This is a genomic window from Pseudomonas sp. B14(2017) (genome assembly GCF_002113255.1).
In the GTDB taxonomy this organism is placed as follows: Bacteria; Pseudomonadota; Gammaproteobacteria; order Pseudomonadales; family Pseudomonadaceae; genus Aquipseudomonas; species Aquipseudomonas putida_Z.
Window position 1 is genome coordinate 1 of the sequence record NZ_NEJY01000006.1, and the last position, 56,182, is coordinate 56,182.

At 64.1% G+C, this 56,182-nt stretch carries 58 protein-coding genes and 1 pseudogene (1 of these 59 cut by a window edge); 8 read left to right on the forward strand and 51 right to left on the reverse strand.

From position 1 onward, the window contains the following. Positions 1-128: 128 nt before the first annotated feature. Positions 129-1,028 carry a DMT family transporter gene (locus tag CAG34_RS07305; RefSeq protein ID WP_085588969.1) on the reverse strand — a complete coding sequence of 300 codons (900 nt, stop codon included), beginning with the start codon at positions 1,026-1,028 and terminating at the stop codon, positions 129-131. Between the two features lie 134 nt (positions 1,029-1,162). On the opposite strand from CAG34_RS07305, the gene CAG34_RS07310 reads away from it, so the two are divergent. The 3 genes from CAG34_RS07310 (at position 1,163) to CAG34_RS07320 (ending at position 4,375) form a co-directional block, all read left to right on the forward strand. Beyond that, positions 1,163-1,600 (forward strand): Lrp/AsnC family transcriptional regulator, encoded by a 438-nt coding sequence (locus CAG34_RS07310; protein WP_075047026.1) that lies wholly within the window; start codon positions 1,163-1,165, stop codon positions 1,598-1,600. A 497-nt stretch (positions 1,601-2,097) separates the two neighbouring features. Then, positions 2,098-3,630 carry an NCS1 family nucleobase:cation symporter-1 gene (locus tag CAG34_RS07315; protein ID WP_085588971.1) on the forward strand — a complete coding sequence of 511 codons (1,533 nt, stop codon included), beginning with the start codon at positions 2,098-2,100 and terminating at the stop codon, positions 3,628-3,630. A 16-nt stretch (positions 3,631-3,646) separates the two neighbouring features. After that, on the forward strand, positions 3,647-4,375 hold the full coding sequence (locus tag CAG34_RS07320) for an aspartate/glutamate racemase family protein (protein WP_085588973.1): 729 nt from the start codon (positions 3,647-3,649) through the stop codon (positions 4,373-4,375). Positions 4,376-4,513: 138 nt separating this feature from the next. Here CAG34_RS07320 and CAG34_RS07330 read toward each other — a convergent pair whose 3' ends face one another. The 15 genes from CAG34_RS07330 to ccmA form a co-directional block, all read right to left on the reverse strand. Continuing rightward, positions 4,514-5,176, reverse strand: a complete 663-nt coding sequence (locus CAG34_RS07330) for a histidine phosphatase family protein (protein WP_085588975.1) — start codon at positions 5,174-5,176, stop codon at positions 4,514-4,516. A gap of 239 nt (positions 5,177-5,415) precedes the next feature. After that, on the reverse strand, positions 5,416-5,754 hold the full coding sequence (locus CAG34_RS07335) for an FKBP-type peptidyl-prolyl cis-trans isomerase (protein WP_003254365.1): 339 nt from the start codon (positions 5,752-5,754) through the stop codon (positions 5,416-5,418). 112 nt (positions 5,755-5,866) lie between these two features. Further along, entirely contained in the window at positions 5,867-6,274 is a 408-nt protein-coding gene (locus tag CAG34_RS07340; protein WP_085588977.1) for a GFA family protein, read from the reverse strand. 174 nt (positions 6,275-6,448) lie between these two features. Then, complete coding sequence (locus CAG34_RS07345; RefSeq protein ID WP_085588979.1) at positions 6,449-7,237, reverse strand: PhzF family phenazine biosynthesis protein; 789 nt, start codon at positions 7,235-7,237, stop codon at positions 6,449-6,451. 50 nt (positions 7,238-7,287) lie between these two features. After that, a complete protein-coding gene (locus CAG34_RS07350) occupies positions 7,288-8,226 on the reverse strand; it encodes a 2-hydroxyacid dehydrogenase (protein ID WP_085588980.1) in 939 nt (312 codons plus the stop codon). A gap of 212 nt (positions 8,227-8,438) precedes the next feature. Beyond that, positions 8,439-8,855, reverse strand: a complete 417-nt coding sequence (locus CAG34_RS07355; RefSeq protein ID WP_025340051.1) for a hypothetical protein — start codon at positions 8,853-8,855, stop codon at positions 8,439-8,441. Positions 8,856-8,867: 12 nt separating this feature from the next. Further along, positions 8,868-10,058, reverse strand: coding sequence for a c-type cytochrome biogenesis protein CcmI (gene ccmI, locus CAG34_RS07360; protein WP_085588983.1), 1,191 nt, complete (start codon positions 10,056-10,058; stop codon positions 8,868-8,870). Then, complete coding sequence (locus CAG34_RS07365; protein ID WP_025340052.1) at positions 10,051-10,539, reverse strand: cytochrome c-type biogenesis protein; 489 nt, start codon at positions 10,537-10,539, stop codon at positions 10,051-10,053. The genes ccmI and CAG34_RS07365 overlap by 8 nt, the downstream gene beginning before the upstream one ends. Further along, the gene (locus CAG34_RS07370; protein WP_085588985.1) at positions 10,536-11,072 is read right to left on the reverse strand and encodes a DsbE family thiol:disulfide interchange protein; all 537 of its coding nucleotides are present in this window, start codon (positions 11,070-11,072) and stop codon (positions 10,536-10,538) included. The genes CAG34_RS07365 and CAG34_RS07370 overlap by 4 nt, the downstream gene beginning before the upstream one ends. Then, on the reverse strand, positions 11,069-13,042 hold the full coding sequence (locus tag CAG34_RS07375; protein ID WP_178076914.1) for a heme lyase CcmF/NrfE family subunit: 1,974 nt from the start codon (positions 13,040-13,042) through the stop codon (positions 11,069-11,071). The genes CAG34_RS07370 and CAG34_RS07375 overlap by 4 nt, the downstream gene beginning before the upstream one ends. 11 nt (positions 13,043-13,053) lie before the next feature. Beyond that, the gene (gene ccmE, locus CAG34_RS07380; RefSeq protein ID WP_019096399.1) at positions 13,054-13,509 is read right to left on the reverse strand and encodes a cytochrome c maturation protein CcmE; all 456 of its coding nucleotides are present in this window, start codon (positions 13,507-13,509) and stop codon (positions 13,054-13,056) included. Continuing rightward, complete coding sequence (gene ccmD, locus CAG34_RS07385) at positions 13,506-13,682, reverse strand: heme exporter protein CcmD (RefSeq protein WP_013973562.1); 177 nt, start codon at positions 13,680-13,682, stop codon at positions 13,506-13,508. Before ccmD ends, ccmE begins: the two co-directional genes overlap by 4 nt. Next, positions 13,679-14,446 (reverse strand): heme ABC transporter permease, encoded by a 768-nt coding sequence (locus CAG34_RS07390; protein WP_012273476.1) that lies wholly within the window; start codon positions 14,444-14,446, stop codon positions 13,679-13,681. Before CAG34_RS07390 ends, ccmD begins: the two co-directional genes overlap by 4 nt. Before the next feature lie 46 nt (positions 14,447-14,492). After that, positions 14,493-15,170 carry a heme exporter protein CcmB gene (gene ccmB / locus CAG34_RS07395; protein ID WP_013973563.1) on the reverse strand — a complete coding sequence of 226 codons (678 nt, stop codon included), beginning with the start codon at positions 15,168-15,170 and terminating at the stop codon, positions 14,493-14,495. Continuing rightward, entirely contained in the window at positions 15,158-15,790 is a 633-nt protein-coding gene (gene ccmA / locus CAG34_RS07400) for a cytochrome c biogenesis heme-transporting ATPase CcmA (protein WP_013973564.1), read from the reverse strand. Before ccmA ends, ccmB begins: the two co-directional genes overlap by 13 nt. Positions 15,791-16,056: 266 nt before the next feature. On the opposite strand from ccmA, the gene CAG34_RS07405 reads away from it, so the two are divergent. The 3 genes from CAG34_RS07405 to CAG34_RS07415 all read left to right on the forward strand — a co-directional run bounded on the left by CAG34_RS07405 (position 16,057) and on the right by CAG34_RS07415 (position 19,014). Next, the gene (locus CAG34_RS07405) at positions 16,057-17,613 is read left to right on the forward strand and encodes a flagellar hook-length control protein FliK (RefSeq protein WP_085588989.1); all 1,557 of its coding nucleotides are present in this window, start codon (positions 16,057-16,059) and stop codon (positions 17,611-17,613) included. After that, entirely contained in the window at positions 17,610-17,951 is a 342-nt protein-coding gene (locus CAG34_RS07410) for an EscU/YscU/HrcU family type III secretion system export apparatus switch protein (RefSeq protein WP_075045906.1), read from the forward strand. Before CAG34_RS07405 ends, CAG34_RS07410 begins: the two co-directional genes overlap by 4 nt. Before the next feature lie 91 nt (positions 17,952-18,042). Continuing rightward, positions 18,043-19,014: a GlxA family transcriptional regulator gene (locus CAG34_RS07415; RefSeq protein WP_023663289.1), complete on the forward strand. Its 972-nt coding sequence runs from the start codon at positions 18,043-18,045 to the stop codon at positions 19,012-19,014. A gap of 11 nt (positions 19,015-19,025) precedes the next feature. On the opposite strand, the gene CAG34_RS07420 is transcribed toward CAG34_RS07415, so the two are convergent. The 6 genes and pseudogenes from CAG34_RS07420 to CAG34_RS07445 all read right to left on the reverse strand — a co-directional run bounded on the left by CAG34_RS07420 (position 19,026) and on the right by CAG34_RS07445 (position 24,185). Beyond that, the gene (locus tag CAG34_RS07420) at positions 19,026-19,703 is read right to left on the reverse strand and encodes a dienelactone hydrolase family protein (protein WP_178080869.1); all 678 of its coding nucleotides are present in this window, start codon (positions 19,701-19,703) and stop codon (positions 19,026-19,028) included. A gap of 320 nt (positions 19,704-20,023) precedes the next feature. After that, positions 20,024-20,251 carry a hypothetical protein gene (locus tag CAG34_RS07425; RefSeq protein WP_085588993.1) on the reverse strand — a complete coding sequence of 76 codons (228 nt, stop codon included), beginning with the start codon at positions 20,249-20,251 and terminating at the stop codon, positions 20,024-20,026. Then, positions 20,244-21,532, reverse strand: a pseudogene (locus tag CAG34_RS29400) (aminotransferase class I/II-fold pyridoxal phosphate-dependent enzyme). The gene CAG34_RS07425 and the pseudogene CAG34_RS29400 overlap by 8 nt, the downstream one beginning before the upstream one ends. A gap of 26 nt (positions 21,533-21,558) precedes the next feature. Continuing rightward, positions 21,559-22,788 (reverse strand): MFS transporter, encoded by a 1,230-nt coding sequence (locus CAG34_RS07435; RefSeq protein WP_085588995.1) that lies wholly within the window; start codon positions 22,786-22,788, stop codon positions 21,559-21,561. Between the two features lie 23 nt (positions 22,789-22,811). Continuing rightward, positions 22,812-23,534: a TenA family transcriptional regulator gene (locus CAG34_RS07440; RefSeq protein ID WP_075045910.1), complete on the reverse strand. Its 723-nt coding sequence runs from the start codon at positions 23,532-23,534 to the stop codon at positions 22,812-22,814. 75 nt (positions 23,535-23,609) lie between these two features. Further along, positions 23,610-24,185 (reverse strand): N-acetyltransferase, encoded by a 576-nt coding sequence (locus CAG34_RS07445; protein WP_013973573.1) that lies wholly within the window; start codon positions 24,183-24,185, stop codon positions 23,610-23,612. A 233-nt stretch (positions 24,186-24,418) separates the two neighbouring features. Between CAG34_RS07445 and CAG34_RS07450 the strand changes: the two genes are divergently transcribed. After that, on the forward strand, positions 24,419-27,172 hold the full coding sequence (locus tag CAG34_RS07450; protein WP_085588997.1) for a dermonecrotic toxin domain-containing protein: 2,754 nt from the start codon (positions 24,419-24,421) through the stop codon (positions 27,170-27,172). Then, positions 27,169-30,033: a dermonecrotic toxin domain-containing protein gene (locus CAG34_RS07455; protein ID WP_085588999.1), complete on the forward strand. Its 2,865-nt coding sequence runs from the start codon at positions 27,169-27,171 to the stop codon at positions 30,031-30,033. Before CAG34_RS07450 ends, CAG34_RS07455 begins: the two co-directional genes overlap by 4 nt. Positions 30,034-30,089: 56 nt before the next feature. On the opposite strand, the gene CAG34_RS07460 is transcribed toward CAG34_RS07455, so the two are convergent. From CAG34_RS07460 to fliH, 29 genes are all read right to left on the reverse strand, one after another. Then, positions 30,090-30,485 carry a DUF2802 domain-containing protein gene (locus tag CAG34_RS07460; RefSeq protein WP_025340064.1) on the reverse strand — a complete coding sequence of 132 codons (396 nt, stop codon included), beginning with the start codon at positions 30,483-30,485 and terminating at the stop codon, positions 30,090-30,092. Position 30,486: 1 nt separating this feature from the next. Then, on the reverse strand, positions 30,487-30,966 hold the full coding sequence (locus tag CAG34_RS07465) for a chemotaxis protein CheW (RefSeq protein WP_003254393.1): 480 nt from the start codon (positions 30,964-30,966) through the stop codon (positions 30,487-30,489). Between the two features lie 41 nt (positions 30,967-31,007). After that, complete coding sequence (locus tag CAG34_RS07470) at positions 31,008-31,901, reverse strand: CheW domain-containing protein (protein WP_025340065.1); 894 nt, start codon at positions 31,899-31,901, stop codon at positions 31,008-31,010. Further along, positions 31,901-32,689, reverse strand: coding sequence for a ParA family protein (locus CAG34_RS07475; RefSeq protein ID WP_085589001.1), 789 nt, complete (start codon positions 32,687-32,689; stop codon positions 31,901-31,903). The genes CAG34_RS07470 and CAG34_RS07475 overlap by 1 nt, the downstream gene beginning before the upstream one ends. A 221-nt stretch (positions 32,690-32,910) precedes the next feature. After that, on the reverse strand, positions 32,911-33,768 hold the full coding sequence (gene motD, locus CAG34_RS07480; RefSeq protein ID WP_075045915.1) for a flagellar motor protein MotD: 858 nt from the start codon (positions 33,766-33,768) through the stop codon (positions 32,911-32,913). 3 nt (positions 33,769-33,771) lie between these two features. Next, on the reverse strand, positions 33,772-34,512 hold the full coding sequence (locus tag CAG34_RS07485) for a flagellar motor protein (protein ID WP_025340068.1): 741 nt from the start codon (positions 34,510-34,512) through the stop codon (positions 33,772-33,774). Beyond that, positions 34,512-35,645, reverse strand: a complete 1,134-nt coding sequence (locus CAG34_RS07490; protein ID WP_075045916.1) for a chemotaxis response regulator protein-glutamate methylesterase — start codon at positions 35,643-35,645, stop codon at positions 34,512-34,514. The genes CAG34_RS07485 and CAG34_RS07490 overlap by 1 nt, the downstream gene beginning before the upstream one ends. A gap of 46 nt (positions 35,646-35,691) precedes the next feature. Then, a complete protein-coding gene (locus CAG34_RS07495; protein WP_085589003.1) occupies positions 35,692-37,920 on the reverse strand; it encodes a chemotaxis protein CheA in 2,229 nt (742 codons plus the stop codon). Between the two features lie 12 nt (positions 37,921-37,932). Next, a complete protein-coding gene (locus CAG34_RS07500) occupies positions 37,933-38,721 on the reverse strand; it encodes a protein phosphatase CheZ (protein WP_015271204.1) in 789 nt (262 codons plus the stop codon). Between the two features lie 20 nt (positions 38,722-38,741). Then, the gene (locus CAG34_RS07505; protein WP_075045918.1) at positions 38,742-39,116 is read right to left on the reverse strand and encodes a chemotaxis response regulator CheY; all 375 of its coding nucleotides are present in this window, start codon (positions 39,114-39,116) and stop codon (positions 38,742-38,744) included. 103 nt (positions 39,117-39,219) lie between these two features. Next, complete coding sequence (gene fliA / locus CAG34_RS07510; protein WP_046614576.1) at positions 39,220-39,960, reverse strand: RNA polymerase sigma factor FliA; 741 nt, start codon at positions 39,958-39,960, stop codon at positions 39,220-39,222. Then, positions 39,957-40,790, reverse strand: a complete 834-nt coding sequence (gene fleN / locus CAG34_RS07515) for a flagellar synthesis regulator FleN (protein ID WP_003254408.1) — start codon at positions 40,788-40,790, stop codon at positions 39,957-39,959. Before fleN ends, fliA begins: the two co-directional genes overlap by 4 nt. A gap of 93 nt (positions 40,791-40,883) precedes the next feature. Next, positions 40,884-42,191 carry a flagellar biosynthesis protein FlhF gene (flhF, locus tag CAG34_RS07520; RefSeq protein ID WP_085589005.1) on the reverse strand — a complete coding sequence of 436 codons (1,308 nt, stop codon included), beginning with the start codon at positions 42,189-42,191 and terminating at the stop codon, positions 40,884-40,886. Positions 42,192-42,202: 11 nt separating this feature from the next. After that, complete coding sequence (gene flhA, locus CAG34_RS07525; RefSeq protein WP_025340073.1) at positions 42,203-44,332, reverse strand: flagellar biosynthesis protein FlhA; 2,130 nt, start codon at positions 44,330-44,332, stop codon at positions 42,203-42,205. A gap of 416 nt (positions 44,333-44,748) precedes the next feature. Then, positions 44,749-45,891, reverse strand: coding sequence for a flagellar biosynthesis protein FlhB (gene flhB, locus CAG34_RS07530; RefSeq protein ID WP_085589007.1), 1,143 nt, complete (start codon positions 45,889-45,891; stop codon positions 44,749-44,751). A 2-nt stretch (positions 45,892-45,893) separates the two neighbouring features. Further along, positions 45,894-46,670 carry a flagellar biosynthetic protein FliR gene (gene fliR / locus CAG34_RS07535; RefSeq protein ID WP_085589009.1) on the reverse strand — a complete coding sequence of 259 codons (777 nt, stop codon included), beginning with the start codon at positions 46,668-46,670 and terminating at the stop codon, positions 45,894-45,896. A gap of 7 nt (positions 46,671-46,677) precedes the next feature. Next, positions 46,678-46,947 carry a flagellar biosynthesis protein FliQ gene (gene fliQ / locus CAG34_RS07540; RefSeq protein ID WP_075045922.1) on the reverse strand — a complete coding sequence of 90 codons (270 nt, stop codon included), beginning with the start codon at positions 46,945-46,947 and terminating at the stop codon, positions 46,678-46,680. Between the two features lie 21 nt (positions 46,948-46,968). Continuing rightward, positions 46,969-47,724, reverse strand: a complete 756-nt coding sequence (gene fliP, locus CAG34_RS07545) for a flagellar type III secretion system pore protein FliP (protein WP_003257293.1) — start codon at positions 47,722-47,724, stop codon at positions 46,969-46,971. After that, complete coding sequence (gene fliO, locus CAG34_RS07550; protein ID WP_085589202.1) at positions 47,724-48,158, reverse strand: flagellar biosynthetic protein FliO; 435 nt, start codon at positions 48,156-48,158, stop codon at positions 47,724-47,726. The genes fliP and fliO overlap by 1 nt, the downstream gene beginning before the upstream one ends. A 12-nt stretch (positions 48,159-48,170) precedes the next feature. Further along, positions 48,171-48,641 (reverse strand): flagellar motor switch protein FliN, encoded by a 471-nt coding sequence (gene fliN / locus CAG34_RS07555; protein WP_003257291.1) that lies wholly within the window; start codon positions 48,639-48,641, stop codon positions 48,171-48,173. 46 nt (positions 48,642-48,687) lie between these two features. Further along, on the reverse strand, positions 48,688-49,656 hold the full coding sequence (gene fliM / locus CAG34_RS07560; protein WP_013973595.1) for a flagellar motor switch protein FliM: 969 nt from the start codon (positions 49,654-49,656) through the stop codon (positions 48,688-48,690). 9 nt (positions 49,657-49,665) lie between these two features. Beyond that, positions 49,666-50,163 carry a flagellar basal body-associated protein FliL gene (gene fliL, locus CAG34_RS07565; RefSeq protein ID WP_025340078.1) on the reverse strand — a complete coding sequence of 166 codons (498 nt, stop codon included), beginning with the start codon at positions 50,161-50,163 and terminating at the stop codon, positions 49,666-49,668. 218 nt (positions 50,164-50,381) lie between these two features. Next, positions 50,382-51,647: a flagellar hook-length control protein FliK gene (locus CAG34_RS07570; RefSeq protein WP_085589011.1), complete on the reverse strand. Its 1,266-nt coding sequence runs from the start codon at positions 51,645-51,647 to the stop codon at positions 50,382-50,384. A gap of 72 nt (positions 51,648-51,719) precedes the next feature. Next, complete coding sequence (locus tag CAG34_RS07575) at positions 51,720-52,067, reverse strand: Hpt domain-containing protein (protein ID WP_025340080.1); 348 nt, start codon at positions 52,065-52,067, stop codon at positions 51,720-51,722. Positions 52,068-52,115: 48 nt separating this feature from the next. Next, positions 52,116-53,807: a fused response regulator/phosphatase gene (locus tag CAG34_RS07580; RefSeq protein WP_085589013.1), complete on the reverse strand. Its 1,692-nt coding sequence runs from the start codon at positions 53,805-53,807 to the stop codon at positions 52,116-52,118. A gap of 8 nt (positions 53,808-53,815) precedes the next feature. Beyond that, positions 53,816-54,121, reverse strand: a complete 306-nt coding sequence (locus CAG34_RS07585) for an STAS domain-containing protein (protein ID WP_013973600.1) — start codon at positions 54,119-54,121, stop codon at positions 53,816-53,818. 194 nt (positions 54,122-54,315) lie between these two features. Further along, positions 54,316-54,768, reverse strand: a complete 453-nt coding sequence (gene fliJ, locus CAG34_RS07590; protein WP_046614584.1) for a flagellar export protein FliJ — start codon at positions 54,766-54,768, stop codon at positions 54,316-54,318. Positions 54,769-54,774: 6 nt separating this feature from the next. Beyond that, positions 54,775-56,133: a flagellar protein export ATPase FliI gene (gene fliI, locus CAG34_RS07595; protein ID WP_085589015.1), complete on the reverse strand. Its 1,359-nt coding sequence runs from the start codon at positions 56,131-56,133 to the stop codon at positions 54,775-54,777. Further along, on the reverse strand, positions 56,123-56,182 hold the end of the coding sequence (fliH, locus tag CAG34_RS07600) for a flagellar assembly protein FliH (RefSeq protein ID WP_085589017.1). Its footprint extends 735 nt past the window's final position; 60 of the gene's 795 nt are visible here — the last part of the coding sequence; its start codon lies beyond the right edge, outside the window; it ends in the stop codon at positions 56,123-56,125. Before fliH ends, fliI begins: the two co-directional genes overlap by 11 nt.

Sequence of the window (56,182 nt, forward strand, 5' to 3'; positions counted from 1 at the left end):
TTTGTGTTCTTTCGAATAAGATTTTCGCACTGATTTTGCCTCCAATTGGGCGCCATCATAGCGCCCGAAGAAGGTGTCCAAAATCATTAGGCCAGTTCAGCTTGCCGGCGATAGGCCGCAAAGCGGCCTCAATGGCCCTTGACCGCCATCGTCCTGGGCCGGAACCACCACCCCTGCTGCATCCCCGCCGCCGCCAGCAGGATCAACGCCACCCCCAGCCACTGCAACGGTGCCAGCCGGTGCCCGAACGCCACCCAGTCCACCAGAATCGCCGCAATCGGGTAGATGAACGACAGTGCCCCGGTCAGCGCCGTGGGCAAGCGCTGGATGGCGCTGTACAGCAACACATACATCAAGCCGGTGTGCACCATGCCCAAGGTCACCAGGCTGGCCAGCGCCGGCACTTCACCCGGCAACCCGCCAAGCTTGACCCACGGCGCCAGCAACAGCACACCCGTGGCAACCTGGATCAGCGCGATCAGGTGCGGTGGCGTGCCACTCAGGCGCTTGATGATCAACGCCGCGATGGCATACAGGAAGGCCGCCCCCAGCGCCAGCGCAATGCCCAGCAAATAGTCCTCACCGCCACCCTGCCCCGCGCCATGGGCACTGACGATGGCCAGCATGCCGAGGAACGCCACGCTCAGCCAGGTGACCTTGGCCAGGGTGATCTTCTCGCCCAGGAATACTGCCGCCAGCCCCACCAGCATGAACGGCTGCACGTTGTACACCGCCGTGCCGATGGCAATCGACGCCCGCGAGTAGGAGGCGAACAGCAGCACCCAGTTGCCAACGATGGCCACACCGCTGGCAATCGCCAGCAGGAACGCCGTGCGGCTGATTACGCCCGGCCGCAGGAAGCCGAACCCCGCGCAGATCGCCAGCAAGGTCACGGCACCGAACACGCAGCGCCAGAACACCACCTCGAGCACCGGCTGGCCGGACACCAGCACGAACCAACCGATGGTCCCGGAAATCAGCATGGCAGCGACCATTTCCAGCGAGCCACGACGCAATGAACTGTCCATCTCACACCTCCTGTTGAAGACGGCAACAGTATGCAAAGGTTGCTGGTCGGCCTTCCAGCGGATAACGAAGGAAGATTGGCATGTTTGCCTTTACTATCAAGGCAAATCACGCGAACTACCTGATTGAGGTGACCATGACCGATGCCATCGACCAACTGCTGATCAACGCGCTCATGGAAGACTCGCGCCGCTCGCTCAAGGCCCTGGCGCAAATCAGCGGGCTGTCGGCGCCCAGCGTCAGCGAACGCCTGCGCCGCCTGGAGGAACGCGGCGTGTTGCGCGGTTACACCGTAGAGGTCGACCCGCGCGCCTTTGGCTACCAGCTGCAGGCCATCGTGCGCATCCGCCCGTTACCCGGGCAGCTGCAGGAGGTGGAACGGCAGATCGTCGCCATTCCCGAGTTCACCGAGTGCGACAAGGTTACTGGCGAGGATTGCTTCATCGCTCGGCTGCATGTGCGCTCGATGGAGCAGCTGGATACCCTGCTCGACCGCATCAATGTGCTGGCCGAGACCAACACCGCCATCATCAAGAAAAGCCCGGTGAAGCGGCGGTTGCCGCCGATGGATTGATTTCTTCCTGTTCTGGCCTCTTCGCGGGCACGCCCGCGAAGAGGCCAGCACAGGAAAAAGCTGACTAATTTTTGTACACAAGAATGTCACCATAAGTGCCGTTTTTGTGTGCACTTTCCAAGATGACGCCCCAATACGTTACACACTTCCCACAACTTATTCTGACCAAATGATCAACTAAATCATCCTCGAAAAATTTAAACCTGTTCATTTGGTCAACTTATATCCCCTTCATTTCATCAACTTATATTTCAACAAGATAGATTCGAAATGATGGCCAGCTGAAGTTTGCTTTTTCCTTGGCATGGAACTCGCTTTTGTGTGTTCGTGTTTTGTATACAAACCAAGCAAAACATAAATACACAAGAACCCGCGACGCCGACCCAACATCGGCCGCCGCGCCCCAAACCCTGAGATGCCAACGCTGCACCGACGAGATGGCGAGCCCGTGCGCATGCCCGCTCATCGCAGTCCACGTGCATCAGGAGCCCGCCGGAATGAGTACCAGCCTCGACCTTGCCCCTGAACTATCCGTCGCCAGCACCCACCCCGCTTCCCCTCTCGCCGGCAGCCAGCCGGAACTTGCCCTGAGCCCGCGCCTGCATAACCGCGACCTCGCCCCGACGCGCATCGAAGGCCGCCGCTGGGGCGGCTACAGTATCTTCGCGCTGTGGACCAACGATGTGCACAACATCGCCAACTACTCGTTCGCCATGGGCTTGTTCGCCCTCGGCCTGGGTGGCTGGCAGATCCTGCTGTCGCTGGCCATCGGCGCGGCGCTGGTGTACTTCTTCATGAACCTGTCCGGCTACATGGGGCAGAAGACCGGCGTGCCGTTCCCGGTCATCAGCCGCATCGCCTTCGGCATCCACGGCGCGCAGATCCCGGCGCTGATCCGCGCGGTCATCGCCATCGCCTGGTTCGGCATCCAGACCTACCTGGCTTCGGTGGTGCTGCGCGTGCTGCTCACCGCCGTATGGCCGCACATGGCGGCCTATGACCATGACAGCATCCTCGGCCTGTCGAGCCTGGGCTGGGCATGCTTCGTGTCGATCTGGCTGGTGCAGCTGGTGATCCTGGCCTACGGCATGGAGATGGTGCGCCGCTACGAGGCCTTTGCCGGCCCGGTGATCCTGCTGACCGTCGCCGCCCTGGCAGTGTTCATGTACTTCAAGGCCGACGCCCGCATCGCCTGGTCGGTGGCCGAACCGCTGACCGGCTACGAGATGTGGCGCAACATCTTTGCCGGCGGCGCGCTGTGGCTGGCGATCTACGGCACCCTGGTACTGAACTTCTGTGACTTCGCCCGCTCCTCGCCATGCCGCAAGACCATCCGCGTCGGCAACTTCTGGGGCCTGCCGGTGAACATCCTGGTGTTCGCCGTGATCACCGTGGTGCTGTGCGGCGCGCAGTTCCAGATCAACGGCCAGATCATCGACAGCCCTACCCAGATCGTCGCCGCCATCCCCAGCACAGCGTTCCTGGTACTGGGCTGCCTGGCCTTCCTGATCGTCACCGTGGCGGTGAACATCATGGCCAACTTCGTCGCCCCGGCCTTCGTCCTCAGCAACCTGGCGCCGCGTCACCTGAACTTCCGCCGCGCCGGGCTGATCAGCGCCACCCTGGCAGTGCTGATCCTGCCGTGGAACCTGTACAACAGCCCGCTGGTGATCGTGTATTTCCTGTCCGGCCTGGGTGCCCTGCTCGGCCCGCTGTACGGGGTGATCATGTCCGACTACTGGTTGCTGCGCAAAGGCTGCATCAACGTGCCGCAGCTTTACAGCGAAGACCCGGCCGGCGCCTACCACTACACCAAGGGCATCAACCTGCGCGCGGTGGCCGCCTTCGTGCCGGCCGCACTGCTGGCCATCGTCCTGGCCCTGGTGCCCAACTTCCATGGCGTGGCGCCGTTCTCCTGGCTGATCGGTGCCGGCATCGCCGCCGCCCTGTACCTGCTGATCGCCCCACGCAAACGCCAATACCACGACGTCAGCGGCGAATGCATCGCCGTTGACCACAGCAGCCATTGACCAGGGAGGACTACCCATGCGCATTCTGATCGCCAACGTCAACACCACCGAAGCCATCACCGAAGCCATTGCCGAACAGGCCCGTACGGTGGCCACACCCGGCACCGAAATCATCGGCCTCACCCCATGGTTCGGTGCCGAGTCGGTGGAAGGCAACTTCGAAAGTTACCTGGCCGCCATCGCGGTGATGGACCGGGTGCTGGCCTACGAAGGCCCTTACGACGCCGTGATCCAGGCGGGTTACGGCGAACATGGCCGCGAAGGCCTGCAGGAACTGCTGAACGTGCCGGTGGTGGACATCACCGATGCCGCCGCCAGCACGGCGATGTACCTGGGCCATGCCTACTCGGTGGTGACCACCCTGGACCGCACCGTGCCGCTGATCGAGGACCGCCTGAAGCTCTCCGGCCTGTATGACCGCTGCGCATCGGTACGCGCCAGCGGGCTGGCGGTGCTGGAGCTGGAAGCCGACCCGCAGCGCGCCGTGGAAGCGATTGTCGAGCAGGCAGAACGCGCCGTGCGCGACGACAAGGCCGAGGTGATCTGCCTGGGTTGCGGCGGCATGGCCGGCTTGGACGAGCAGATCCGCCAGCGCACCGGCGTGCCGGTGGTGGATGGTGTGAGTGCGGCGGTGACCATAGCCGAATCGCTGGTGCGCATGGGCTTGAGTACCTCCAAGGTACGTACCTATGCCACGCCACGGGCGAAGAAAGTGGTGGGTTGGCCGGTGCGGTTCGGGCGCTAACCCTCTATTTGCCTGTGCCGGCCCCTTCGCGGGCTTGCCCGCTCCCACAGGCCCCCACCGCTCTCAAGGGCTGTGCTGTACCTGTGGGAGCGGGCAAGCCCGCGAAGAGGCCGGTACAGGCAAACCATCACCAGTGGATCAGGTCGGGCAGCTATGCGCACCATCATTCAGGCCCTGACGCACGTTGCGGCTGAGCAGGCTGGCCTTGCCGTCGTGCCAGGTCAGGGTCAGGACGTAGAGGGTGTCGAAGTCGTCGCCGCTCCAGTCGTCGGTGATCACCCGCTCCTCACCGAGGGCCTTGCCAGCCACGGCATTGATCAGGTCAGGGAGGTAGCCATGCGACCAGGCGGTGTACACGGTCGCGTTACGGTACTTGTCGCGCAGCAGCTCTTCGGCCAGCGCGTCGGTGTCGTTGGCGCCATAGTCGATGTTTACCGGCAGGCCCAGGCGAATGGCGCTGGGGCTGATGGTCATCAGCGGGCGAATGTAGCTGTAGCTTTCGTCCTTGCTGCCTTCCTCGACATGCCGCGAGGGGTTGGCAGCGAACACATAGTCGGCCTTGCCAAAGCGCTCGGGCAGCACGGTAGCCAGGTCCAGCGCACGGTTGAGGCCCTGGCAGTTCAACTGGCCCAGCCCCTCGCCCGGCTTCTCGGCGTGGCGCAGGAACACAAGGGTCTGGGTGCCATCCACCGGTTGCGCCCGGCTTTCGACAGCTTCCAGCGCCAGCGGTACGGCTATGGCTGTAAGCGTCAGGCTCAGCAACCAGTGACGACGACGGCGGAAGAATGTTGGCAACTTCATCAAGACAGGCCCATGTGGCAGAAAGAATCGGGGAAACCCGCCACATCACCCCGCCAACAGCACCGCGGGGCATCCTTGTAGTGAATGCCGTCCATGGCAACGAGTGAGGGTGAGAGTGCCCTGAACCCGTTTGGTTCCTCCCTGGAGGTGGATGCCGTTCCCTAGGCAAGGCTTAGATTGGAGGATGGGTGTTGCTGAAATGTGTAGGGCGCAAGAACATCGGGTTGCAGTACGGCCACTCAATCATCCCGCGTCAGCACTTCAAGCAATTCGATCTCGAAGGTCAAATCCGAGTTCGGCGGAATCGCCCCCACGCTGCGTTCGCCATAGCCCAGGTGGGCCGGTACCAGCAGCTTGCGCTTGCCGCCAACGCGCATGCCCATCAGGCCTTGATCCCACCCCTTGATTACCCGACCCGTGCCGATCACGCACTGGAACGGCTTGCCGCGCGACCAGGACGAATCGAACTCGCTGCCGTCGGCCAGCCAGCCGGTGTACTGGGTGGTGATCAGGGCGCCTTTGACGGCGGCTTTGCCATCCCCCTCCACAAGGTCGATGATCTGCAGTTCTTGGCTCACGGGGCATACTCCAACGCTGGAAACAAAGCCGCCCTTTTCTCAGGAATGCACCGGTTTGGCAAGTTCGCGTGGCGTTTCGTGCTGGCGCATCGATCACAGCACGCCGCCTGAATCAGCCGAGCTGCTCGAAGGCTTCCTGGCCAGTCAGTTCCTTGGTCTGGTTGGCGAAGCAATACCAGGCGGGTTTCTCTTCGACGAAAATCTGCAGGTCGAAATCCCATTCCTGGTCGCCGTCCAGCAGGCCGACCGGGACGGCATGGAAGTCATTGGCCTTCAGCCGGTAGTACAAGTGCGTGCCGCACTGGCCGCAGAAACCGCGCTGGGCCCAGTCGGAAGACTCATAGACGCTGGGGGCGCGCCCTTCGATCACCGGTGGCTTGCTGCAATGCACCACCAGCAATGGGCCGCCGGTCCATTTGCGGCACATGCTGCAGTGGCAGGCGCTGATATGGGTGTTGTCGACGGTGACCTTGAGCTGGGTGGCGCCGCACAGGCAGGTGCCGTGTTTTTCCAGGGCCATGGCTGGCTCCTTGAGCGGAAGATGGGCCAGCAAGTATAGATGCCTGTACCGGCCTCATCGCCGGCAAGCCGGCTCCCACCCCGACCGCGCCGCTCTCAGGCCAGTGCAGTACCTGTGGGAGCTGGCTTGCCGGCGATGAGGCCGGCACAGGCAGCACAAGACAGTTGCCCTAGGTCAGATGTACACCGTACCGCGCAGGTACAACGCCGCCCGCCCGCTGATGATCACCCGGCCGTTACCCGGCACTTCGCACTGCAACTGCCCTTTGCGCACCCCACCCTGCTCGCAGCTCAGCACTTTCCTACCCAGACGCTCTGCCCATATCGGCGCCAGCGAGGTGTGCGCCGAGCCAGTCACCGGGTCTTCGTTCACGCCGACCCGCGGGCCGAACCAGCGGGTGACGAAATCAAAGCCACGGCCTGCTGCGGTAACGGCGATACCGCGCACATCGAAAGCCGACAGGGCAACGAAATCCGGCTTCAGGGTGTCGAGCAACAGGGCGTCATCAATCACCACCACATAGTCGTCACTGCGGTACAGCGCCTGTGCCTGGCCCAGGCCCAGCGCCTGCAACAGGCCCGGCAGCATGTCCACGGCGACCGGCTGCTTGGCCGGGAAGTCCATGGCCAGCAGCCCGTCGGCGTTACGGCTGACCCGCAGCTCGCCACTGCGGGTGTTGAAACGCAGCACCTGCACCTGCTCGCCCAGCTGTTCGAACAGCACATAGGCCGAGGCCAGGGTGGCATGGCCGCACAGGTCGACTTCCACGGTCGGGGTGAACCAGCGCAGGTCGAAGGTTTCGCCGTTGCGCACGAAGTAGGCGGTTTCCGACAGGTTGTTCTCTTCGGCAATGCGCTGCAGCACGTCGTCCGGCAGCCAGCTTTGCAGCGGGATCACTGCCGCCGGGTTGCCCCCGAACGGTTCGGCGGAAAACGCATCGACCTGGAAGATTTCAAGTTGCATGCACACACTCCTTGTTGCCCGATCGCTGCCAGGCAGATGTATGAAAAGGGTTACTGGCGTACCGGGGTCAACACGGCTTCGCCGGCAAAGAACGCCTGCAGGTTGCGCAGCACCAGGGTCACCGTGTCGCGCGCCGCCTCCGGCGACTGGCCGGCCACGTGGGGGGTGAGCACGGTGTTGCCAAGGGCCTTGAGGGCATCGGGTACAGCCGGCTCGTCGTCGAACACATCCAGTGCCGCACCAGCCAGTAGGCCATGCTGCAGCACGGCGACCAGGGCCTGGGTGTCGACCACGCTGGCACGGGCGATGTTCACCAGGTAGCCCTCGGCCCCCAGGGCCTCGAGCACCTGTGCATCGACCAGATGGCGAGTGTCGGCACCGCCGGGGGTTGCCACCACCAGGATGTCGACGGCATCGGCCAGGTGCAGCGGGCTGTCGTACCAGGTGTAGGGCACATCTTGGCGCGGCGTGCGGCTGTGGTAGCTGACGGGCATGGCAAAGCCCAGATGGGCGCGCCTGGCGATGGCCATGCCCACCGCACCAAGGCCGAGAATGCCCAGGCGCTTGCCACTCACCGAGGGGCTGATCACCCGGTTCCATTCGCCCCGGCGGGTACTGGCATCGGCGCGGGGAATGTCGCGCAACAGCGCCAGCAGCAGGGCAAGGGTGTGGTCGGCGACCGCCTCGGCATTGGCCCCGGCGCCGTTGGTAACCGTGATGCCGCGCGCAGCGGCGGCGGCCAGGTCGACCTGCTCGTAGCCGGCACCGATCACGCAGATGATCTGCAGTTTGGACAGCGTGTCGATTTCGCTGGCAGTCAGGCCCAGCGGGCCGCGGGTGAGCACGGCATCGATTTCATGGGCATGGCGCTGGATGGCCTCGGCCCGCAGTTGCGGCGAAGGGGCACGGATCAAACGGTAGCCGGCCTGCTCCAGCATGGGCAGGTAATCATCGACGGTTTCCACCAGCACCAGGACTGTCTTGTGCATGCCACCTCCTTATTCTTGAAGGGGCATTATGCGGAATCACAGCACAGTACAGTCAATCGGTAATTGCGGAAAAACTGTACTGTATTGGTTGCCTGTCCCGGCCCCTTCGCGGGTAAACCCGCTCCCACAGGGATATCACAGCACTTGAGATTTGTGACGTACCTGTGGGAGCGGGTTTACCCGCGAAGGGGCCGGGACAGGCAAACAACCCACTACTGGGCGAACGCACGCCCCAGACCACCCGGCACACCGCTGCTGTCAGTCTCCTGCCACGGCCCATCCGGGCTCAGCGACCAGCTCCAGCCGTTGTCGAAGCGGTAGTAGGTCCGCTGGCGGTAGAAGGTATTGGGTTTCTTCTCCAGCACATACACACCCAGCTTCGGGTCCCAATGGCTCGCCCCGCCGGGTGGCGGCGCGAAGCTGGCCGAGGTGCGTGGCATCGGCTTGGGCGTGGCCGCAGGCTTGCTCGGCGCGGGGGCCGGTTGCCTGTCCGGCAAGGGCTTGACCGCCGGCCCCGGCGGCGGCAGGCGCTCGATCGGTGGTTCGGGCTGCTCGTACGGCTCATGCACCGTACACGCAGACAAACCCAGGGCCAGGGTGATCAGGGTCAGGCGGACGATGCTGTGCATGGCATTGCTCTCTTACGGGTCGGGGCTGTCGATGGTCAGGTGCTGGATGGCCTGGGTGGCGCTGGGCAGTGGCGTGCCCTGGCCAATCCACTCGCCATGGGTTGGCTGGCCAGCGCGTGATACACGTGCAACGAGTTGGACTTCGGCAAAGTCCGACAGTTTCATCTGCGGCATCATGGCGTCAGCATCGGACAACTCCACCTCGATCGGCAACTGCGCCACGGTCACCCGCTTGGCCGCCAGCGGCATCGGTGGGCCATTGCTGGCGCGGGCGAAGATGAACACCGTGTCGTCCGGCTTGACCTTGTCCTTCAACGCCGCCGCCAGCTCCACGCGCACCTTCAAGCGAGCCGCCACGGGCGCCGCAGCCTGCCCCGGCGAACCACCCAGGCGCTCGGCGGCGCGGTCGATACCGCCCTGCAGCGCCGCACGCGAGGCATCACCTTCCGGCAGCTGCGCCAGCAGGCGCTTCCAGTAATCGATGGCTTCCTGGTAACGCTCGCCCTCGAAGGCAGCGATACCACGCAGGCCCAGGCTGGTCACTTCGTTGGGGTCGGCTTTCAGCGCCTCGTCAGTCAGCGCCTGCAGCTGCGGGCTCCATTTCTTGTCGGCGGCGAAGTACAGCGCCTGGGCCCACTGCCCGAGCAATTCGGGCTGGCGACCGGCCAGGGCCACGGCGCGCTCGAAGGTGCGCGCGGCATCGGCGGGGCGCTGCTCGGCCATGTAGGCTCGGCCCAGGAAGTACACGGCCTCGGCGGAATCCGGCTGGGCCTGCACCACCCGTTCCAGGCGGGCAGTCATTTCTTCCATCGACTTGGGCGCCTCGGCAAACTCCTGGGTCAACTCCACCTTGTCGGCCGCGCCGAAATGCAGGTACAGCCCCAATGCCAGCAGCGGCACCAGCAGCGCCGCCAGCAACGGCAGGGCCTTGCCCAGGTGCCCCTGGCGCGGGGCCTCGGCACCTTCGGTATCCGCCAGCAGCTCACGGGCGGCCTCGTCACGGCCCTTGGCCATCTGCGCCTCGTCGAGCACGCCAGCGGCCTGCTGGGCAGCCAGTTCGGCGACGCGCTCCTGGTACAGGGCCACGTTCAGGGCGGTGCGGTCTTCTTCCTGCTGGCGGCCACGGCCACGCAGGATCGGGATCAGCAGGAAGCTGAGGGCAGCGAGCAGCAGCAGGCCCGCGCTAAGCCAGAATTCAATCATGGGTCTGTTCTTTTTCCAGCAATTTGGCGAGACGCTCGCGTTCTTCGGCGGACAACTCATTGGCGCCCTGCACGGCCGCACCGCGGCGCCGGCGCACGATCAGCGCCAGTACCACGAAACCACCGGCCAGCAAAATCCCCGGGCCGAACCACAGCAGCCAGGTACGCCCGCTGAGCGCCGGCTTGTAGCGCACGAAGTCGCCATAGCGGTCGACCATGAAGTCGACGATCTGCTGGTTGCTCTTGCCCTCGCCGAGCATGCGGAAGATTTCCCGACGCAGGTCGGCGGCAATCGGCGCGTTGGAGTCGGCGATGTCCTGGTTCTGGCACTTGGGGCAGCGCAGCTCCTTGGTCAGCTGCTGGTAGCGCTCACGCTCGGCATCGTCGCGGAACTGGTAGGTGTCGATGGCCGCCTTGGCCACGCCTGCCAGGCTCAACCCCATGAAGAGCCCCAGCACGGCAGCTGCCAGCCCCCGCTTCATGGCTTGGCCTCGTCGACCAGGCCCTGGTACAGCGGCGCCAGCTGCTCACGCCAGACCGTGGCATCGACCACGCCCACGTGCTTGTAGCGGATGATGCCCTTGGCATCGATCAGGAAGGTTTCCGGCGCGCCGTACACGCCCAGGTCCAGGCCCAGGCTGCCCTGCTCGTCACGAATGTCCAGCTGGTACGGGTTGTGGAACTCGGCCAGCCACTTCAGGGCCGCCGCATTGTCGTCCTTGTAGTTGACGCCGTGGATCACCACGCCCTGCTGGGCCAGCTGGTTCAGGTAGGGGTGCTCGACCTTGCACGACGGGCACCAGGTGGCCCACACGTTGACCAGTGCCGGGCGGCCCCGCAAGTCGGTCTCGGTCAGGGTACGGTCGCCCTGGGTCGAGGCCAGGGAAAACGCCGGGAACGGCTTGCCGATCATTGCCGAGGGCAGCTCGTCGGGCTTGAGGAACAGCCCTTTGTAGAGGAACACCGCCACCAGCAGGAATACCGCCAGGGGGACTACCATGATCCAACGCTTCATGCAGCTGCTCCAGACACGCCCAGGGCATCACGCACCCGGGTCTTGACCTTGACGCGATAGCGCCGGTCGAGGGCCGCCAGCAACCCGCCCAGGCCGGTCAGCAGACCGCCCAGCCAGATCCAGCGGACGTAAGGCTTGATATGCACGCGTACCGCCCAGGCACCGTTCTCCAGCGGCTCGCCAAGGGCGACGTACAGGTCGCGGGTAAAACCGGCGTCGATGCCGGCTTCGGTCATCATCGACTGCTGCACGGTGTACAGGCGTTTCTCCGGGTGCAGGGTGGTCACTTCACGGCCATCGCGGCTGACCACCACGGTACCTTTGTCGGAGATGAAATTCGGCCCTTCGAAATGCCGGGCACCCTGGAACAGGAAGTGGTAACCGCCCAGTTCCACACTCTCGCCCGGCGCCATGCGCAGGTCGCGTTCGGCGCTGTTGTTGCTCGACAGCACCACACCCAGCGCGCACACCGCCAGGCCCAGGTGCGCCAGCTGCATGCCCCAGTAGCTGCGACCCAGCCCGGGCAGGCCCTTGAGCAGGCCTTTGTGGCGGGTCTTGTCGAGAATGTCGCGCAGCCCGCCAAACACCACCCAGGCGGCCAGGGCGAAGGCGGTCAGGGTCGGCCAGTCGAAGTCGTCGACGATAAAACCCGCCACCGGCGCGAGGATGGCGCTGCCGAGCAGCACCGGGGTCATCATGCTGGCCAGCCATTTGCCGGGGGTGTCTTTCCAGCGCACCACCACGCCCACGCCCAGCACCACCATCAGCAGTGCCATCAGCGGCAGGAACAAGGCGTCGAAATACGGTGGGCCAACCGACAGCTTGGCCCCGGTCAGCGCATCGAGCACCAGCGGGTACAGGGTACCGAGCAGAATCATCGAGGCCGCCACTACCAGCACCAGGTTGTTGGCCAGCAGCAGCGTCTCGCGCGACCACAGGGCAAAGCCGACCTGGCTCTTGACCACCGGTGCGCGCAGGGCGAACAGGGTGAGCGACCCACCGACCACGAACAGCAGGAAGATCAGGATGAAAATGCCCCGCGACGGGTCGGCGGCAAACGCGTGCACCGAGGTCAGCACACCGGAACGCACCAGGAAGGTACCCAGCAGGCTCAGCGAGAACGCGGCAATCGCCAGCAGCACGGTCCAGCTCTTGAACACCCCGCGCTTCTCGGTCACCGCCAGCGAGTGGATCAGCGCCGTACCTACCAGCCAGGGCATGAACGAGGCGTTTTCCACCGGGTCCCAAAACCACCAGCCACCCCAGCCCAGCTCATAGTAGGCCCACCACGAGCCCAGGGTAATGCCGACCCCGAGGAAGGCCCAGGCAACGATGGTCCAGGGCCGCGACCAGCGCGCCCAGGCGGCGTCCAGGCGGCCACCGAGCAAGGCGGCGATGGCGAAGGCGAAGGCCACCGAGAACCCGACGTAGCCCATGTACAGCATCGGCGGGTGGACGATCAGGCCAAAGTCCTGCAACAGCGGGTTGAGGTCGCGGCCATCGGTCGGCACCTGCGGCAGCAGGCGCTGGAACGGGTTGGAGGTGATGATCAGGAAGCTCAGGAAGCCCACGCTGATCATGCCCATTACCGCCAGCACGCGGGCCAGCATCACCTGCGGCAACTGCCGCGAGAACACCGATACGGCGAAGGTCCAGCCGCCGAGGATCAGCGCCCACAGCAGCAGCGAACCTTCGTGGGCGCCCCACACGGCACTGAACTTGTAGTACCAGGGCAAGGCGCTGTTGGAGTTGCTGGCCACATAGGCGACCGAGAAGTTGTCGGTCATGAAGGCATGGGTCAGGCAGGCGAAGGCAAAGGCCAGGAAGGCGAACTGCCCCCAGGCCGCCGGCCGCGCCAGGCTCATCCACAGGCTGTCGCCACGCCAGGCGCCCAGCAGCGGCACGCTGGCCTGCACGGCGGCAAAACAGATGGCCAGGATCATCGCCAGCTGGCCGAGTTCGGGGATCACCAGCGCCGCGTTCATGGCTTGGCCTCCCCGCCGGTGGCGGCCTGGCCGCTTTCCTTCAGGGCCTTGGTGACCTCGGGCGGCATGTACTTCTCGTCGTGCTTGGCCAGTACTTCATCGGCCACCACCACGCCATCGGCGTTGAGCTTGCCGAGGGCGACGATGCCCTGCCCTTCGCGGAACAGGTCGGGGAGGATGCCACGGTAGGTGATCGGCACCGACTTGTTGAAGTCGGTGACCACGAAGCGCACGTCCAGCGAATCGGACGAGCGCTGTACCGAACCTTTCTCGACCATGCCGCCGGCGCGGATGCGGGTGTCCAGCGGCGCTTCGCCGTTGGCGATCTGGGTCGGGGTGTAGAACAGGTTGATGTTCTGCTGCAATGCGCTCAAGGCAAAGCCGACGGCAACCCCGACGCCGACCAGCAGGCCGACGATGAGCAACAGGCGTTTCTTGCGCTGCGGATTCACTGGTTGTTCTCCCGGCGCAAACGGCGCGCCTCATCTTGCAGGTAGCGACGGCGGGCCAGCACGGGCGCGGCGACATTCAGCGCCAGCACCGCCAGGCAGATGCCATAGGCCGTCCACACGTACAGGCCATGGTGGCCCATGGCGAGAAAGTCACCGAAGGTGGCGAAACTCATTGTGCGGCCCTCCGCCCCAGGCTGTTCAATACTTCATCCTTGACCCAACTGGCGCGGGCTTCGCGCTTGAGCACTTCAAGGCGCATGCGCAGCAACAGCACCGCGCCAAAGAAGCAGTAGAAGCCCAGCGCCGTGCACAGCAGCGGCAACCACATTTCTGCGGGCATCGCCGGCTTTTCGGTGAGGGTGAAGGTGGCGCCCTGGTGCAGGGTGTTCCACCACTCCACCGAGTACTTGATGATCGGGATGTTCACCACGCCGACGATCGCCAGTACCGCACAGGCCTTGGCTGCACTGTCACGATTACTGATTGCCTGGCCCAGCGCAATAATGCCGAAGTACAGGAACAACAGGATGAGCATGGACGTCAGCCGGGCATCCCAGACCCACCAGCTTCCCCAGGTGGGCTTGCCCCAGATGGCCCCGGTGACCAGTGCCACGGCGGTCATCCAGGCACCGATGGGGGCGGCGCATTGCAAGGCGACATCGGCCAGTTTCATCTTCCACACCAGCCCCACCACCCCGGCCACTGCCAGCAGCACGTAGCAGGACTGCGCCAGCATCGCCGCCGGCACGTGGATGTAGATGATGCGGAAGCTGTTGCCTTGCTGGTAGTCCTGGGGGGCGAAGGCCAGGCCCCAGGTGATGCCGACCAGCAGCAGGAGCACGGCAGCGCCGGCAAGCCACGGCAGCATGCGGCCGCTGATGGCATAGAACCATTTGGGGGAGCCCAGCTTGTGGAACCACGTCCAGCTTATTTTCATCAGGGTACATCCAGGGTATTGGCCGGGCTTGAAAGCCCGGGACTCGTTATTCGCCGACGCTGATCTTCAGGCCGGCCGCTATCGCAAAGGGTGCCAGGGTCACGGCCAGGGCCGTCAGGCTGGCGAGCCAGAGCAGGTGGCCGGTTGCCGGCATATTCTGCAACGCCGCTTGCAACGCACCACTGCCCAGGATCAATACAGGGATATACAACGGCAGAATCAGCAATGCCAGCAGCAAACCGCCGCGTTTCAGACCGACTGTCAGCGCCGCGCCCACCGCGCCCAGCAGGCTCAGCACCGGCGTGCCCAGCAGCAGGGAACCGAGCAGCACCGGCAGGCAATGGCTCGGCAGCCCCAGCATCAGTGCCAGCAGCGGCGCCAACAATACCAGCGCCAGCCCGGAAAAGATCCAATGCGCCAGCACCTTGGCCAGCACCAGCAGCGCCAACGGGTGCGGCGACAGCACCCACTGTTCCAGCGAGCCGTCCTCGAAATCGCTGCGGAACAGGCCGTCCAGCGACAACAGCACCGCCAGCAGTGCCGCCACCCAGACCAAGCCTGGCGACAAGGTTTGCAACAATTGGCTTTCCGGGCCGACTGCCAGCGGGAACAGCGCAACCACGATGGCGAAGAATACCAACGGGTTGGCCAGCTCGGCCGGGCGGCGGAACAGCAGGCGCGCTTCGCGGCGCAACAACAGGATGAATACGCTCATGCCGCCCATTGCCCCAGGTTCAGTTCACGGTAACCGGAGGGCTTGCGTTCCAGCGTGTGGTGGGTGGTCAGCACTACCGTGCCGCCCTGCTCGCAGTGGGCCGCCAGGTGCGCCTCGAGCTGCGCCACGCCCTGCTTGTCGAGGGCGGTGAAGGGTTCGTCGAGGATCCACAGCGGCGGGCTGGCGAGGTACAGCCGGGCCAGGGCCACGCGGCGCTGCTGGCCGGCAGACAGGGTGTGGCAGGGCACGTCTTCGAAACCACGCAGGCCGACTGCCGCCAGTGCCGCCCAGATCGCCTCGCGGCTGGCCGGCTGGTGCAAGGCGCACAGCCAGGTGAGGTTCTCCTCGGCGGTGAGCAGGTCCTTGATGCCGGCGGCATGGCCGATCCACAACAGGATGCTGGCCAGGGCGTGGCGCTGCTCGGCCAGTGGCTTGCCGCCCAGCAGGATCTGCCCGGCCGTCGGCTGCATCAGGCCGGCCAGCAGGCGCAGCAGGCTGGTCTTACCGCTGCCGTTGGGGCCGCTGATCTGCAGCATGTCGCCGGGCCGCAGCTCGAAAGCGAGGTGCTCGAACAGCAGGCGCCAGTCGCGCTCGCAGGCCAGGCCCGCGGCTTGGAGGTGAAGGGTCACGGTTTCGCCTTATCTTTGTAGGGTTCCGGAGCGGTGTCGCCTGCTTCGCGGCCACGCCCGCTCCCACAAGGTTTCACGCAAGGCTTGAAAGCTGCGCAAGACCCTGTGGGAGCGGGCATGCCCGCGAAGCAGGCGACACGGCCCTGAAGCCCTGTATCTCAAGTCGCCCCCCTCGCTGCCGTTATACTGGCAACGACGGACGGTCGGCATTATTACACGCGCCGCCACGCTGCCAAGAGGGCGGGTTCGACAGGTTGTATACAATCATGACTGAAATCAATAGTCTCGGCGCACAAACCGCGATCAGCCCCCAGGCCATCAAGGCAGGCATGACCGGCGAACTGCTGCGCCTGACGCAACCGCAGCCCGGCTTGATGGCCCCCGGCGAGACCGCGCAGGCCGAGGTCATGTCGTTGCGCCAGGTGGGCCAGGACTTCCAGCTGGTGCTGCGGTTGATGCTGGCCAACGGCACCCAGACCCAGCTGCAAGCCAGCGCCAGCCAGCCCCTGCCCCAGGGTAGCCAGGTCACGGTCAGCCAGATCGAAAGCAACCGCCTGGCGATCATGCTGCAGCAGGCCAGCGCCAGCCAGGTCGCCACCCTCACTCAGCTGGACACCAGCAAGGTGCCGGTCGGCACCCTGCTGCAGGGCAAGGTGCTGACCAACCAGGCGCTGGCCCAGGCGCCCGGCCAGCCCGCCGTCTACCGGGCGCTGGTCAGCCTGCTGAACAGTGCCCAGGCCGGCGCAACCCTGAGCGTGGACAGCCCTCGACCGCTGGCCGTCGGTAGCCTGCTCAGCGCGCTGGTGCAGGGCGACCAGTCGCTGCGTTTCGTACCGCTCAGCGGCCGCCAGGACCAGCTCAGCATTGCCCAACAGCTGCTGACCCAGCAAAACCGCCAGGCTTCGCTGCCCGGCCTGCTCAATGCCCTGCAACAGGTGGCCCGCGACCCGGGCGCCGATGGCGAACTGCGAGCCAGCGCCGAACGCCTGCTGGCGGGCCTGCCGGAAGCCCGGCAACTGGGTGATGCCAAGGCAGTGGCCCAAGCCCTGAACAACAGCGGTACCTTTCTCGAAGCCAAACTGCTGGGCGGCCTCCCGGCCAGCGTCGCCACCGACCTCAAGGCGCACTTGCTGCGGCTGATCACCGTCGCGCCGGCCAGCATACCCGGGGCGCCCAACCTGGCGCCCGCCAGCCTGGCCGTAACCATGCCGGCCCTGGCCCGCAGCGCGCTGGGCATGCTCGAACGGGTCAGCCCCAAGCCGCAGCCGGGCGCATTCCCGCTGCCGTCGCGCCTGCTCAAGGCCATGGAAGACGAAGGCGACCTGCAACAACTGCTGCGCCTGGCCGCCGCTGCCGTGTCGCGCCTGCAAAGCCACGCCATGAGCAGCCTGCAACAAACCGGTACCCTGGAAAACGGCAACCTGCAGACCACCTGGCAAACCGAAGTGCCGATCCGTCACGGCCAGGAGTTCATCCCGTTGCAGGTCAAGCTGCAACGCGAGGAAACGCCACAACAGCAAGCCGACCGCCAGCAGAAATCAGCCGACCCGCTGCAAGCCCTGTGGCGTATCGAGCTGGCTTTCGACCTCTCGCCCCTTGGCCCGGTGCAGGTCCAGGCACAACTGAGCCAAGGCCGCCTGGGTGGCCAGCTTTGGGCGGAACGCGAGGCGACAGCCCGGCTGATCGACAGCCAGCTCGGCAGCTTGCGCGAACGCCTGTTGGCGCGGGGCCTGGATGTAGGTGATCTGGAATGCCATCCTGGTATCCCGCCACAAGGCCCGCGTACGCGGGTTGAACAACGCTGGGTGGATGAGAACGCATGACGCACCAACCTGCACGGCAGGCGATTGCCCTGTTCTACGACGGGCAGCAAGCCCCTACCCTCACCGCCAAGGGCGACGATGCGCTGGCCGAGGCCATCCTGGCATTGGCCCGCGAGCACGAAGTGCCGATCTACGAAAATGCCGAGCTGGTGCGCCTGCTGGCGCGCCTGGAGCTGGGGGACCAGATACCGGAGGCGCTGTACCTGACCATTGCCGAAATCATCGCCTTTGCGTGGCACCTGCGGGGCAAAGTGCCTGCGGGCTTCGATGACGAACCTGCCGCCCCAGGGCCTACCCCACCGCTGCTCGGAAGGCTGCCCGGAGGCGAAGGCGCCTGACCGCCATGGTATCCATGCAAATTGCCTTTTTGCGCCATATTGGTAACGTGCCGTTCAAGGTCAGGCGCTTGGCGATGTAAGGAATACTGTAATGCGTACCATCTGGTTCTTGCTGCTCCCGGGCACCCACATCCTTGATCTAGGCGGCCCGCTACAAATCATGGCGAGCCTCGAAGAACTCCAGCTGGCACCGGTCAACGTACGTTGCATAGCCGCCAGACAACAGGTCAGCAGTTTTCAGGGCGTGACACTGAGTGGCCTGCACCAGTTGCCTGAGCGGCTCGCACCGCAGGACTTGCTGTTCGTGGTGGGCAACAAGCTCTCTGCGACACCCGCCGAAACAGCGATATTGACCGCCACCGCCCTGTGGCTGGCGAAGGTGGTCAGGCAAACGCCGGATATAAAGCTGTGCTCCATATGCACCGGTGCGTTCCTGCTGGGCGAAGCTGGCTTGCTGGATGGCCGACAGTGCACCACGCACCATCGTTACGTCGATTTGCTTCGAATGCGCTACCCAGCAGCCAAGGTGCTGGAGAACCGCCTGTTCGTCGAGGACGATGGCGTGTTCACCTCGGCAGGGGTGTCCAGCGGAACTGACCTGGCACTGCACATCGTCAGCCTGGAATTTGGCAAGGTCGTGGCCAATCAGGTAGCGCAGGAGCTGGTCATCTACCGGCGCCGCGCTGGCGAAGATGTGCAGCTGCGCGCGGCAGACCTGGCGCGCAATCACATCCACCCGTTGGTGCATGCGGCCCAGGACTACATCGATGCACACCTGGGCACCCACTTCAGCTTCGAACAACTGGCCAGCCAGTTCAATGTCAGCTACCGGCACCTGGCGCGACTGTTCCGCGACAATACCGGTCAAACGCTGCAGAGCTACCTGCGCACCCAACGCATCGACCTGGCCCGTGAGCTTTTGCGCAGCAGCCACCTCAACGTGGAACAGATTGCCGAACGTTGCGGCTACGGCAGCAGCCATGCCTTTCGCCTGGCATGGCGCCAGGAAATGCCGCAACCGCCCCTGCAGTTTCGCCATGCTCTCGCCCACGAGCGCGCCTAGATTTTCGACTGCTACCGCTCGCTTATCGCAGTCGGGGCGAAGCTTTCGGTGAAGAACTCCACCACGGCCTGGCGCGAAGCGTCGCGCGCCGCCGGGTCAGGTGCCGAACGCCCCACGCCGCCCTGACCACGGTGCAGGAACGGGTCCTGATACTCCTGGGCGGCCTCCAGCCCGTTGAAACCGTGCTCTGCGCCGGGGTAAACCAGCACCTGCGCACGCGCCTGGTCTTCGCTGGGCAGGTTTGAAATCAGCGACGGGCAGGCACGTGGGTCATCGTCGTACTGGTCGTTTTCGCCTACCAGCACCAGCAAGCGAGCCGGGGCCAGATGCTTGAAGGTATAACCTGGCACATGGTTGTAACCCCAGCACACGGGGTAAAACGCTGCCATCAAGATGGGGCGAATACCTGAGGCTTGCTCCAGCTCGTCGTTGATGGGCGCAGAGGCGGCGAGCATGGCCTGTACGCCCCCCCAGGAAAACCCGAGCACTCCCACGCGCTGACCGTCGACGCCAGGCTGCTTGGCCAGGTAAGCCAGGGCGCCTGCCAGGTCCGGCAGGGTATCGTGCACGCGTGGCGGCCGCCCTTGTGCACCGCCAGTGAGCCTGCGCGCGCCCCACATGTCCAACTCCAGCGTTGCGATGCCGCGGGCATTGAGGTCACCGCCATGCAAAGGACCACGCGAATCCATACCCGCCGAGCCATGCAGGATGATCACAGCCGGTACCGGGCCCGCGGCCTTGGCCGGCAACGACAACACCGCCGGAACCCGAATCGGTATCGCCTTGCCGGCGGATGGCAGTGGCTGACTATAGAAAGAGACGAGCCGTTTGCTGACTGTGGCAACAGTGCCGCTATTGGTGGCAGCGACCTCAGCCCGAGCCGTTGCGACCTGAAGGGCACAGCCCAGCACCAAGCTGATGGCCATTACTTTGAACATCTGGTTACCCCTGAACGTCATGAGCGGGTGTTGAACCGGCACCCGTTATCGAAAATTGACGGCGCCCGGCATCATCCGCACATCGCCATTACTGCCAGGCCGTCGACATGCCATTGGGTGAATGCCAATGGGTCGAGCATCGCCATGCCTGCCATCACGCAACTCGCCAATGCGAAAGCCACGGCATAGAAACGCACTTCCTTCGCGCAGGCCGTGCCATACACCGCGATCAATGCAAGGATCTGCACGCCCACGGCGAACACGCCAATGCCGAATCCTGAAGCGAGCAGTTCAGCCATTGAATACCGCGTTCCGGTTATGGCCGACCGGCGCTGCCATGGATGTTTGCAAGGACACGGCCTGGAAAGCCTGTTGCAGGTCGGCCTTGATATCGTCCACACGCTCCAGGCCAACGCACAACCTGATCAAACCATCCGAGATACCCGCCTGATGCCGCGCCTGTGCGTCCAGCCGCCCGTGTGTGGTTGTAGCTGGATGCGTGACCATGCTGCGGGTGTCGCCAATGTTGGTACAGCGCGCCACGCAACGCAGTTGGTCAATCCATTGCCAGGCTGCGGCCTGGCCCCCGACGATCTCGAAAGCCAACAGTCCGCCATGGCCGTCCTGCTGGCGGCATGCCAATGCATGCTGGGGGTGGTGCTCCAGGCCGGTGTAATGCACCGCGGTCACCAGCTCCTGATGGCTAAGCCAGCGGGCCAGCTCGAAGGCGCTCTGCTGTGCCCGCATCATCCTGACTTCGAGGGTTTCCAGGCTTTTGAGCAGCAGCCAGGCGTTGAACGGGCTGCAAGAAATGCCCAAGGTACGCAGAACACCCCGCAACACCTGCATCAGGCTTTGCGACCCCGTCACGACGCCCGCCAATGCACGCCCTTGGCCATCCATGTACTTGCCAGCGGAGTGGATGACCAAATCGCTCCCAGTGTGTGTGGCCGCTGAAAAACCGGGGTCAGCAAGGTGTTGTCCACCACCAGCAACGCCCCTTTTTCATGTGCCAGCGAGCTTACGGCGCGGATATCACCGATTTTCAGCAGCGGATTGGAGGGCGACTCCAACACCACCAGGCGGGTCCTGCCGTCGATTGCCGACTTCCACTGCGCCAGGTCTGTCAAATCGACGAACCGGGCCTCGATCCCGAAACGGGCCATGTAGTAGCTGAAGGCATTGACGGTAGTGCCGAACACGTCACGGCTGCAGACGATGTTGTCGCCTTGCTGGAGAAAGGCGTGACAAAGCGCGGTGAAAGCGCCCATGCCGGTAGCGAACGCCACTGCACTTTCAGCGTGTTCGAGCGCTGCCACACGGCTTTCAAACGCTTGAACGGTCGGGTTGGTGAAGCGGCTGTATACATTGCCCTGCTGTTGCCCGCTGAAGCGCTCGCAAGCCTCTTTCGCTGAAGCGAAGGTATAGGCGGACGTCATGGCCAACGGCTCGCAGAACACATCGGACAGGTCGCTGACCCGGTGAGCATGCAGTGCCCCAGTTGCATTGAAATCAGTTGCGTTGAAATCATCCAGGCCAATCGCGGTCGATTGCATGGTTTTGCGCCTCCTTGTTTGCATTGAACAATGCGCAATTGATTGGTGGACTATTCAGGTTCGGCGAGTTGAGCAGCCAGGGTTTCGCTTGATGGGCGAACCGCTATCAGCCACAACGATGCCAGGGCAGCCACCGCCGTGGCCGTGGCCAGGCCGGCCAAGGTCAGCTGATAGCTTTGATGCCGGTCGAAATCCAGTGCGCCCAGCTGCGTGGCCACCAACGCGCCAAGTTGATGTACCAGGAACAGCATCCCGAACACCTTGCCTTTGATTTCGGCGCCATACAGCGCGAAGCAGAAGGCAGATGTGAGCACCACCGTTCCGAGGTAACTGGCGCCAAACAGCACAGCGAACACGTACGCTCCAAGGGGCCCGGGCGTGGTCAGCAGCACGATGACCGCAGCGGTTCGCAGCAGGTAGAACATCATCAGCAGCAGGCCCTTGTTGTAGCGGGTAGCCAACCAACCCGCGAGCAGGCCGCTGACCAGTTCCAGCACACCTAACAGGCTCAGGCCGCTGGCCTGCACCGAACTGGGCAGCGCCTCACCCTGCCAGAACGACACCAGATGAACATCGATGAACGCCATGGTGGCACCACAACTGGCGAAACTGAGGGCCAGCACGAAGAAGCGCGGGTCACGCAGCAGAAACATCACCGGATGCCTGACCTTTGCCGCCTGCGGGTCGGGCTTCAACGGCACGGTGCGGGATACCCAATACAGCGCCAGGCTCAAAGGCAACAGAAAGATCAGGCCAACCCAGGAGAACACCGACTGCCAGGGCACGCTCTGCTGCAGCATGATCCACAACGGCGACAGCACGATGAAGCCAATGGAGGTGCCGTTGGTGACGAATGCGAAAGCGAAGGCCTTGAACCGTTCAGCGACCAGGCGATCGACCAGAATACCCATGGGTACATAGGTCATCGCAGCGAGGGCAAAGGCGCCGAGCAGGCCATACAACAGGGTGAACACCAGCAGGTGCGTGCCTGCGAATGTCACGCCCAGCAGCACCACCCCGCCGCTGACACTGCCCAGGGCCACCGTGCTCAAGGGCCCAACCCTGTCGCTCAGCCACCCCACCACGGGCGATACCAGGCCAATGGTCAGGACGAACAGCGATCCTGCGGTAGCCAAGGCTGCGCGCCCCTCGCCAAAGTGGGAGGCCAGGTCGACGAAGTAGACTTGGTACAACCCCTTCAAGGCGCTGGACAGAAACATCACCACGAAGCCGACGACCAGCACCGAGACGATCAAGGTAGAGCTGAATTTCTGTTTCATGGCCAATCCTTATCGTGTGGGCATTACACCGCCTCGGCCTGCGGAGCTCGGCAATACGCCTGGTACATGTTTTCGTACATTGCGTAGAACAGCTGGCAGGTGTGGTCTACAGCCTGCAACGCCTCTTCTTGCATCTGCGCGGTGGTGCACAACTGCGAGACAAGGTCCAAGCCTTCATTGACGTGGCCCACGTCTTCCTTCTGGTGCACCGAGAAGAACAGCAAGTCTTGTTCGGCCAGGCCATAGGCACGCCCCAGCAACACATGCCGTGCATCTCCAGCGACGGTCTCGAGGTTTTGCCCTTCGCTGGCGATCATCACTGCTGCCGCACCAATGTGATAACGCGCCGGGTCACGTACCGCCTGCAGGCGGAAATCGATCAGTTCCCAGGTGGCCGGCAGCGGCTGCTCGGCATCACGCTCGGCATCGCTGATGCCGAGCGCCCTCAGGAAATTCTGCATGAGCACGACATGGTTGTCGGTGCGGGAAAGCCGGCCGGTTTCTTCTTCGAAACAATTGGTGATCAGTGCCCGCTTGTGGGCAGGCAACGGGCAATGAAAGAACAAGTGCTCGACATAGGTCAGGAAATACTTGGTGAGCTGATAGCCTTGCAACGCGACCTTGCGCAGCAGCGGCCTGTTGCCCTCAGGCGCAAGCAGTTCCTTGAATATCGGGTGGGACAGGGTCAGATGGTGGTGCAGTTTCTGCTCCAGCTGATCGCGAAAGGCTGCAGTAGATAAGGCCATTCAGGGTGTTCCTTGGGTGAGAGAGGCAGGTGCCGTTGACCGCGATGGCCACAGGCAGAGTCGACGAAGGGCAACTCAGTCCAGGTTGAGTCGCAGCGCAAGGCTTTCCACGGGCTGGGCCATGTAATGGCCGCGATGCTTCACGCCATCGACACGTGCGTAGTCGTCCAGCACGCCGTAGGTCTGGAAGCCGAAGGTTTGCCATAACCGGTGTGCACGGGTGCCCTCGCGTACATCCAGGGTCAACAGCTCGATACCTTGGGCCTGGCACAGGCGCACGACTTCGCTGAAAGCCCGTGCCACCAGGCCGGTCCCGCGATAGGCCGGATGCACCACGCCTTTGCTCAGGTCGGCAATATGCCGGCAGTTCGGCATGCTGCTGCGCGAAACAATGACAAGGCAGGCCGGCCCCGCCATTGCCTGGCCGAGCAGGACATGGGTATTGCCGCCATGGATACGCTCTTGCAACGAGGCCGTGAATTCGACGCTCTGCCCGGCAGACATCTCGTGCTCGTAACCCAGAACACCGCCATCGCCAACCGTGCTGTTGATCAGTTGCATGATGGCCGGCGCGGTATCGCTGTCGGCCTGACGCAACCACTGCAACTGTGGCTCGCCAGGGGCCACCTGCTTTGAAGAGAGGGTGTTCATTGCGTAAATCCCTTGTGCGTACAAGCAGGGATTTAAACGTTTAAGTGCGATGCCGGGTAAGAAGGGAACCGGACAGGAAGCGGAAGGATAGTGACATCCACGACCAAAATGCCATCAGCGCCCGAGGGCCAGGGGGGACGAGATCGGCCAGACGCCGTACCGACATATCTACCACCGTTTTTTCGTGCCCCTGTTTCAACCTTGCCGGCTTCATCTCAGCGCAAGGTACCCCCATGCATTCGACTCGCATCAACGTGATGGGCACGCATTACGTTATAGACCACCTCGGCCATGTGCCTCGCCCCGATCGTGAAGCCAACCGCGCCATCCGCCAATGGCTCGCAAAGCAAGGCCATGACCTGGACCCGGACCAGCTCGAAGTCGTTACCCTTCACTATTGCCCGGACGGCGCAGGTGGCCATCTGGCCGCAATCAGCCAGCGCACCAGCCTGACTCAGCCACTGCTGGGCAACTGGCAGGGTGAGTCTGCCAGTGACATGTTCGGCAAGCTGCTGCAAGCACCGTGGGCCGGTGCGTTACCCGCAGGCCCGATACGGTTGGTGGGAACCCTCCCGCAACCCGTCTTCAATCACTACGGGGCACCCTTCGAAGTATTCAACGGCCTGTTTCGGCGCACTACCCCGCAACGCTACGACGCTTCCACCCATTTGCCGGTAAGCGCCGAAGCCTTCCAGCAGTTCAACAGCAACCTGGACTTCCAGCAGCCTTTCAAGGCGGCGCTGGATGTGTACTGGCGTGACCATCTGCACAGTCACAGGCTGGCGCTGAAGCTCAACTTCATCGCAGCCTGCAACAGACAGGTCAGCGAGGGCAGCCTCAGCGAGCCTGCACGGCAACTGGTCTGGCAAGCGGCCGGGCTGATGCCACGGCGTAACAGGCTGCGATGCAGTACCTTGAGCATCTACGGCTATGCAGCGACCGACCTGCTGTACCTGAACGACCCCGCCACCGACCTGACGGTGCTGTACGTACCTGGCAACAGCTCACCGTTGCTGACGTTCAGCAGCGAACGAGAATTGAAGGCCTGGGTCGGCGAACAATGCAAAGACCCGACCAAACGCCAGGCCCTGAAACAGCATTTTCGCCTGGCAGATTGCCCGCAAGGCCTCGATTTCAGCGGCCTGGACACTGCCATGGAGGGGCTGGGCGCCTACCCTGAACGTCACCTGCTGCCGCCCGAACACGGCTATTTCAACGACGACGGCACCTGGCCGCCGCAGACCTATGTCAATTATCGACCTGCCAGGTACAACCCAAGGATCAAGGGCGACCTTTTCCAGGCGTTGGCCGAGCGCCAGCGCCAGCGCAGCTACGACGATGCCGCGTTTCTGATCACGGCTGACAGCGAAGTCATCAAGGCCAGGTGGCGTGGCTACCTGGCCACTACGCTCAACCTGCTGGCGCCACTGTGCCTGGTGGTACCCGGCCTGGGGCCGCTGCTGGCCATCGGCGGCATCGCCCAGCTTGGCCTGGGGCTCGACCAGGCAATCAACGGCAAGTCACTGCAGCAGCAGCAGGAAGGCATCGGCAACATCACCTGGGGCCTGTTCAACGCCTTGCCCCTGGCGGCAGGCGCTGCCGCAAGGGGCAAGGCACTGTTCGAATTCAAGGTCGAGGGTTTCGCGCCGCCGACGCGGCTGAATGAACAGATCGGCTACCCCCTGAGCCCGCTCTCGCCACCGCGCTTCCCCGAGCCCGAGGGCGCACGCTACTTCCATATCACCGACCCGATAGAGCCACTGGAGGACGCTGACCAGGCAGTTGCCGACGCCGTCATTCGTACGCCCCAGTACGATGGTGAGCCAGACACCCTGGCAGCGAACATCGATGGCTACAACGCCAGGGTGATCTACGACATGGAGCGGGACGTATTCATTCGGGCAGAAGACCTGAACCAGGTCGACCCTGTCGGCTTCGTGGCGGTACCCGGCAACCGTAACCTGAGCCCCGCGCCACAAGGGCGCGTGGTTACCCATGCGATGCGCAGTCGTACCCTGCGGGCGCTGGGCGTGGACCTGCCATTGCCGCTACAGGTGCCGGCCAGAGCGCCGGGCAGTTGGCCAATACCCAAGCACATCTCCTGCCTGTGGGTTGGTGACCAGATCATCGGCCCGGAGCTGCTGACCAACCTGGGCCAGAACGCTGCGCGGTTGCAAGACAGCGAATACAGCATGCGGTTGTTCCTTTCCAGCACTGCCCGGCAGGCCTATGCCGAAAACCTGGACCTCCTGGCCACTCATGCCCCGGGCTTGCAGGTGCTACCACTGGAAGAGCAGGCCTTCTTCAGGGCTTTCCGCCAAAGCAGGTACTACGCGCAGTACGACGCGGCCCTGGATGGCAACGGCGGCGTTGCCCGCAACTATGCATCGGCATGCGATGTGCTGCGCTACCCGATGCTGCACCACGAAGGTGGCTTGTACATGGATGTCGATGACACCTTGCTCGCGCCAGGCGAATACTCATTGATCATCGACGGCCAACCGGTAGGTGCCGCCGGTGAACCCATCGATCAGGTCGAGTTGAGCACGGACGCCAATGGGCTGCTGCTGGTACCGCCCATGTCCAATGAAAAGATGAGCATGAACAGCCTCTACAACTCCAGCCTTATCGGCAGCCACCCCGGCAACCCCACCCTGGAGGCCATTTCCGAAGAGATGTACGCACGCTACCAGCTCAATCGCGACTTCTACGACAGCAAGCCCAGCCTGGCTGAAGACCCGGGGAGCTTCTATGAGTATGCCAGCCGCCTGAGCTACCTCACCGGCCCTGCCCTGCTCAGCGACGTGGTCGACAGGCAGCTGCCGAGCCTGCGCATCCTGCGCCAGCTCACCAATCTATATGGGATGCCGCGCATCAATGCCTACCGGTTCGTCGATCTGCCACGCATGCGCGATTCGGTGCGTACGCTCCTGCCCCTGAACCGCTTCGCCACTGTCGGTGGCAACCATTCCTGGAGCCGAACATGAACCCGCGCCAACCTGTGGTCGGCGCAGCCGGCCAAGACTACGTCAAGGCAATGCTGGGTTCCGTGCCTCGCCCTGACCGCAGTGCCAGTGCAGCCATCCGCGAATGGGCCAGCCAGCAGCGGCTGGACGTGGAACCCGACAACACGCTTGCGGTGACCTTGCATTGCAAATTCGTTCCCAAGCGGGGCTGGCTGGCCAAGGTCGTCCAACAAATGAACCTGACCGACGCGCTGCTTGGCAACTGGCAGCAAAGCGGCTACTCCAAGGTTGCCGAGCAAACCGCGCAGTTGCTGCTAAGAGGCGGGACGGCCGCCGTCGACCTGCTAGGTGTACTGCCGGAGCTGTCACTGCCACATGGTCGAGCGCCCTGGGCCCAGGCCTTCAGCCATGGTCAGGTGACGATCGTCGATGAATTGCCAGGAAGCGGCCTGGACCACGACATCGATGTGCACACCGAATTCCATGGCCTTTTCCGCCAGACCGCACCCATGCGCTACGACGCCAGCACTTATGTGCAGTTCGACGCCACGACCTTCCAGTCCTTCATCTGGCAACTCGACTTCCAGGGCGTATTCAAACGCCAGCTCGATGACTTCTGGGCCCATGCCGCCAGCCAGTACAGCGTCAGCGCGTGCATCGCATTCCTCGCTGCCTGCAACCGGCAGGCATTGCGGGGCAACCTCAGTGAACAGGGACGCAGCCTGGCGTGGCGGGCGGCAGGCGTGGAACGCTGGCACCACGGCGCCAGCCTCAGTGCCAACGGGGTAGACGCCAGGCTGCTGAACATCAATGGCTACCCATCAAGCGACATCCTCTGCCTGAGCGATACGCGCAGCCGCCTGACCTTGCTGTACATACCGGGCAATACGGCGCCGTTGCATGAGTTCGCCAACCCGGGCGCCATGCGTGCGTGGCTTGCCAGGCAGTGCCGCGACGCCGACAAACGGGCGGCCCTGCTTGCCCACTTCAGGGCCTGCGATATTCCGGACAGGATCGGCCGGTCGGGGTTGCGTCGGGTACTTCAAGGCATGGGCGATTTCCCGCCCCGCCGGATCATCCTGCCTGCAACCAGCGTGTATCGCCTGGCCAGGGTATGGAACCCGCACACCCTGATCAACTACAAGGCGGACACTTACAGCCCACGCATCGAATACAACCTGTTCGAGGCATTGACGGTGGCACAACGTCAACGCAGCCAATCCGACGCCGACTTCCTGATCACGCGCGACAGTGAAGTGACCAAGGCCGCATGGCGCAGCTATTTCTACCTGACCATGAACCTGGCCACACCGTTTCTGCTGGTGGTTCCCGGACTGCTACCCCTGGCTGCCGTGGCCGGGGTGGCCCAATTTACAGTGGGCCTGGACCAGGCGCTGCACGGCAAGGATGTGAACCAACAGCTTGAAGGCGCGGAGCAGGCCGTGTTCGGCCTGCTGAACGCAGCCCCGGGGCTGGCGCGCGGGGTCAAGGCGAGCAAGGCGCTGTTCGGCCAACGCCCCATTGGCTTCATCAAACCGGTGAGGCTCAATGGCCGCATAGGCTACCCGCTGAGCCCGGTCTCGCCGCCACGCTGGCCCGGGCCTGCGATGACACCCTATTTCCAGGACCTGGCAGTAGCGGGCGACCAGGTAGCCGCCAGCTGGTCCGGCGCCGATTCACACATTGCCCGCTGCGTAACGCGGCGCAGGGCATTCGGCACGGGTGACGAACTGATCGGCGATGTGGGCAATGGCCCGCACCCGCTCTACTACGACGCCCGACGGAACAGCTTCGTGCTCAAGTACCCCAACGGCACACGCGGCGCCCAGCACTATGTGGCCAGCGCCGATCCGCTGCAGCCCTCGATCAGCCGGCTGCTGCCCGATACGGACCCGTTGCGGGAAATCAGCCCGGCATCACGCTCGCGCACGCTGCGGGCATTGGGTATCGATCTGCAGCTGCCCGTCGACGTCGATGCACTGGGGACTGCACCAGGCATACCCGTCCCCAGACAGGTATTGCACATCTGGCTGGGAGACAGGACGATCGCCGGTGATTACCTGGCTGCGCTCGACAACAACGTGCAGGCACTGCGCAACAGCGATTTCACGCTCAAGCTCTACCTCTCCAACGCCAACCCTCAGGCATTCGAACGCAACATGACCCTGCTGCAGCCCCGCATCGACAGGGGATTGAAGGTTGCAGTACTGGAGCAGCAGACTTTCTATCATCAATTCGCGGCAAGTGAATACTTCGACCAGTACCAAGCTGCGCTGGAAGGGAATGGCGGTGTGGCGAGCAACTTCTCCTCGGCCTCCGACATCTTGCGCTACCGCGTCCTGCACAGCGAAGGGGGCATCTACCTGGATATCGACGACCATCTGCTGGTCGAGCCGGACGCAACCGGGCAGCTGCGGGCAAAGATCGACAGCGTACCGCTCACCACACCCCTCGACGGGCTGCTGTTGAGGAGCCCGGTGTGCAATGCGCAATTGGGCATGTATACCAGCTACAACACCAGCATGATTGGTAGCCGCGCTGGCAATCCGGTGCTGAACGCCATTTCCGACGAGATCCTGGCCCGCTACCTCACCCCGGAGGGCCAGGCGTTCTACGAGGCCCCCAAACCACCGCGACAGCATGCGGCGGCATTCCAGGCCTATACCGAAAGGCTCAACACGCTGACCGGGCCTGCGGTGCTCAACCATGTGATCGACCAACGTCTACCTGAGCTGTACACCTTCAGGCAGGTGGCGGACCTGGCCAACATGCACACCCTGAACTACGACGCGCTGCTGGATGAAGCAGCACAACGGCGTGCAGAGCTGCGCTTGCTGCCACTGGAAGAGGTCGCAATGGCGGGGAACGCACAGGGCTACTGACTGCCGGGCGAGCTTGCGCGGCCACTGTATAAGAGGCCGCGCAATGCTCATGGCAATCAGTTGCTGCGATGCAGCTTGCTCATCAGCTCCGCCTCGGCCTGGGTCAGGCCGCAGCTTTCGGTCAGCTCGGCCACGCTGGCGCCCATGCCCACCAGCTTGGCCGCCTGGGTGAAGGTGACGTTGTGCGGGTCGCGCTGCTCCAGCTGCTGGATCTTGTCGGGCAGCGGGGCAACCGCCACGCGCAGGTCGTGCAGCGCCTCGCCCATGCGCACGGTACCGTTCTGGTAGTCGTCCAGGCGCTTGGCGAGGTCCTTGATGCGCTGGTCACGCAGGGCATCACCCTCGGCCTGTTGCGCGGCCAGCTCGCGCTGGCGCTTGCTGTAGTTGAGGAAGAACCACAGGCTCAGCGCCCAGACCAGCGCCAGGAAGATGACAGCAACCTGTAGGATCAACTCAGATGTTCTCCAGCTCGGACCACTCTTCCTCGGTCATCATCTTGTCCAGCTCGACCAGGATCAGCAGTTCGCCATTCTTGTTGCACACGCCCTGGATGAACTTGGCCGATTCTTCGTTACCCACGTTCGGCGCGGTCTCGATCTCGGACTGGCGCAGGTACACCACCTCGGCCACGCTGTCGACCAGGATACCGACCACTTGCTTGTCGGCCTCGATGATGACGATACGGGTGTTGTCGGTGACTTCGGTCGGCATCAGGCCAAAGCGCTGGCGGGTGTCGATCACGGTCACCACGTTGCCGCGCAGGTTGATGATGCCCAGCACGTAGCTTGGCGCACCCGGCACCGGGGCGATCTCGGTGTAGCGCAACACTTCCTGCACCTGCATCACGTTGATGCCGTAGGACTCATTGTCCAGACGGAAGGTAACCCACTGCAGGATCGGATCTTCGGAACCTTGTGCAGACGACTTTTTCATTCCCCTACCCTCAAAATCCGCCATCGGCGGTGTATTCGGTGTCATTTCTGTTTGGCATGCATCTGCTTGACCGCACCACTGGCGATCAGCTCGGCCAGTGCGGCGACGTCGAGCAGTGCACACATGTGTTCAATCACCGTGCCGGCCAGCCACGGGCGCTGGCCACGCTGGCTGCGCCACTTGATCTCGGACGGGTCCAGGCGCAGCGAGCGGCTGACCTGGTGCACGGCCAGCCCCCATTCGTAGCCCTGCACGGAAATCACGTATTGCAGGCCCTGGCGAAAATCATCGCGGTAGCGGTCGGGCATCACCCAACGCGCGGTATCCAGCACCTTCAGGTTGCCGGCCTGGCAGGTCAGGATGCCGAGGAACCAGTCGGGCTGGCCGAACAGCGGTGTCAGTTCCTGGCCAGCCAGGGTGTAGATCGAACCCAGGCACACCAGCGGCACCGCCAGGGTCAGGCCCGCCACGTCGAACAGCAGGCATTCGAACGGCTCGGCGGCCCAGGCCGGGCGGCCATCGACCGTGGCCGGGGGCACGGGCACCTGCGGCGCCGGCAGGTGCACATCCACCAGCGGCACTGCCGGTTCCACGGTTTGCTCTTCGACCAGCACCGGGATGCTGGCTTCGGCCACCACTTCGCGCTCGACCACCGTCACCACCGGTGCTTCCACCGGCATCACGCGAGGCAGCACCGCCAGCCTGGGCTCGGCGAACGGCCGTGGTGCGGGGCTGACGGTCGCTTCGGCTGACGCCGGCCTGGCTTGCTGCAAGGCATCACGCGCCTGCTCTTCGCGCACCGCTTCGGCGAACTCGTCCGCCGCCGCTGGCGCCTCGAACAGGTCTTCGGCTTCGGTGGCCTCCTGCAGCAGGCCGTCGAGGTATGACTGCAGGGCCATCTGTGGTCGGGTATTGGTTTGCCGGGTCTGGGTCATCAGGCCACCTGCGCTGCAGTCTTGTAGGTCAGCAGGTGCTTGAGTAGCGCCCGATAGGCAATCAGCCCGCGGCTCTTGCTGTCGAACTGCGAGGGCGTGACGCCCTTGCGGCTGGCATCGCGCAGGCGCGTATCCACCGGGATGTAGCCCTGCCATACATGCTGGTCGTAGGTGTCACGCAGCAGCTTGAGCGTGGCCAGCGAGGCCTGGGTGCGGCGGTCGAACAAAGTCGGCACGATCCGGTACGGCAGCGCCTGCTTGCGCGAGCGGTTGACCATGGCCAGGGTACCGACCATGCGCTCCAGGCCCTTGACCGCGAGGAATTCTGTTTGCACCGGGATCACCAGTTGCTGGCTGGCTGCCAGGGCATTGACCATCAGCACACCGAGCAAGGGTGGGCTGTCGATCAGGGCAAAGTCGAAATCCTGCCACAGCTGCGCCAGACTCTTGGCGATCACCAGGCCCAGGCCGTTCTGCCCCGGTGACTGGCGCTCCAGCACCGCCAGCGCGGTACTCGACGGCAACAGCGAGATGCGTTCGTCACTGGTAGGCAGCAGCAGTTGCCCGGGCAGGCCCTCGGGCACCGCGCCCTTGTGCAGGAACAGGTCGTAGCAGCTGTGCTCCAGGGCATCGGGGTTGTGCCCGAAATAGCTGGTCATCGAGCCGTGCGGGTCGAGGTCGACAACGACCACGCGCTTGCCGGCCTCGGCCAGCAGGCCGGCCAGGGCGATGGTAGTGGTGGTCTTGCCGACGCCACCTTTTTGATTGGCTACTGCCCAGACTCTCATCAAGCAAACTCTATCTATTGATTTGGCAGGGACACTGCTGGGGCAACTGTCTTGCTCAACATCGGAAGCTGGCGCGATCCCTGTGGGAGCGGGCGCGCCCGCGAACACCGGCGCAGCCGGTGCCATTCACCGCATCGCCTGATTCGCGGGCTCGCCCGCTCCCACAGGGGACAGTACTGCATTCAAATTTGTGTTCGTGGCAACGTCGGGGAATTGACGGATCACTGCCCCGCCACCGTTGCTGGCGTAGCCGGTGCACTTTGTGTGCCAGCCCGGCGCAATGCGGCATCCGGCGTGGCATTGGCACTGCCCGAGCCCGTCAGGCTGCGGCGCACTTCGAGGTTGCGCGAAATCACCAGCACCACGCGGCGGTTGCGCGCACGGCCTTCGGCAGTGTCGTTGCTGGCGACCGGCTGGTACTCGCCATAGCCGACCGAGGCCATGCGCGCCGGGTTGACCCCTTCCATGGCCAGCAGGCGCACGATGCTTGCCGCCCGCGCCGATGACAGCTCCCAGTTGGTCGGGTACTGCGCGGTGCGGATCGGCAGGTTGTCGGTAAAGCCTTCGACGTGCACCGGGTTGGCGAACGGCTTGAGAATGCCGGCCACCTTCTCGATGATGGCAAATGCCTTGTCGCTGGGCATGGCATCGCCACTGCCGAACAGCAACGAGGAATTGAGCTCGATCTCGATCCACAGCTCATTGCCGCGCACCGTCATCTGGTCGCTATTGATCAGGTCGCCAAAGGCATCGCGCACATCATCGCTGATGGTTTTCAGCGGGTCGACACTGGTCGCCCCAAGGCCTGCATCGGTCTGCTCGCTGTCCTTCACCAACGGCTCGGCCGGGCGCACGCTCAGCGGCCGCTCTTCACCGATGGGGATCGGCTTCATGCTGCGCTCGGGGTCGTTGAACACCCCGAGCAAGGCCTGGGAAATGACCTTGTACTTGCCCTCGTTGATCGAGGAAATCGAGTACATCACCACGAAAAAGGCGAACAGCAAGGTGATGAAGTCGGCGTACGACACCAGCCAGCGTTCGTGGTTTTCGTGTTCCTCGGTATGACGACGGCGACGCATGGGTTACTCCATGAAGCCTTGCAGCTTCAGCTCGATCGAGCGCGGGTTCTCACCCTCGGCAATCGACAGCAGGCCCTCGAGCAGCATCTCGCGGTAGCGCGACTGGCGCATGACGATGGCCTTGAGCTTGTTGGCGACCGGCAGCAGCACCAGGTTGGCGCTGGCCACGCCGTAGATGGTCGCGACGAAGGCCACGGCAATGCCGTTGCCCAGCTGCGACGGGTCGGCCAGGTTGCCCATCACGTGGATCAGGCCCATCACCGCACCGATGATGCCGATGGTCGGCGCGTAGCCGCCCATGCTCTCGAACACCTTGGCGGCCTGGATATCACGGCTTTCCTGGGTCAGGAAATCGACTTCGAGGATGCTGCGAATGGCCTCTGGCTCTGCGCCATCCACCAGCAGTTGCAGGCCCTTGCGCGCATACGGGTCAGGCTCGCTGTCGGCCACCCCTTCCAGGCCCAGCAGGCCTTCCTTGCGCGCGGTCAGGCTCCAGTTGACGACGCGGTCGATCCCGCCCGCCAGGTCGACCCGTGGCGGAAACAGGATCCAGCGCAGAATCTGCAAGGCACGCTTGAACGACGACAGTGGCGACTGCAGCAAGGCCGCAGCCAGGGTGCCGCCCAGCACGATCAGTGCCGCCGGGCCATTGATCAGGGCGCCGACATGGCCGCCTTCGAGGAAGTTGCCACCGACGATGGCGACAAAGGCGAGGATCAGGCCGATCAGGCTGAGCACGTCCATCAGACGCACGCCTCCACCAGGTGCTTGCCGATTTCGTCCAGGCTGTACACCGCGTCGGCCAGGTTGGCCTTGACGATGGCCATGGGCATGCCATAGATCACGCAGCTGGCTTCATCCTGGGCCCACACCGTACTGCCGCCCTGCTTGAGCAGGCGCGCACCTTCACGGCCATCGGCGCCCATGCCGGTAAGCACCACCGACAGCACCTTGTCGCCATACGACTTGGCCGCCGAGCCGAAGGTGATGTCCACGCACGGCTTGTAGTTCAGGCGCTCGTCACCGGGCAGGATCTTCACCGTGCCACGGCCGTCGATCATCATCTGCTTGCCACCCGGGGCCAGCAGGGCCAGGCCCGGGCGCAGCATGTCGCCGTCCTCGGCTTCCTTGACGCTGATGCGGCACAGCTTGTCCAGGCGCTCGGCAAAGGCCTTGGTGAACGCCGCCGGCATGTGCTGGATCAGCACGATCGGCGCCGGGAAGTTGGCCGGCAGCTGGGTCAGCACCCGCTGCAGGGCGACCGGGCCACCCGTGGAGGTGCCGATGGCCACCAGCTTGTAAGGCTTGCGCTTGGGTGCCGGCGAGTGTGCTGGCGCCGCAGCCGGGGCCGCCGCACGGGCAGGCGCAGGCGTGCGCGCCGCTGCCGGGCTGGCGAAACTGCTGGTGGGTGCATGGCTGCTGCCTGCCGGCGCAGGTGCGGCAACCGGCGCATGGCTGGCGTAGCTGCCAAAACGGCGGTTGCTGCGGGAAATGGTATGCACCTTCTCGCACAGCAGTTGCTTGACCTTGTCGGGGTTGCGCGAGATGTCCTCGAAGTTCTTCGGCAGGTAATCCACCGCACCGGCATCCAGCGCATCGAGGGTGACACGGGCGCCTTCATGGGTCAGCGACGAGAACATCAACACCGGCGTCGGGCAGCGCTGCATGATGTGCCGCACCGCGGTGATGCCGTCCATCATGGGCATTTCGTAGTCCATGGTGATGACATCGGGCTTCAGCGCCAGTGCCTGGTCGATTGCTTCCTTGCCGTTGGTCGCGGTACCCACTACCTGGATCGTCGGATCCGCCGAGAGGATTTCCGAGACGCGGCGGCGGAAGAAACCGGAATCATCCACCACCAGGACCTTGACTGCCATAAACACTCCATTAGGCGGCGCAACCCGCCAGGGTGCGCCACCGAAATCAAATACGCCGCGCGGCGTAACGCTTGAGCATGCTCGGAACGTCGAGAATCAACGCGATGCGACCGTCGCCGGTGATGGTGGCCCCGGACATGCCCGGGGTACCCTGCAGCATCTTGCCCAGCGGCTTGATTACCACTTCTTCCTGGCCAACCAATTGATCGACGACAAAGCCGATGCGCTGGGTACCGACCGACAGGATCACCACGTGGCCCTCGTGCTGCTCTTCGTGCACCTGGCCCTGGACCAGCCAGCGCTTGAGGTAGAACAGCGGCAGCGCCTTGTCGCGCACGATCACCACTTCCTGGCCGTCGACCACGTTGGTGCGCGACAGGTCGAGGTGGAAGATCTCGTTGACGTTGACCAGCGGGAAAGCGAACGCCTGGTTGCCCAGCATCACCATCAGGGTGGGCATGATCGCCAGGGTCAGCGGCACCTTGATGACGATCTTCGAGCCCTGGCCCTTGGCCGAGAAGATGTTGATCGAGCCGTTGAGCTGGGAGATCTTGGTCTTCACCACGTCCATGCCCACACCGCGGCCGGACACGTCGGAAATCTCGGTCTTGGTCGAGAAGCCCGGGGCGAAGATCAGGTTGTAGCAGTCCGACTCGCTCAGGCGATCGGCGGCATCCTTGTCCATCAGGCCCTTTTCCACGGCCTTGGCGCGCAGGATGTTGGGGTCCATGCCCTTGCCGTCGTCAGAGATCGACAGCAGGATGTGGTCACCTTCCTGCTCGGCCGACAGCACCACGCGGCCGGTGCGCGCCTTGCCGGAGGCTTCACGCTCTTCGGGCATTTCCACGCCATGGTCGACGGCGTTGCGCACCAGGTGCACCAACGGGTCGGCCAGGGCCTCGACCAGGTTCTTGTCGAGGTCGGTCTCTTCGCCGACCAGCTCCAGGTTGATCTCTTTCTTGAGCTGGCGGGCCAGGTCGCGCACCAGGCGCGGGAAGCGGCCGAAGACTTTCTTGATCGGCTGCATGCGGGTTTTCATCACCGCGGTCTGCAGGTCGGCGGTGACCACGTCGAGGTTGGACACGGCCTTGGACATGGCCTCGTCGCCGCTGTTCAGGCCCAGGCGCACCAGGCGGTTACGCACCAGCACCAGTTCGCCGACCATGTTCATGATCTCGTCCAGGCGCGCGGTATCGACCCGCACGGTGGTTTCCGCTTCGCTGGCGCCATGCTTCTCGGCAGCCGGCGCCGGGGCGCGGGGTGCTGCGGCAGGTTTGCTGGCAGGTGCCGGTGCCGGCGCAGCAACTGCGGCTGGCTTGGCCACGGGCTGGCTGTCGGTCTTGGCCGCGACCGGCGCTTGCACCTTGGCCGCAGGCGGGGCTTCGACGGCGGCAACGTCGCCACCGAACTTGCCCTTGCCGTGCAACTGGTCCAGCAGCGCCTCGAACTCGTGCTCGCTGATTTCGTCGCTGGCTGCGCTGGTATCGGTTGCGGCAGGCGTCTGCGCCTTGGCAGCGGGCAAGGCATCGGCCTGGAAGGTGCCCTTGCCATGCAACTGGTCCAGCAGCGATTCGAACTCGGCGTCGGTAATTTCGTCGCTGGCCGCTTCCGGCGCGATGGCAACCGGCTGCGCGGCAACCTCGGCGCTGAACTGGCCTTTGCCGTGCAACTGGTCGAGCAGCGACTCGAACTCGGCGTCGCTGATTTCGTCACCCTCACCGCTGACGGTCTCGCCCTGCATCTGCTCGTCGGCCGCAGCTTGTGCCTTGACCGCATCGAGCGAATCGAGCAGCTGCTCGAACTCGCTGTCGGTGATGTCCTGCTCCTCGGCAGGCGCTTCGGCAACCGGTGCCGCAGCGGCAGGCACTTCAACGGCTTCTGCGCCACCCGGCTCGGCTAGGCGCGACAGCGCCGCCAGCAGCTCGGGGGTGGCCGCGGTCACTTCGGTGCGCTCGCGCACCTGGCCAAACATGCTGTTGACCGTGTCCAGTGCCTCGAGCACCACATCCATCAGTTCCGCGTCGACCCGGCGCTCACCTTTGCGCAGGACGTCGAACACGTTCTCGGCGATATGGCAGCACTCCACCAGCTCGTTCAGCTGAAGGAAGCCGGCGCCCCCTTTTACAGTGTGGAAACCGCGAAAGATCGCATTGAGCAGGTCGGCATCGTCGGGCCGGCTTTCCAGCTCGACCAGTTGCTCGGACAGTTGCTCAAGAATTTCGCCGGCTTCTACCAGGAAATCCTGGAGGATTTCTTCATCGGCGCCGAAGCTCATCAAACGTGCTCCTTAAAAACCCAGGCTGGACAGCAAATCATCGACATCGTCCTGACCGGACACGACGTCTTCACGCTTATCGGCATGAATCTGCGGACCTTCACCCCGAGTCGGATGTTTTTCTCGATCTTTTTCTGCGCGCAGTTGATCGTGGTCATGCTGAATGCCCGCAAAGCGGTCGACCTGGCTGGCCATCAGCACCAGTTTGAGCAGGTTGCTTTCCACCTCGGTGACCAACGTGGTGACGCGCTTGATCACCTGGCCGGTCAGGTCCTGATAGTCCTGGGCCAGCAGAATGTCGTTGAGGTGGCCGGCGACCTTGCGGTTACCTTCGGCGCTGTGCGTCAGGAAACTGTCGACGCGCTTGACCAGGTCACGGAACTCCGGCGCAGCCACTTCGCGGCGCATGAAACGCTGCCAGTCGGTACTCAGGGCCTGGGCCTCGCTGGCCAGGTCGTTGAGCACCGGGGTGCTTTCCTCGACCAGGTCCATGGTGCGGTTGGCCGCGCCCTCGGTGAGCCTGACCACGTACGACAGGCGCTCGGTGGCGTCGGTTATCTGCGACACCTCCTCGGCCTGCGGCATGGTCGGGTCGATCTGGAAACTGACGATGGCACTGTGCAGCTCGCGGGTCAGCTTGCCGACTTCCTGGTACAGGCCGCGGTCGCGGGTCTGGTTCAGCTCGTGAATCAGCTGCACCGCCTCGCCGAAACGGCCCCGCTCCAGGCTTTCGACCAGCTCCTGGGCATGCTTCTTCAGGGTCGATTCGAACTCGCCCAAAGACGTTTGTGATGAATCCATGGCGCGCCCCCTGACGTGACTCAGCCGTTGACGCGTTCGAAGATCTTCTCGATCTTTTCTTTGAGCACCTGGGCGGTGAACGGCTTGACCACGTAGCCATTGACGCCGGCCTGGGCCGCTTCGATGATCTGGTCGCGCTTGGCTTCGGCGGTCACCATCAGCACCGGCATGGATTTCAGGCGATCGTGGGCACGCACCTTGCGCAGCAGGTCGATGCCGGACATGCCAGGCATGTTCCAGTCGGTCACCAGGAAGTCGTAGTGGCCGTTCTCCAGCATCGGCAGCGCCGTGGTGCCGTCGTCGGCTTCTTCGGTGTTGGTGAAGCCCAGGTCACGCAACAGGTTCTTGATGATCCGCCGCATCGTCGAAAAGTCGTCAACGATGAGGATTTTCATGTCTTTGTTCAAGTAGACCTCCAAGCAGTCTCAAACGCGCTCGGCCCCGAGCGCGCATTCACAATTCGGTACAACGTAGAAAACGACTGCAACGACAGCGGGCTCAACGCGCCCGCCATTCCCCCAGGCGGCTGCGCAGACGCGCGGCACACTGGCTGTGCAACTGGCTGACCCGCGACTCGCTGACCCCCAGCACCTCACCGATTTCCTTGAGGTTCAGCTCTTCGTCGTAGTACAGCGCCAGCACCAGGCGCTCACGCTCCGGCAGGTTGGCGATGGCCTCGGTCAGGGCGGCCTGGAAGCGCTCGTCCTCCAGGCCACGCGCAGGTTCCACCTGGCCACTGGCGCCATCCTCATGCAGCCCTTCGTGCTCGCCGTCCTGCAACAGGTCGTCGAAGCTGAACAGGCGGCTGCCCAGGGTATCGTTCAAGATCCCGTAGTAATCATCGAGACTCAATTGGAGTTCGGCAGCAACTTCATGATCTTTAGCGTCACGGCCGGTTCTGGCTTCAACCGCACGCATCGCGTCGCTGACCATGCGGGTGTTGCGGTGCACCGAACGCGGTGCCCAGTCGCCCTTGCGCACTTCGTCCAGCATGGCCCCGCGAATGCGGATGCCGGCGTAGGTTTCGAAGCTGGCGCCCTTGCTGGCGTCGTACTTGTTGGCCACTTCCAGCAGGCCGATCATGCCGGCCTGAATCAGGTCCTCGACCTGCACGTTGGCCGGCAGCCGCGCCAGCAGGTGGTAGGCGATGCGCTTGACCAGCGGGGCGTAGCGCTCGATCAGCTCGTACTGCGCGTCTTTCGACGCCCGGCTGTACATCTTGAAGCCGCTGGCGTTCATAGCACAGGTCCCGCGCTGGTGGGCTGCACCAGACGCTCGACAAAGAACTCCAGATGGCCGCGCGGGTTGGCCGGCAGCGGCCAGCTATCGACCTTCTGGGCAATCGCCTTGAAGGCCAGCGCGCATTTGGAGCGTGGGAAGGCTTCGTACACGGCACGCTGCTTCTGCACCGCCTTGCGCACGCACTCGTCATACGGCACGGCGCCCACGTACTGCAGGGCAACGTCGAGGAAGCGGTCGGTGACCTTGGTCAGCTTGGCGAACAGGTTGCGGCCTTCCTGCGGGCTCTGCGCCATGTTGGCCAGCACCCGGAAACGGTTCATGCCGTAGTCGCGGTTGAGCAGCTTGATCAGGGCGTAGGCATCGGTGATCGAGGTGGGTTCGTCGCATACCACCAGCAGCACTTCCTGGGCGGCACGTACGAAGCTGACCACCGAATCACCGATACCGGCCGCAGTGTCGATCACCAGCACGTCGAGGTTGTCGCCGATTTCGCTGAACGCCTGGATCAGCCCGGCATGCTGGGCCGGGGCCAGGTGCACCATGCTCTGCGTGCCCGAGGCAGCCGGCACGATGCGCACACCACCGGGGCCCTGCAACATCACGTCGCGCAGCTCGCAGCGCCCTTCGATGACATCGGCCAGGGTCCGCTTGGGGGTAAGGCCCAGCAGCACATCGACATTGGCCAGGCCCAGGTCGGCGTCGAGCAGCATGACCCTGCGGCCAAGCTCGGCCAGCGCCAGGGACAGGTTCACTGAAACGTTAGTCTTGCCGACGCCACCTTTGCCACCGGTCACGGCGATCACCTGTACGGGATGCATGCTACCCATGTCTGTTCTTTACCTTGTCTCGCTGGGACTCAGGCCACACGTAGGGCAATTCTGCGTACCCCTTGGCATAGCTACCTTGCACACATTTCATCATCAACCCGCTCGCCGTGGGTTGTGATAGAGATCAGCGAACATGTCGGCCATGGCCTCTTCGCTGGGCTCGTCCTGCTGCTGCACATTGACCGCGCGGGAGACCAACTGGTGCCCACGTGGCAGGTGCAGGTCGTCAGGAATGCGCGGCCCGTCGGTCAGGTAGGCCACTGGCAAATCATGACTGATGGCAAGGCTCAGCACGTCGCCAAGGCTCGCCGTTTCATCGAGTTTGGTCAGGATGCAACCGGCCAGGCCGCAGCGCTTGTAGCTGTGGTAGGCGGCGGTCAGCACCTGCTTCTGGCTGGTGGTGGCCAGCACCAGGTAGTTCTTCGCGGCAATGCCACGCCCGGCCAGGGTGTCCAGTTGCATGCGCAGGGCAGGGTCGCTGGCCTGCAGGCCGGCGGTATCGATCAGCACCACGCGCTTGCGCAGCAGCGGCTCCAGCGCCGCGGCAAGCGACTGGCCCGGGTCGACGTAGGTAACCGGCACGTTGAGGATGCGGCCCAGGGTCTTGAGCTGCTCCTGGGCGCCGATGCGGAAGCTGTCCATGCTCACCAGCGCCAGGTTCTGCGCGCCGTACTTGAGCACGTAGCGGGCGGCCAGCTTGGCCAGGGTGGTGGTCTTGCCCATGCCGGCCGGGCCGACCATGGCGATCACCCCGCCCTCTTCGATCGGCTCGACCTCGGGGATTTCGATCATCCGCGCCAGGTGCGCCAGCAACATGCGCCAGGCCTGGCGTGGCTCGTCGATCTCGGCAGTCAGGTCCAGCAGCTCACGGGCGATCGGCCCGGACAGGCCGATGCGCTGCAACCGGCGCCAGACGGTGGCCTGCTGCGGCTTGCTGCCCTGCAGCTGGTTCCAGGCCAGCGAGCCGAGCTGCACTTCCAGCAGCTCGCGCAGGCCCGACAGCTCGGAGCGCATGGCATCGAACAGGCGCGGGTCGACCGGCGCCGACGCAGGCGCTGCAGCAGCCTCGGGAACATCGACGTGCGGTTCGATCAACGGCTCGGCGGCGGTCAGCGACTGGCCGGCGAACAATTGGCGGTTGTTGTCGCTGCTGTCCTGGCGGTGGCCCAGCTCAGCCTGGGCGGTGGCGATGCGCGTATGGGTCTTGCGCAGCTCTTCTTCCAGTTCGGCGTTGGGCACACGCGGGGCCAGGGCGGACAGCTTGTAGTCCAGCGCGGCCGTCAGCTCGACACCGCCGGCGATGCGACGGTTGCCGATGATGGCGGCATCGGCGCCCAGCTCATCACGGACCAGCTTCATGGCCTGACGCATATCGGCGGCGAAAAATCGCTTAACTTGCATTATCCCCTACCTCAGCCGTTAGGGCCCACGGTGGCAACGATGGTGACTTGCTTGTTGTCCGGTATTTCCTGATACGCCAGAACATGCAAATTCGGTACAGCCAGGCGACCGAAACGCGACAGCATGGCGCGGATCGGGCCGGCAACCAGGAGGATGGCCGGCTGGCCCTGCATTTCCTGGCGCTGGGCCGCCTCGATCAGCGAACGCTGCAGCTTCTCGGCCATGCTCGGCTCCAGAAGAACACCGTCTTCCTGACCTTGCCCGGCCCTTTGCAGACTATTGAGCAAAATCTGTTCCAACCTTGGCTCCAGGGTAATCACTGGCAGCTCCGACTCAACGCCGACAATGCTTTGCACGATGGCGCGACACAATCCGACGCGCACTGCCGCCACCAGCGCGGCGGTATCTTGACTCTTGCCGGCGTTGTTCGCGATCGCCTCGGCGATACTGCGAATATCGCGCACTGGCACCTGTTCCGACAACAGCGCTTGCAGCACCTTGAGCAGGCCCGACAAGGAAATGACACCCGGCACCAGCTCTTCTGCAAGTTTAGGCGATGCCTTGGCCAACACCTGCAGCAATTGCTGGACCTCTTCATGGCCGATCAGCTCGTGGCAGTGCTTCTGCAGGATCTGGTTCAGGTGGGTGGCCACCACGGTGCTGGCGTCGACCACGGTGTAGCCCAGCGACTGCGCCTGGGAGCGCTGGCCGACATCGATCCACACGGCTTCAAGGCCAAACGCCGGGTCGCGCGCGGCAATGCCGTTGAGGGTGCCGAACACCTGCCCCGGGTTGATTGCCAGTTCGCGGTCCGGGTAGATCTCGGCCTCGGCCAGGATCACCCCCATCAGGGTCAGGCGATACGCGCTGGGCTGCAGGTCGAGGTTGTCGCGGATGTGCACGGTGGGCATGAGGAAGCCCAGGTCTTGCGACAGCTTCTTGCGCACGCCCTTGATCCGCGCCAGCAACTGGCCACCCTGGTTGCGATCGACCAGCGGGATCAGCCGGTAGCCGACCTCCAGGCCAATCATGTCGATCGGCGTGACGTCGTCCCAGCCCAGCTCCTTGGTTTCCAGCGCACGCTGTGGCGAGGGCAGCAGGTCCTGCTGGCGCTGCGCCTCCTGCAGCGCCTGCGCCTTGGCCTTCTGCTGCTTCTTCCACACCAGGTAGGCGCCACCACCGGCCAGCAGGCCGAGGCTGAGGAAGGCCACGTGCGGCATGCCCGGCACCAGGCCCATGACGATCATCAGCGCGGCGGACACCGCCAGGGCCTTGGGCGAATCGAACATCTGCCGGTTGATCAGCTTGCCCATGTCCTCGGAGCCCGAGGCACGGGTCACCATGATCGCGGCAGCGGTGGACAGCAACAGTGATGGCAATTGCGCCACCAAACCGTCACCGATGGTCAGCAAGGCGTACACCTTGCCGGCATCGCCAAAGCTCATGCCGTGCTGCAGCATGCCGATCAGCATGCCGCCGATCAGGTTGATGAACAGGATCAGCAGGCCGGCGATGGCGTCACCGCGGACGAACTTGCTGGCACCATCCATCGAACCGTAGAACTCGGCTTCCTGCGCCACTTCGGCACGACGGTGCTTGGCCTGGGCCTGGTCGATCAGGCCGGCGTTGAGGTCGGCGTCGATGGCCATCTGCTTGCCGGGCATGGCGTCGAGGGTGAAACGCGCGCTCACTTCCGAGATACGCCCGGCGCCCTTGGTCACCACCACGAAGTTGATGATCATGAGGATGGCGAACACCACGGCACCGACCACGTAGTTACCGCCGATCACCACCTCGCCGAAGGCCTGGATCACCTTGCCGGCGGCGCCGTGGCCCTCCTGGCCATGCAGCATCACCACCCGGGTGGAAGCCACGTTCAGGGCCAGGCGCAACAACGTGGCCACCAGCAGGATGGTGGGGAACGCGGCAAAGTCGAGCGGGCGCAGGGCGTAGACGCAGACCAGCAGGACCACGATCGACAGGGCGATGTTGAAAGTGAAGAACACGTCGAGCAGGAACGGCGGTATCGGCAACATCATCATTGCCAACATCACCAGCAGCAACAGCGGCACACCCAGGTTGCCCCGGCCGAGCCCGGCCAGGTTGTTACGGGCGTTGCTGATTAACTGAGTGCGATCCACCGCGAGTCCTCTTGATGCAAAACTTTGACGCACAGGGGGCGCCTGGCGCTGGCTCTGCAAGAAGCTTTCCAACTTTGCTCGACGGGGGATTTATGTTGCCTGTTCCGGCCTCTTCGCGGGTGAACCCGCTCCCACAGGTGCGGCGTCGCCCTCGAGGAGCATGAGGTCCCTGTGGGAGCGGGCGTGCCCGCGAAAGGGCCAGACGCCCTGACACAAGGTCAACTGTCGCGGCGCAGGCGACTGGCGCTAGCTTGACAAGAAGCCTTCCAACTTTGCTCGACGGGGGATTGATGTTGCCTGTTCCGGCCTCTTCGCGGGCACGCCCGCTCCCACAGGGACCGCACAGCCTTCAAGGCCCGCACAGGACCTGTGGGAGCGGGTTCACCCGCGAAAGGGCCGGACGCCCTGACACAAGGTCAACTGTCGCGGCGCAGGTCCGGCGGAATCGGCAGGTCGTCCTTCAGCGGCTCTGGCCGCTTGCCCTTGCCTGCCCGGTACTGGCGGATCTGGAACACATAGGCCAGCACCTGCGCCACCGCCAGGTAAAGCCCGGCAGGGATTTCCTGCTCAAGTTCGGTGGAGTAGTAGATCGCCCGCGCCAACGCCGGCGACTCGAGGATCTGGACCTTGTGCTCCACGCCGATCTCGCGAATCTTCAGGGCAATGAAATCCGTCCCCTTGGCCAGCAGCAACGGCGCCGCCCCGCCTTTCTCCGGGTCGTATTGCAAGGCCACCGCATAATGCGTCGGGTTGGTGATGATCACGTCGGCTTCGGGCACAGCCGCCATCATGCGCCGCTGCGAAGCCTCACGCTGCAGCTGGCGAATACGCTGCTTGACCTCGGGCTTGCCTTCGCTGTCCTTGTACTCGTCCTTGATTTCCTGCTTGGTCATCTTCAGCTTGTTATGCGTCTGCCACAGCTGGAACGGCACGTCCGCCGCCGCAATCAACAGCAGCCCGGCCGACATCCACAACGCACTCCAGCCCACCACCTGCAGGCTATGGATGATCGCCTGCTCCAACGGCTCATTGGCGATGGCGAGCAGCGCCTGGCGGTCATTGACCAACACTACTACCGCCACGACCAGAATCACGAAAAACTTGGCGAGTGCTTTCAATAGCTCGGTCAGGGCGTTCATCGAGAACATGCGCTTGATCCCCGACAAGGGATTCATGCGGCTGAATTTCGGCTGCAACAGACTGCCGGAAAACAGGAAACCGCCCAGGACAATCGGCGCGACAAAGGAAATCACGAACAACAGGACCAAGATCGGCTGCACCGCCCAGATGGCCATCTTGCCCGAGGCCAGCAGGAAGGCACCCATGGCCCGCTCATCGACGATGAAGTCGCGGGTCAGGCTGAAGTTCATGCGCATGATCGCCAGCAGTGTCTCGGCCAGGTGGCCGCCGAACGCCAGCAGGCCACCGGCGCCGGCCAACGTCACCGCCACCGTGTTCAGCTCCTTGGAACGCGCGATCTCGCCTTTCTCGCGGGCATCGCGCTTGCGCTTGTCGGTGGGTTCTTCTGTCTTGTCCTGACCGCTTTCGCTTTCCGCCATGCTCAGCGCGCCCTTGCCAGATCACGCAGCCATTGCAGCGCTTCGCTGGCCAATGCCTGGTAATGGGAAAGTATGTCGGCCAGGCCGACCCAGAAAATGAACATGCCCATGACCAGGGTCAGCGGAAAACCGATGGAGAAAATGTTCAGCTGCGGCGCGGCACGCGTCATTACGCCAAAGGCGATGTTCACCACCAGCAACGCGGCGATAGCCGGCAGGATCAGCAGCAGGCCGGCACCGAACACCCAGCCCAGGCGCCCCGCCATCTCCCAGAACTGATTGACCACCAGCGCATTGCCCACCGGCAAGGTGGTGAAGCTTTCGGTCAGCACCTCGAACGCCACCAGATGGCCGTTCATCAGCAGGAACAGCACGCTCACCAGCATGGTCATGAACTGGCTGATCACCGCAACGTTGACGCCGTTGGCCGGGTCGACCATCGATGCGAAGGCCATGCCCATCTGCACCGCGACGATCTGGCCAGCGATGACGAAAGCCTGGAACAACAACTGCAGCGACAACCCGAACAACGCCCCGACGATGACCTGCTCGGCACACAGCAGCAGGCCACGCAGGCTCAACGGGTCGAACTCGGGCAAGGGCGGCAGGGCCGGGACGATCACCACGGTGATAGCCACCGCCACGTACAGACGCACCCGCGCCGGCAGCATGCGGGTGCCAAAGATCGGCATGGTCATCAGCACCGCCGTCACCCGGAACAACGGCAGGATGAAGGTGGCGACCCAGGTGCCGATCTGTGTGTCGGTCAGCTCCAGCATCGGCGCGTCAACCGATCAGCTGCGGGATGTTGGTGTACAGACTGGTGATGTACTCCATGAACTTCTGCACCAGCCACGGCCCGGCGACGATCAGCGTGACCAGCATCACCAGCAGGCGTGGCAGGAAGCTCAGGGTCTGTTCGTTGATCTGCGTGGCGGCCTGGAACATGGCCACCACCAGGCCCACCAGCAGGCTGGGCACCACCAGTATGGCGACCATCAGGGTGGTCAGCCACAAGGCATCACGGAACAGGTCGACAGCGACTTCAGGTGTCATCGGCGGCTCTCCTTGACGGCGTCAGACGCCGCCGAAACTGCTGGCCAAGGTGCCCATGATCAGCGCCCAGCCATCGACCAGCACGAACAGCATGATCTTGAACGGCAGCGAGATGATCAGCGGCGACAGCATCATCATACCCATGGCCATCAGCACGCTGGCTACCACCATGTCGATGATCAGGAACGGGATGAAGATCATGAAACCGATCTGGAACGCAGTCTTCAGCTCGGAGGTAACGAACGCCGGCACCAGGATCGTCAGCGGCACCTGGTCCGGGCCGGCGATGTCGGTACGCTTGGACAGACGCATGAACAGGTCGAGGTCGCTTTGCCGGGTTTGCGCCAGCATGAAGTCCTTGAGCGGCCCCTGGGCCTTGTCGATGGCCTGCTGGGCAGTCATCTGCTCCTTCAGGTACGGCTGCAGTGCGTCCTGGTTCACCCGGTCGAACACCGGCGCCATGATGAACATGGTCAGGAACAGTGCCATGCCCGTCAGCAGCTGGTTCGACGGCGTCTGCTGCAAGCCCAGGGCCTGACGCAGGATCGAGAACACGATGATGATGCGGGTGAAGCTGGTCATCAGGATGACGAACGCCGGGATGAAGCTGAGCGCCGTCATGATCAGCAGGATCTGCAGGCTGACCGAATACTCCTGCTGCCCGTCCGCGGTATTGGACAGGGTAATGGCCGGGATCGACAGCGGGTCGGCCCCCAGGGCCAGCGGCGCAGCCAGCAGCAGCGCCAGAGTCAACAATACACGCAGCGCGCCACTCATCACTTCTTGTCCTTAGGGTCCTTGCCCATCAGCTCCATCAGCCGCTGGGCAAACTCCGGCGTCGCCTGGCGGGCGTTTTCCGGCACTTCCACGGGTTCGGCCAGCACATGCAGGGCCTCGATGCTGCCGGGGGTATGGCCGATCAGGATCTGCTCCTTGCCCACCTGCACCAGCAGCAGGCGGTCACGCGGGCCGATGGCCCGGCTACCGACGATCTCGATCACCTGCCCGCCCTTCACCGCCGTGCTTTGCATGCGCCGCAGCAACCAGGCCAGGAAGAAGATCAGGCCGACCACCAGCAGCAGGCCGAAGACCATCTGCGCCAGCTGCCCACCGAGGCTGCCAGGCGCGGTTGCCGGGGTTGCCGCCGGTGTGGCCGCGGCCAGGCAAGCCTGGCTGGCGAGCAGCGCGGCGAGCGCCGCGATGGCGCGCATCGTGCCCTTCACTCAGCGCAGCTTCTTGATACGTTCGCTGGGGCTGATCACGTCGGTCAGGCGGATGCCGAACTTCTCGTTGACCACCACCACCTCGCCATGGGCAATCAGCGTGCCGTTGACCAGCACGTCGAGCGGCTCGCCGGCCAGGCGGTCGAGCTCGATCACCGAGCCCTGGTTGAGCTGCAGCAGGTTGCGAATGTTGATCTCGGTGCTGCCCACTTCCATGGAAATGTTCACCGGGATATCCAGGATCACGTCCAGGTTAGGGCCTTCGAGGCTGACGTTTTCGTTCGGCTTCGGCGAGCTGGCGAACTCCTCCATCGGCAGGCGGCCCGCGCCGCCGGTGCTGCTACCGGTGTCACCACCCAGCAGTGCATCGATATCGGCCTGGCCGGCTGCACCGGTTTCTTCCAGTGCCGCAGCCCATTCATCGGCCAGTGCCTGGTCCTCTGCGGAGGTGATCTCGTTTTCGTTAGCCATGGTTTCCTCGACAGGCATTCAATTCGTTATGAGCGACCGGCACGCGTCAGCGGCGTTCGATCGGGTCGATTATCTGCAGCGCCAGGTTGCCCTTGTGCGAACCCAGGCGCGCCTTGAACGACGGCACGCCGTTGGCGCGCAGTACCAGGTGCTCGGGCAGCTCCACCGGGATCACGTCACCAGGCTGCATGTGCAGGATGTCGCGCAGCTTCAGCTGGCGCCGGGCTACGGTGGCGGTCAGCGGCACAGCCACGTCCAGCACGTCCTCGCGCAGGGCCTTGACCCAGCGCTCGTCCTGGTCGTCCAGGTCCGACTGGAAACCGGCGTCGAGCATTTCCCGCACCGGCTCGATCATCGAGTACGGCATGGTCACGTGCAGGTCGCCGCCACCGCCGTCCAGCTCGATGTGGAAGGTGGACACCACCACCGCCTCGCTGGGGCCGACAATGTTGGCCATGGCCGGGTTTACCTCGGAGTTCATGTACTCGAAGGTGACCGGCATGATTGCCTGCCAGGCTTCCTTGAGGTCGACGAAGCACTGGTCCAGCACCATGCGCACCACGCGCAACTCGGTGGGGGTGAACTCGCGGCCTTCGATCTTGGCGTGGCGGCCGTCGCCGCCGAAGAAGTTGTCCACCAGCTTGAACACCAGCTTGGCGTCGAGGATGAACAGCGAGGTACCGCGCAGTGGCTTGATCTTGACCAGGTTGAGGCTGGTCGGCACATACAGCGAGTGCACGTATTCGCCGAACTTCATCACCTGCACGCCGCCCACTGCCACGTCGGCGGAGCGGCGCAGCAGGTTGAACATGCTGATACGGGTGTAACGGGCGAAACGCTCGTTGATCATTTCCAGGGTCGGCATGCGACCCCGCACGATACGGTCCTGACTGGTCAGGTCGTAGCTTTTGATGCTGCCAGGCTCGGATGCACTCTCGGTCTGCACCAGCCCGTCGTCGACGCCATGCAACAGGGCATCGATTTCATCCTGGGACAGCAGGTCCTGTACGGCCATTGCGGACTCCTACTGCAATACGAAATTGGTGAACAGCAACTGGTCGACGACCGGCTTGCCGACTTCCTTCTGCGCCACTTCCTGAACCACTGCGGTGGCCTTCTGGCGCAGCATTTCCTGCCCCACCGGGCTGCCAGCCAGGGTGTCGAAGCCTTGCCCGGAGAACATCATCACCAGGTTGTTGCGGATCACCGGCATGTGCACCTTGAGGGCGTCCAGGTCAGCCTGGCTGCGCGCTTGCAGGGTGATGCTCACCTGCATGTAGCGCTGGCGGCCGTTCTGGTTGAAGTTGACCACGAAGGCCGGGGCCAGCGCTTCGTAGATAGCCGCTGGCTTGACGTTGCTGGCTGCAGGATCGGCGGCCGGGGCCGGCTCGCTCTTGTGCATGATGAACCAGGTAGCGCCCACCGAAAGGCCGATCGCCAGCAACAGGCCCACTACCGCCAGCAGGATCAGCTTGAGTTTGCCTTTAGTGGCGGGGTCTTTGACTGCTTCGCTCTTCGCCATGCCAATAATCCGTCGTCCATCGGGGGTTCAAGGGAGGATGGCTTGGCTTGAGCAAGTGTTATGCCAGATTTTGCAGAGGATGGGTTCCAGCAGGTTTTGCGGTGCTGCCTTCTTCGCGGGCACGCCCGCTCCCACAGGCAACGCACAGGATTCGAAACCGATGAAATTCCTGTGGGAGCGGGCGCGCCCGCGAAGAGGCCGGCTCAGACTAACGGTTATCAGGCGTAGTAATCGACCGCACTGTCGCCAACAACCACCTGCTGCTCCACAGGCCGGGCGCTATCGACTGCCTCTGCCCCGCCCTGCTCGGCCCGGCGCGCCGCCACCCCGGACAGGTTGCTGCCCTGTGCCTGCCCCTGTTGCTGTTGCTGCCCACGCGACTGGTCGGCCACGTTGACGTCCGGCTGTGCCAGCCCCTGCTGAGCGAACAGCTCGCGCAGGCGGTGCACCTGGCTGTCGAGGGCGTCACGCACGCCGGCGTGGCCGCTGATGAAGGTGACTTGTGTCGACTGGTCCGTCGCAACATTGACGCGAATGTCCAGGCGGCCCAGTTCTGCCGGCTCCAGCTGGATATCCGCTGACTTGAGGTTCTGGCTGGACAGGTACATGACCCGGTTGACCAGGCCTTCGGCCCAGGCGTTCTGGTTCATCGGCAGCGGTTGGTGCAATGGGCTGGCATTGGCCGGCACGGCATTGGCGGTCTTGGCCGTGGCGGCCTGGGTCAGGTTGGCCAGGCGGTTGGCGAAATCATCTATACGTGTATCGCTGCCAGCGCTCTTGGTGTCTTTCAGGCCATCTTCGAGCAAGCCGGCAAAGGCCTTGTCACCAGGCTCGCCCGTTTCACCCTCGGCATTCTCGACCAGATTCGCCAAGGTATTGACGGCCATCTGCCCCTCTTCGCCCTGAGCCTGCGAAGGGTCCAGGGCATGCGCCGAGGTCGCTCCCTTGGCCTGGGCGCTTTGTTCCAGCGCCAGGCGCAGGGTAGGCAGGTTGGCCAAAGGGTCGGAGTCAGGGTCGAAGGCTTCCTCGGCGGCCGGCTCCTCGGGCAGCTCGGCGGTGACCTGCGCCTGCGCCGCGGCGGCCTGCAACACCGGCGCCACCGTCTCGGCCTGGGCCTGGATCAGTTGTGCGCCAGGCTGGGCGTCGGTGACTTGGCCGGCCACCAGGCTGGCATCGCGCAAGCCGGTGTCGGCCTGGGCCTGGTCGTCGGCTGGCAATTGTTTGCCGTCATCGGCAACCGCGGGTTTGTCGGCAGCGGCTTTCTTGCCGCCCTGCGCCGCCTCGGGCTTGTCCTTGGGCTTGGCCTGAACGACCTTGTCGTCCTGCCCGGCGGCCTTGTCGCGGCCCTGCCGGGCCATCACCTGGCCGAAGCCGTCGCCCTTGTCGCCCGGCGCCTGCAGCGGCTTGTCGGCCTGTGCGGTGGCCGTACGCGAGGTGTTGGCAATGGCGTTGCCTTGCAACAATGGGTTGGGTGCGACAGGCATCGAGCGGTCTCCGCGCCAGAAACAAAAAAATCATACTGCCAGAGACAGGCAAGACTCGCGCCAAGTCGTGTTTCAACCCGCCGAAATGCGCTGCTGCTCACCTCGGTAGAAGCGCTGCACCTCGACGAACTCCAGGTCGATGCGGTTGATCAGGTCCTCGATGCCATACAACGGGGGCCGCCGCGCGCGCTCCTCCAGCTGCTGGCACAGGCTGGCCAATGCAACCGCGCCCATGTTGCTGCTGCTGCCCTTGAAACTGTGGGCCGCGGAACCGAGCTCTTCGGCACTTTTGGCCGCGTGCAGCTGGCCCAGGCGCCGTTCGGAGTCGTCGAGAAAGGTTTGCACCAACTGCAGGTAGCCATCTTCCATGACCTCACGCAGGTCGCTGAGTACCTTGTGGTCAATATGCATGTCAGTCACTTGTTCACTCCTTGATCAAGCCAGATTATGCCCGAGCCAACCCGTGGCTCACCAGACGAACTCCACATGCGCGCAGCGCCCGCCCTCACTCCAGTGCGCGCTGCTGGCCAGCCGCCGCACCAGGTTCAGGCCACGCCCGCTCAGCCCCTGCTCCAGCGAGGGCCGCGACAGCACCCGTTGCACATCGAACCCCGCACCACTGTCACGAACCTCGATCATCAGACGCCCGCCGTCGGCTTGCGGTTCAACCTTGAAATCGATGCGCACGTAACCGTCGATCAGAACCCCAAGGCGCCGGGCGCGTTCCTGATAATAGTCGGCAAAGCCCTGTACATCGCGCTTGAGCTGCGAGTCCAGGCCCAGCACGCCGTGCTCCAGGGCGTTGGAATACAGCTCGCTGAGCACGCTGTGCAGGTTGCCGGTACGCGCGCGCAGGCCGTGAATCTCCTGCAACAACTGCACCAGGTACGGCACCGGGTTGAAGCGCTTCAGGCTCTGCCCACGCACCTCGAACCCCAGCGACCAGTCCAGCGGGCTGGAGCGGCCGCTATCAGAGTAGATCATCGGCGCCGGCACCCGCTCCTCGGCGCTGAACATACGAATGTCGCACAGGCTGATGTCATCGCGCGGGCGCCCGCCAAAGCGCTCCAGGGCCTGCATCACTTCGTCGAACAACCGCACCGGGTCCCGGTTGTCGGCCAGCACCCTGCGCAAGCGCTGCACACCAAACAGGCGTTCCTGGTCGTCGGCGGTGTCCAGCACGCCGTCCGACAGCAGCAGCAGGCGCTCGCCCGGTGCCAGCGGCAACACCTCGGTACTGTCATCGAAACGCTCGGCGTCCAGGATGCCCAGCGGCAGGTGTCGCGAAGTCAGCGCCGACAGCACCTGGCCATCCACTGCCAGGCGATAGCCATCAGGCATGCCGCCGTTCCACACTTCCACCGAACCGCGCTGCATGCTGAGGTTGAGCAGCAGCGCACAACAGAACATGTCCACCGGCAGGATACGTTTGAGCTTGGCGTTCATCTCGCGCAGGATCTGCGCCATGCCGTAGCCCTTGGCAGTCATGCCGTAGAACACTTCGGCCAGCGGCATGGCGCCTACCGCCGCCGGCAGGCCGTGGCCGGTGAAATCGCCAAGCAGCACGCGCATGTCGCCGGACGGGGTGAACGCGGCCAGCATCAGGTCGCCATTGAACAGCGCATAGGGCGATTGCAGGTAGCGGATGTTGGGCGCGGCCAGGCAGCCGGAGTGGGCCACCTTGTCGAACACCGCCTTGGCCACCCGCTGCTCGTTGAGCAGGTGGTGGTGGTGCCGGGCAATCTGGTCGCGCTGCTCCAGCACGGTGGCCTGCAGCCGGCGCAGGCGGTCCATGGCGCGTATCTTGGCGCCGAGGATCACCGCACTGTAGGGCTTGGCCATGAAGTCGTCGCCCCCGGCCTCCAGGCAGCGCACCAGGCCTTCCTCCTCGTTCAATGACGTCAGGAAAATGATCGGCACCAGCGCTTCGCCGGCCAGCGCCTTGATCTGCCGCGCCGCCTCGAAGCCATCCATCACCGGCATCAGCGCATCCAGCAGCACCAGTTGCGGGCGGCGCTCGACGAACAGCGCCACCGCCTGCTCGCCGTTTTCCGCGGTGAATACCTGATGGCCCTGACGGCGCACGATCTGCGCCAGCAACAGGCGGTCGGCGGCACCGTCTTCGGCGACCAGCACGGTCAACGCCTGTTCGGCCGGCATGTCGGCGCTCAACTGATATCGAAGAGTTTTTCGAAATTGGAGATGGCGAGGATCTTGCGCACGTCGGAGCTGGCATGCACCACACGCACATCCGACTCATCACCGCCCGCATGGTCACGCAGCAACAGCAGCATGCCGAGTGCGGAACTGTCGAGGTAGGTGGTGTCCTTCAGGTCGACGACCACCGAATCTGGCCGGCTGGGCTGGCGTTCGTAGGCGTCACGAAATTCCTGATGCTTGCCGAAATCGAAGCGCCCCTTGATCTTAATCGTCAGCTTTTTCCCGTCCTGCGAAAAATCAGTCTCGACTGCCATGCTAGCGATTCCTTCGATGATGGCGGATGCAACTCCTTAAAGGTTTAGCAGGCGATGGCGGGGGTGGCAAGCATGTAAGCTGCCTGTCCCGGCCTCTTCGCGGGTAAACCCGCTCCCACAGGATCTCCACGAATTCGAATCCTGCGCCGTACCTGTGGGAGCGGGTTCACCCGCGAAGAGGCGGCCAGTACAGGCTATAGGTGATTCTGCCGCGGCAGGCGTTGTGACAGCTCGTCGAGCAAGCGCTGCTCGCGCTTGTCTTCGGCCCGCCGGGCTTCCTCCTGGTAGCGCTGCACCAGCTTGCGCAAGCCTTCCACCCGGGCATAGGCCTGCTGCCAGGTGCCGCGGGCATTGTTGAGGTTGTTCTGGTGCCAGACCAGGCTCTGGCGCTGCTGGGTCATGGCCGTTTCCAGCTGCCCGAGGAAGCGCTGGTAATTGACCAGCCAGCTACCGTTTACCCCCTGCCCGCCACGGTTGATCCACTGCAGTTGGTAGTCTTCGCGAAACCGTTCGAGCTCGGCCAGCTTGGCCTGTGCCGTAGCCACCTGCTGCTGGAACTGCCCAAGGCGCTGGGCCGCCTGGCGCTCGGCCTCTTCGGCCATGTCCACCACCGGCGCCAGGCGCGCGGCACGTCCGGGCAGCGCCATGGCCTATCAACCGCCCGCCGGGGGCGCAAAGATCGCCCCCAACTGTTCGCGGCTTTGCGCCATGCCCACGCTCTCGCGCAGGCCCTGGCGCAAAAACTCCACCAGCTTCGATTGCAGCGCAATGGCCAGGTCGGTTTCCGGATCGCCACCCGCCACATAGGCACCCACACTGATCAGGTCGCGGCTTTGCGACAGGCGCGACCACAACTGCTTGAACTTTTGCGCCTGGCGCAAATGGTCGGCATCGACCACCTGGGGCATGACCCGGCTGATCGAGGCTTCGATGTCGATGGCCGGGTAATGGCCTTCCTCGGCCAGCCGCCGCGACAGCACGAAGTGGCCATCGAGCACACCGCGCGCCGCGTCGGCAATCGGGTCCTGCTGGTCGTCGCCCTCGGACAACACGGTATAGAACGCGGTGATCGAACCACCACCTGGCTCGCCGTTGCCGGCCCGCTCCACCAGCTTGGGCAGCTTGGCGAACACCGATGGCGGGTAACCCCGGGTGGCCGGAGGCTCGCCGATGGCCAAGGCGATTTCACGCTGGGCCTGGGCAAAACGGGTCAGCGAGTCCATCAGCAACAGCACGTTCTTGCCCTTGTCGCGGAAGTACTCGGCAATACGTGTGCAGTACATGGCGGCCCGCAGGCGCATCAGCGGCGCATCGTCGGCGGGCGAAGCGACCACCACCGAGCGCTTGAGGCCTTCCTCACCAAGGATATGCTCGATGAATTCCTTGACCTCGCGGCCCCGCTCGCCGATCAGGCCGACGACGATGATCTCGGCTTCGGTGAAGCGGGTCATCATGCCCAGCAACACCGACTTGCCCACACCGGTACCGGCGAACAGGCCCAGGCGCTGGCCGCGACCGACGGTGAGCAGGCCATTGATGCTGCGAATGCCCACGTCCAGCGGCTTGCTGATGGGGTCGCGGTTCAACGGGTTGATCACCGGGCCGTCCATCGGCACCCAGTCCTCGGCCTTCATCCCGCCCTTGCCATCCAGCGCGCGGCCGGCGCCGTCCAGCACCCGGCCGAGCATGCTCATGCCCATGGGCAGGCGGCCGCTGTCATCCAGCGGCACCACCCGGGCGCCGGGGGCGATGCCGACAATGCTGCCGACCGGCATGAGGAATACCTTGGACCCGGCAAAGCCCATGACTTCGGCCTCCACCTGCACCGGGTGGTAGCTGTCGTCGTTGATTACCAGGCAGCGGCTGCCGACTGCAGCGCGCAGGCCTTCGGCTTCCAGGGTGAGGCCGACCATGCGCAGCAGGCGGCCTTCGACGATGGGCTGGGCCGGCAGCTCGATGGCCTCGGCATAACTGCCCAGGCGCCTGCCGAAACTGGTGCGCTCAAGTTGCATCCGGGCTACCCACGGCGCGCTCTGGCAGGCTATCCAGGTCTACCGACAT

Bases quoted from the DNA above. Each gene is read 5' to 3' on its own strand.
- motD (WP_075045915.1), bottom strand. From the start codon at position 33,768: ATGCGTCGCCGTCGTCATACCGAGGAACACGAAAACCACGAACGCTGG.
- CAG34_RS07455 (WP_085588999.1), top strand. From the start codon at position 27,169: ATGAACCCGCGCCAACCTGTGGTCGGCGCAGCCGGCCAAGACTACGTC.
- ccmD (WP_013973562.1), bottom strand. From the start codon at position 13,682: ATGAGTTTCGCCACCTTCGGTGACTTTCTCGCCATGGGCCACCATGGC.
- CAG34_RS07450 (WP_085588997.1), top strand. From the start codon at position 24,419: ATGCATTCGACTCGCATCAACGTGATGGGCACGCATTACGTTATAGAC.
- CAG34_RS07580 (WP_085589013.1), bottom strand. From the start codon at position 53,807: ATGCCGGCCGAACAGGCGTTGACCGTGCTGGTCGCCGAAGACGGTGCC.
- CAG34_RS07315 (WP_085588971.1), top strand. From the start codon at position 2,098: ATGAGTACCAGCCTCGACCTTGCCCCTGAACTATCCGTCGCCAGCACC.
- fliP (WP_003257293.1), bottom strand. From the start codon at position 47,724: ATGAGTGGCGCGCTGCGTGTATTGTTGACTCTGGCGCTGCTGCTGGCT.
- CAG34_RS07570 (WP_085589011.1), bottom strand. From the start codon at position 51,647: ATGCCTGTCGCACCCAACCCATTGTTGCAAGGCAACGCCATTGCCAAC.
- fliM (WP_013973595.1), bottom strand. From the start codon at position 49,656: ATGGCCGTACAGGACCTGCTGTCCCAGGATGAAATCGATGCCCTGTTG.
- CAG34_RS07490 (WP_075045916.1), bottom strand. From the start codon at position 35,645: ATGGCAGTCAAGGTCCTGGTGGTGGATGATTCCGGTTTCTTCCGCCGC.
- CAG34_RS07405 (WP_085588989.1), top strand. From the start codon at position 16,057: ATGACTGAAATCAATAGTCTCGGCGCACAAACCGCGATCAGCCCCCAG.
- CAG34_RS07305 (WP_085588969.1), bottom strand. From the start codon at position 1,028: ATGGACAGTTCATTGCGTCGTGGCTCGCTGGAAATGGTCGCTGCCATG.
- ccmI (WP_085588983.1), bottom strand. From the start codon at position 10,058: ATGATTGAATTCTGGCTTAGCGCGGGCCTGCTGCTGCTCGCTGCCCTC.
- fleN (WP_003254408.1), bottom strand. From the start codon at position 40,790: ATGGGTAGCATGCATCCCGTACAGGTGATCGCCGTGACCGGTGGCAAA.
- CAG34_RS07350 (WP_085588980.1), bottom strand. From the start codon at position 8,226: ATGCACAAGACAGTCCTGGTGCTGGTGGAAACCGTCGATGATTACCTG.
- CAG34_RS07445 (WP_013973573.1), bottom strand. From the start codon at position 24,185: ATGAACACCCTCTCTTCAAAGCAGGTGGCCCCTGGCGAGCCACAGTTG.
- fliN (WP_003257291.1), bottom strand. From the start codon at position 48,641: ATGGCTAACGAAAACGAGATCACCTCCGCAGAGGACCAGGCACTGGCC.
- CAG34_RS07500 (WP_015271204.1), bottom strand. From the start codon at position 38,721: ATGGATTCATCACAAACGTCTTTGGGCGAGTTCGAATCGACCCTGAAG.
- CAG34_RS07390 (WP_012273476.1), bottom strand. From the start codon at position 14,446: ATGAAAATAAGCTGGACGTGGTTCCACAAGCTGGGCTCCCCCAAATGG.
- fliL (WP_025340078.1), bottom strand. From the start codon at position 50,163: ATGGCGAAGAGCGAAGCAGTCAAAGACCCCGCCACTAAAGGCAAACTC.
- CAG34_RS07330 (WP_085588975.1), bottom strand. From the start codon at position 5,176: ATGAAGTTGCCAACATTCTTCCGCCGTCGTCGTCACTGGTTGCTGAGC.
- CAG34_RS07320 (WP_085588973.1), top strand. From the start codon at position 3,647: ATGCGCATTCTGATCGCCAACGTCAACACCACCGAAGCCATCACCGAA.
- fliA (WP_046614576.1), bottom strand. From the start codon at position 39,960: ATGAACGCCAGCGGCTTCAAGATGTACAGCCGGGCGTCGAAAGACGCG.
- CAG34_RS07365 (WP_025340052.1), bottom strand. From the start codon at position 10,539: ATGAAGCGGGGGCTGGCAGCTGCCGTGCTGGGGCTCTTCATGGGGTTG.
- CAG34_RS07345 (WP_085588979.1), bottom strand. From the start codon at position 7,237: ATGCAACTTGAAATCTTCCAGGTCGATGCGTTTTCCGCCGAACCGTTC.
- CAG34_RS07340 (WP_085588977.1), bottom strand. From the start codon at position 6,274: ATGGCCCTGGAAAAACACGGCACCTGCCTGTGCGGCGCCACCCAGCTC.
- fliQ (WP_075045922.1), bottom strand. From the start codon at position 46,947: ATGACACCTGAAGTCGCTGTCGACCTGTTCCGTGATGCCTTGTGGCTG.
- CAG34_RS07370 (WP_085588985.1), bottom strand. From the start codon at position 11,072: ATGAAGCGTTGGATCATGGTAGTCCCCCTGGCGGTATTCCTGCTGGTG.
- CAG34_RS07475 (WP_085589001.1), bottom strand. From the start codon at position 32,689: ATGAGAGTCTGGGCAGTAGCCAATCAAAAAGGTGGCGTCGGCAAGACC.
- CAG34_RS07410 (WP_075045906.1), top strand. From the start codon at position 17,610: ATGACGCACCAACCTGCACGGCAGGCGATTGCCCTGTTCTACGACGGG.
- CAG34_RS07470 (WP_025340065.1), bottom strand. From the start codon at position 31,901: ATGACCCAGACCCGGCAAACCAATACCCGACCACAGATGGCCCTGCAG.
- CAG34_RS07355 (WP_025340051.1), bottom strand. From the start codon at position 8,855: ATGCACAGCATCGTCCGCCTGACCCTGATCACCCTGGCCCTGGGTTTG.
- fliI (WP_085589015.1), bottom strand. From the start codon at position 56,133: ATGCAACTTGAGCGCACCAGTTTCGGCAGGCGCCTGGGCAGTTATGCC.
- CAG34_RS07485 (WP_025340068.1), bottom strand. From the start codon at position 34,512: ATGGACGTGCTCAGCCTGATCGGCCTGATCCTCGCCTTTGTCGCCATC.
- CAG34_RS07495 (WP_085589003.1), bottom strand. From the start codon at position 37,920: ATGAGCTTCGGCGCCGATGAAGAAATCCTCCAGGATTTCCTGGTAGAA.
- CAG34_RS07420 (WP_178080869.1), bottom strand. From the start codon at position 19,703: ATGGATTCGCGTGGTCCTTTGCATGGCGGTGACCTCAATGCCCGCGGC.
- CAG34_RS07310 (WP_075047026.1), top strand. From the start codon at position 1,163: ATGACCGATGCCATCGACCAACTGCTGATCAACGCGCTCATGGAAGAC.
- flhF (WP_085589005.1), bottom strand. From the start codon at position 42,191: ATGCAAGTTAAGCGATTTTTCGCCGCCGATATGCGTCAGGCCATGAAG.
- CAG34_RS07440 (WP_075045910.1), bottom strand. From the start codon at position 23,534: ATGGCCTTATCTACTGCAGCCTTTCGCGATCAGCTGGAGCAGAAACTG.
- CAG34_RS07465 (WP_003254393.1), bottom strand. From the start codon at position 30,966: ATGAAAAAGTCGTCTGCACAAGGTTCCGAAGATCCGATCCTGCAGTGG.
- CAG34_RS07425 (WP_085588993.1), bottom strand. From the start codon at position 20,251: ATGGCTGAACTGCTCGCTTCAGGATTCGGCATTGGCGTGTTCGCCGTG.
- CAG34_RS07435 (WP_085588995.1), bottom strand. From the start codon at position 22,788: ATGAAACAGAAATTCAGCTCTACCTTGATCGTCTCGGTGCTGGTCGTC.
- ccmB (WP_013973563.1), bottom strand. From the start codon at position 15,170: ATGGGCGGCATGAGCGTATTCATCCTGTTGTTGCGCCGCGAAGCGCGC.
- CAG34_RS07585 (WP_013973600.1), bottom strand. From the start codon at position 54,121: ATGGCAGTCGAGACTGATTTTTCGCAGGACGGGAAAAAGCTGACGATT.
- fliO (WP_085589202.1), bottom strand. From the start codon at position 48,158: ATGCGCGCCATCGCGGCGCTCGCCGCGCTGCTCGCCAGCCAGGCTTGC.
- CAG34_RS07415 (WP_023663289.1), top strand. From the start codon at position 18,043: ATGCGTACCATCTGGTTCTTGCTGCTCCCGGGCACCCACATCCTTGAT.
- fliR (WP_085589009.1), bottom strand. From the start codon at position 46,670: ATGCTGGAGCTGACCGACACACAGATCGGCACCTGGGTCGCCACCTTC.
- fliJ (WP_046614584.1), bottom strand. From the start codon at position 54,768: ATGGCGCTGCCCGGACGTGCCGCGCGCCTGGCGCCGGTGGTGGACATG.
- CAG34_RS07505 (WP_075045918.1), bottom strand. From the start codon at position 39,116: ATGAAAATCCTCATCGTTGACGACTTTTCGACGATGCGGCGGATCATC.
- flhB (WP_085589007.1), bottom strand. From the start codon at position 45,891: ATGGCGGAAAGCGAAAGCGGTCAGGACAAGACAGAAGAACCCACCGAC.